Below are 56,862 nucleotides of genomic sequence, written 5' to 3'. Positions count from 1 at the left end.
CAACGGGAGCATAGAGTTTCCTTTCAAAATCCTTGTCCTGCCTGTCTTGCGACAATGAGAAACGGATACCCTGTTGACCAATGCTCTCCAGCCGCTCACCTCCGGGCAATTGATCACCAACGGCAAAGCGCTCAACGGGCGAAGACAAGTCTTTGGCCACCAGTGCGAAGCGCTTCGCGCCAACCGCGATGACGCCGTGGAAGAACCAATCCACCTTGAGCTTTGTCACGCCCGAAGCGCTTTCAGAAGCCTGGGCATTCGACGGAGGGGGATCAGGGTTTGCCCACCACGACAAAGCACCCAGCTCCGAAGCCGCTGTGCCATTGAGGGATCGAGAGAGAACTGAGGGTAGTGCCCACTCCTCGACATCCGCACTAGCGTCAACATCTAATCGAGGGTGGGGCTGGAGCAACAGGCCGGCAGCGATACCGGCACAGCCCAACAGGACGTAAAAACGAATAAGCTTGAGCGGGGCCATCGGACGCCATCGGAAGCAGTTAGCCAAGTCTGACCACGATGATCAGATGGGCTCTGATTTTGTCACCGGACCAACTCAGTATCTGGCCGCTGCTTTGAAGGAAACTTCTGTAGATTGTGGTGCAAAGTCGCACCGCACGACGACTGGGCCAGCGCCGCCCGACTAAGGAAGAGACTGCGTTCCACTGCGAAAATGAAATGCCAGCTGAAGATTGATCGCCGGAGTGACACCGTTGCTCACCTCCGCTGCATCAATGCTGACCCATTGCGACGTACTTTCCAGAGCCTGCAGAAGCCTTCCATAACTACTGGGCTCGAAGCCGCCGCGCAGTTGGACCTCGATGCGCGCATCCTGTCCTTCTGCTGAAAACTCCAGCGGCGGTAGTACGTTGATCCGGGGCTCAGGAATGCCAGCCTGCTTCACCTGCACATCGAGCCATGCCTGGACGTCGGCGCGAGCCAGCGAAGCATTCGGTGCCTGCCACAATTGCGCATTCAACTTCGCCAACAGGTCCTCCGCCTGAACAGCACGATCCAGCCAATAGGATTGGCTGGCCAGCGCTTTCATCTTGCCGAGATTGGTTTCAGCACTCTGGTAGCCCAATCGCTGTGATTGCCGCCAGTCGCTACATAGAGCGACCCCATGAGCACCCAGCAGCGCCATGATCAACCAGCAGGCGAACCTTAGGCGCCGCTGGTCCTGCCATTGCTGCACCAGGCGCAGCCATTGATGGCGCGACGCCAACCTGAGCTCGTTCATTGGCAGTTTCTCATCTTAAGGTCATGCTCAACTGCAACCCATCCCCGCGGGATGAGGGTTCGACCCGCACATTTTGGAAGTGCCCGTCCCGCTGTAGTCGCTGCACGAAGAATCTTGGATCCGAATTCTGTGTATCGATGAGCAGTTCCAACTCGTTACCCCGATAACGCCAGTTCAGCAGTTTGCTGTCGTCTGGAAGCAAGCCATGCAGAGTCCGCAGCATTTCGATCTGAGAGGGGGCTGCTCGCATGCGTTGGCTCAGTAGTTGAGCATCCGAGCGAGCCTGCTCCGCACGATTCCTGGCATCGAGCAATGGTTCAATACGGGAGCTCAGTGCCGCACTTTCGCGCTCCAGGCTATGTTCGGCCCACCACCAGCTCGCCCCCTGGGAAAGCTGAAAGGAGCACCCCAGCATCACTATCGAGAACACCGCGTGAGGTAGCCAGCGCTCCCACTGCGCGCCCCTGCCAGTCGAGCCCGAATATGCCCACGGACGTGTGCTGGATTCGATGGTCTCGACCTCCGGATAGGCGGTCCACTCTGAGCCAGAGATGCTGCGAAGGGCGAAATTGATGTCTTGTTTGGACGGCAACGTGCGATGGAAGCTGCTGAACAACAGACAGCCGGAACTCCATACCTGCAGGTCGAACCCGCACCTGGTCGCTAAAATCCGTCCTACGAAACCTGCCTGGTCAGTTGGGGGCGGCAGCAGAAGTGGTTCCGGAATGCAGCGATAGCGTCTGGGCACGGTTACGCTCGAATGCGCGAGCGCCTGTTGTCGCTCCCCATCCCACATCCACAGCAGGACTGAACCACCGCGCCACACCGCGTAATGTCCTGAGTGGCGATACGGCGACAGGCTCCCCAGTTTCAGAGCCAACGCCCGGGCACGCTGCCCTCTGGGCACATGCTTCAGATCCACGCAGCGATAGAGGCACTGTGATCGCTCAATGATCCATTGCGCTGCGAGGTTTCCCCAGACTCCCCGAGGCGAATCGGACCATTCGAGCACTGGCCCCCCGTCATCCCCAAGGACCTGCCACAAGCGGGGCTGCGAGTACGCCAGGCGTTGTATGAATCTGAGTTGCAGCGTTTGATTCAGGAGCATCTATCGACAAGGTCCTTCGTTGTAAAAATTGCCACGGAGGCAAACGCATATCGGTGGACTCGAAACTCACTTCGTATTCGTAGCGAATCACGCTGGAGCGAAATCGCATGCGGATCATCAGCACCGAACTAGGCAAGCGTGACCAGCCTTCCTGAGGAAGGGATTCCGCCTCCGTACCCAATAGCTCATCCACGTCCACGCGCTGAATTATGGGGTGCTCCTGCCTCGCCATCAGCAAGCGGGAAACTCCACCCGGTGACAAGCGCCATGCGCGCAACAGGACATCCGATCCCGCCGTGTTCAGATTCAGAGCGGCCTCATCAATGGCCACCCTATCATTCCAGCCTGACGTCACCAGTCGGCTCTCCCAGGGACGCCAGGACGCCAAGACAAAGACTTCCATGACAGAACGCAGGTGACGCGCACTCACTGTTTGAGTGCTTCCATCCCGCAGGTATGCAGCCAAGTCCACCAACATTCGAGGAACGTCTTCCACCGGTACTCCGAGACTGACCAACAGAGAGGAGATAGCCGCAGGCTCGCTGGATGTGAGACTTATGCGCGAGGCACGGTCGATCAGTGTTATGCAGGCGCCATTGGCAAGGCAGTACTCACGCCCGTCCACGGGAATCTCGGCCCCCGCAGGAAGGATCGAGGGATCCATCTCACCGACTTGCGCCGCAAGACTCTCCGCAGTGGTCTGGCCCGCCACGGTCATACGGTGCGTGGCGATCAGCCAGGTCAGCCGACTCAACAAGGTACGCTCTTCGAAACAGCGCTGAAGCAGAGTTTGCTGCGCCACCAAACCATCTCTTGAGCGATCGATCCAGAGCATGGCGGCAGTCACCACCAAGGTCATGCAGGCGAGAAACCAGATCACCCCCACGAGGACAAAACCCTGTGAGCCCCGTCTAGCCACTGCCATACGCTCAATGATCATCGACGGACAACCTGCGCCGGGGTGACTGCACAGTGGCCAACAGGAACAATTGTTCTCGCTTCGATGACAAGGCCACCGCCTCAGGCAGAGAATCCACCAGCGCCGAGGATGGCGGCCAGTTCTCATGCCATGCTCCCAACGAATCCAGATACTCGAACTGCGCATCCCCCGGGAGTTGCAGTAGTGGCCAGCGGTTCGCTTCCAGTCGGCGCACATAGACCAGATCGGCATCCTGGGTGGGGGCATCCCTTGTCGCATCGAGTCGGAATGCAAAGGCCACGGGGACGCCCTCGCGACGGTCCACGCTAGCGAGCGTTACAGCTTCGAAGCTCTTTGCATCGCCTCGAAAGCGCCCACTGCCGCCGCCCCGCTCTGGTGCAGATATGGCCGCCACAGAGTCGATGAACCAGCCAAAGACCAACTCACGTGCCTGGCGTTGCTGCCCTTCGAGAAGAAAGGTCTCGTTGACCTTGGCGACATAGGCCATCCCTTGCATGAGCAGAACGGTGATGAACGAAGTCAGCACCAGTACAACCAGCAACTCCAACAGAGTGAACCCCCTCAAGTGCCGCAGCTTCACACCCCGCCCACTCCCTGATCCTGTGCACTGCGTACCTGCTGATACCCCGGCAACTCCAGAAACAACGGAACCTCCTCGTGACCCTCCTCACCAATTCGCGCCTCGACGCGAAACAGCACAGCGTCATAGGGCCCGGGATTACCGCTGTAGCGCCCAACTACCGGCATTGGCGATGTCAGAGGCTGGCTCTTCCACTCCAGCAGGTACGGTCCCAGACGAACGCTTCCAGTCGGCTGAGCGAGCGGGTTGATGCGCTCCAGATGTGCCAACGCAACCCGCGAGGCATCGATCCTGTACTGCACCGCCGCCATTCGCTCGACGCTGTGAAATCCCGTATTGAGCCAGGCCAGTAGCGCTCCCCCCACGATCACCAGCAGTGTCATAGCGACCACCGCCTCCAGCAGAGTGAAGCCCGACTGCACGCTGCGGCTGCTCATCATGGAGTCGCTGGCTGGCATAGCGGAGCCGGCAACGTAATGTGTTCGATCGCCTCATCGTGCCGTAGGATCAGTTCGCCGCCGAGGCAGGCACCATTGGCCAAGTAGATCAGCGGCGACGCCGCGCCAACCTCCCAGCCCGCCGGCATCGATAGAAGATCACTCGGCATGATGCCTGCCGGTCCGAATGCCGCTGGCTGGCCAGCCAGCCGTACCCGGTATCCCAGGCTACGGATCTGCGCCATCACATTCTGGATATCCAAGCGGCGCTGCCACGCCTGCTGCATCTTCAGAAGACTGGGCATCACCACCGCACCGAGCAGCGCCACCAGCGCAAGTACCACGATCATCTCTAGCAACGTGAACCCACCCTGACGCTCATCGTCTGGGCAGGTAGCCGATATCCGCATTGTCCCCATCTCCTCCGGGCTGGCCGTCCGCCCCCAAGCTGTACAGTACGAATGGCTGGTCGAGGCTCGGCTTGTCGCTGTAGTTGTACGGATGGTTCCAGGGATCGAGGGGAACGCCTCCTTCCAGGTAGGGGCCCTTCCAGAAGCTCTTGATCCGCTCATCCGCAGGTGGTGCGTTGAGCAGTGCCAGACCTTCCTGTTCGGTGGGTAATCGACCAATATCCAGGCGCATGGTCATCAGTGCTCCCTTGAGCATCTTCACTTGAGTTTCGGCGGTCTGGACCTTGGCCTTGTCTGCCTGCCTGAACAGCCGAGGCCCAACCAATCCCATCAGTAAACCGATGATCACCAGCACCACGATCATTTCCAGCAAGGTGAAGCCCTGCTGAGCACGCTTGGACATACAATCCTCGTCTTCTATCGATATTTGCGGGCAGGCGTGTCACCGCCTCATAGAACAATGTCGTTGGCGCTGGTTATCGCCAGCACCACTCCCGTAATGATCACGCCGAAAATCCCACCAATCAGCAGGATCGCCAAGGGCTCCACCAGCGCGAGTACCTTGCGCATGCGCGACCGCCCCTGTTCCTCATACAACTCGGCTAGGCTGTCGAGCATGTCGGCCAGCCGCCCGGACTTCTCTCCTACCCGAACCAGATTGCCTCCTGTTGCGGTGATCGCCTGACGGTTCTCCAACGCCAACGACAACGCGGCGCCTCCTCGCACATCCTGGGTCACTCGCTCCAGCAACTCGCGCTGGGTTGGGATGCGCACCCCCTCCGCCGACAACCGCAACGCATCAACCAATGCGACGCGATTTCCCAGCAACGTCCCGAGAACCTTCGACCACTGGGCTATTTCTGCCTGCAGCAACCAGTCCCCCAGCAGCGGCACATGCAACAGGCCACTCAAGACCCTTGAGCGCACGCGTGGACTTTTGGCCAACGAGACGCCGAGGGTGCTGGCAATCACCAGCATCACCAGCAGCAGCACTGCATTCTCCTTGCACCAGACGCCACTACTGAGCACCGCCCAGGCCAGCCACGGCAGGCGGTCGGCATGCTCCAGCAGATTGGCGAACTTGGGGACGACGAAGACGAACATCATCGCCACCGCACCAATACCGCTCAGAACCAGAATCGCGGGATAGATGAGCGCATTGCGGATCTCGTCGCGGGTTCGCCTTTCGTACTCCATCTGCGATACGCAATCGCGCAGAGCAGTCGCCAGGTTTCCGGTCATTTCTCCGGCAGCAACCAATTGGTAGGCATATCGAGGCAAGGGCAAACCAGCGGCCTCCAGGACCTGAGGGAAAGGCTGCCCTTGCCGCAACCCTTCCCCTATCGACCGCAACGCCGCTGCGATTCGCGGGTGCTGCGCAGAACGCTCCTGCGCCTCAACCGCTTCGGCAAGGCTGACGCCTGCCGCAAGCAGCGTCGCCAACTCATAGAGAGCCAGATTGAGCTCCTCCGCCCGCAACCGGCGGTTGCGGCCGACGACAGTTCGGGTGGTCTGCTCCAGTCGAAGTGCGGTCAGCCCCTGTGCTTCCAGTTGACGAAGGCCGTCGGCACGCGAGGTGGCGTTCACCTCTCCCTTGCATTGTTTGCCACTTCGGTCGATCGCGACGTAATGCATCCGCATCGCAGTCATCCACTGGTGACACGGTGGACTTCGTCAACTGACGTCAGCCCCAGCCATGCCTTGATGAACCCGTCCTCGCGCAGCGTTCGGAACCCCTGGCTGCTTGCAAGACGGCGCATGTGTTCAACCGGCGCACGCTGCATGATCAGTTCCTGCATCTGCGGAAGCACGTCGATCATTTCGTAGATGCCAAGTCGCCCTCGATAACCGGTGCCCTGGCAATGCGAACATCCAGAGGCACTCATCCACCTCGCTTCCTGTTGCGGAAAAAGCTTCTTTGCCGCCTCGTCGATCGCATCAAGTTCCTTCGCATCGAGTGCTGGGCGCTGAGGCTGGGAGCAGTGTTGACAAAGATTGCGTACCAACCGTTGCGCCTGTACACCTCGTACAGGGGATGCCACCAGGAAAGGTTCGACCCCCATGTCGATGAGGCGCGTGAATGCGCTGACGGCGTCGTTGGTGTGGAGCGTGGAGAAAACCAGGTGACCTGTAAGAGAGGACTGAACGGCAATCTCCGCTGTTTCCAGGTCTCGAATCTCACCAATCATGATGACGTCAGGGTCTTGCCGCAGGATGGAGCGCAAGGCCGCGGCGAATGTCAGCCCGATCTCCGAGTGCGCTTGCACCTGCGTGATGTTGGGGACCTGGTATTCCACTGGGTCCTCAACAGTGATGATCTTGCGCACTCCATCATTGATCGACTCCAACCCGCCATAGAGAGTCGTCGACTTGCCCGAACCAGTAGGGCCGGTCACCAACACAATGCCATGTGGCTCACTCGTCCATACGCGCATCAGCTCCAGATGATCGGGCAGCATGCCCAGGCTTTCCAGGCGCAACCCTTCGCGTACCTTCGGCAATAGGCGCATCACCACCGATTCCCCATGTACGCCCGGCAAGCTGGAAACCCGGATGTCCATTTCCTGCCCGCCCACTCGCACCGTCATCCGACCATCCTGCGGCAAGCGGCGTTCGGCGATATCAATTGCCGAAATTAGTTTGATGCGCGAAACGACGGCGGCAAAGCGCTCGCGAGGCAGGGTCAACTGAGCCTGCAGTACACCATCGACACGGAAACGCACGTGGAAGCTGAACTCCCGAGGTTCGATGTGAATGTCCGACGCGCGCTTCTCGACGGCTTGCCCGATGATGTTATTGACCAATTCAACGACCGGCGCCTCTTCGGCCATTTCGCGCAAGTGGCGAACATCGTCTTCGGCGAATATCCCGGAACGCCAACCCTCGCGCTGGACATGCTCCACCAGTACCTGCAGCCACGCATCGAGATCCTGGGAGCGACTCAGCACTCCTTGCAGCCGCCGCTCTGGGAAAAACTGCCGCAGCACTTCACGCAATGAGGGCTCCAGAGGGTCTCGTGCCGCGATCAGCACTGTGTCGCCATCCTCCCAGAGCACCACTTGTTCGGCGATTAGCCAATCGATCCGTATCGGCGAGCTCTCGAGCAGGGAAATCAGCGATGTTGGCATAGGCAAGGGCACATCCCTTCCCACCAGAGGCAATTGCAACTGTTCGGATAGAACATCCAACAGCGCGGTTTCGGAAATTGCTCCGGAGCGCATCAGGATTGCGCCAATACGCCCGCCGATACGACTCTGCAGTTCCAGAGCACGTTCGATCTCCTGCTCGCTGACCAACCCCTTGCATATCAGGCGCTGCCCAAGCAGATCCATCTTGCCGGCCTCCATGACTGCATCAGAGCACATCGGCAAAACCGCCTCTTACTCGCAGGAACAACCAGACTCCGCATATCAGGAGCAACACGGATGCCAGGCTGTAGGCGGCAATCTGTGCGGTGGGCGGCATCGGCGTGCCGAAGAGAAGCGCACGTACCATCTCGACCGGAATGGTCAGTGGATTGAGCAGGAGGTAATGGCGCACATCTTCCGGCAGCGAGGTCATTGGATAGAGCACCGGGCTGAGGAACAGCAGCAACACCAGCAGGAACTGCACGATCTGGTTGACGTCGCGGAAATAGGCGCCGAATGCAGCGATCATGAACGTCAGCCCTGTTACGCACAGGAGAAATGGCAGGAGCGACAGCGGCAGGAATACCACCCACAGGCCTGGCGGGTGATTCAGCAGGAGCATGGCTACGACAATGATCAAGTAGCCAATACCGGAATTGACCAGTGAGGCCGCGACCAATGACAGCGGTAATACCTCTGTGGGAAAGACCAGCTTCTTCACATAGTTGCTGTGGTTGTGCATGACCACGGCGGCTCGGGACAGGCTTTCACCGAACATGCCGTTAAGCAGCAGACCGGCGAACAGCGTGAGGGCGAATGAGGTGTTGTCCTGGGCAGCCCCCCAACGGGCCCTGAGGATGTGGCCGAAGACGAAGGTGTAGACCATCAGCATGAGGAACGGCGCGAGAAACACCCAGAGCCTTCCGAGCATCGCACCGTGATAGCGGGATTCGACCTCTCGCCTGGCCAGCGAGAGAGTCAGTTCTGCACGGTCGATCAGCGTTCGACGGCAGGCTGGTGTGAAACAATTGAACAAGCGCCCCCCCCGACCAAACATATCCGCCACGGGCGAACAGCCCTTGAATGAACAGGCGGGTATGGTGGGGGGCTGGAAGGAGCCCCCGATACGGGAAGGTTCCGTAAAAGCTGAGGGCTTTTCCTATCGAGTGGAATCCCCGCCCGGATTACCGGGCGGAAATCAGGCATTACTCGGTGAGGCCGAGGCGAGCTACTTCCGCGTAAAGGCGTTCGAGCACCTCTTCGATGCCGAGATCGGTGGAGTCGAGCAGAATCGCGCCATCCGCCGGCTTCAGCGGTGCCACAGCACGCTGACTGTCACGCTCGTCACGGGTGCGGATTTCTTCGGCCAGTTGTGCCTGGTCGCTGTCGATGCCCTTGTTCTTCAACTGCAGGTAGCGGCGACGGGCGCGCTCTTCGGCAGAAGCGGTGAGGAATATCTTCAGAGGCGCATCGGGAAATACGACGGTGCCCATGTCGCGGCCGTCCGCCACCAGGCCCGGCGCTTCGAGGAAGGCGCGCTGGCGCTGCAGCAGCGCATCGCGTACCGCCGGTAGCGCGGCGACCTGGGAGGCCCCGGCGCCGACCTGCTCGGTACGGATCACGTCGGTGACTTCCTCGCCTTCGAGGATAATGTGCTGGCCCTGCCCGCCTTTGCCGTGGGTGAACTGTACATCGAGGTGGGCAGCCAGGACCTTGAGGGCCTCCTCGTTGGTCAGGTCGATGCCGTGGTTACCGGCTGCGAATGCCAGCAGACGATACAGTGCCCCCGAATCCAGCAGATTCCAGCCCAGGCGCTTGGCCAGCAGGCCGGCAACAGTGCCCTTGCCGGAGCCGCTGGGGCCGTCGATGGCGACGACCGGCCATTCGCCGCTCATCACTTTTTCTCCTCGGCGACGCGAATGCCCGCTCCCGCAGCCAACCCGAGGAAGTTCGGGAAGGAGGTCGCGACGTTGGCGCAGTCGTGGATGCGGATTGGCGCGCTGGCGCGCAGCGAAGCCACGCTGAAGGACATGGCGATACGATGGTCACCGTGACTCCAGACTTCACCGCCACCGTAGGCGCCGCCTTCGATGATGATGCCATCCGGGGTCGGCTCGGCCTTGACACCCAAGGCGATCAAACCATCGGCCATCACCTGGATGCGGTCGGATTCCTTCACCCGCAGCTCTTCCGCGCCGCGCAGCACGGTACGACCGGAGGCAGAAGCGGCAGCGACGAAGAGCACCGGGAACTCGTCGATAGCCAGCGGCACCAGGTCTTCGGGGATGTCGATACCCTTGAGCTGCGCAGAACGAACACGAATGTCCGCCACCGGCTCGCCGCCCACTTCGCGCTGGTTTTCCAGGGTGATATCGGCGCCCATGAGCTTGAGGATGTCGATGACGCCGGTGCGGGTCGGGTTGATGCCGACGTGCTCCAGGGTCAGGTCGGAACCTTCGGCGATGCTGGCGGCAACCAGGAAGAAGGCGGCGGAAGAAATGTCCGCCGGGACTTCGATCGAAGTAGCGGTGAGCTTGTGGCCAGACTCGACTTTCGCCGTGGCGCCCTGCACCTCCACCGGGTAGCCGAAGCCGCGCAGCATGCGCTCGGTGTGGTCGCGGGTCGGGGCCGGCTCGGTGGTGGAGGTTTCGCCGGCGGCGTACAGGCCGGCGAGCAGCAGGCAGGATTTCACCTGGGCGCTGGCCATCGGCATGTCGTAGTGCATGCCGGTGAGCTTGTGGCCGCCACGGATAGTCAGCGGCGGGCGGCCTTCCGGGCCGGTCTCGATAACGGCACCCATTTCACGCAGCGGCTTGGCCACGCGATTCATCGGACGCTTGGACAGCGAGGGGTCACCAGTCAGGGTCGAGTCGAACGGCTGGGCCGCGAGCAGGCCGCTGAGCAGGCGCATGGAGGTGCCGGAGTTGCCCAGGTAAATCGGTCCGGGCGGCGGCTTCAGGCCATGCAGGCCAACACCGTGGACGGTCACGCGGCCGTGATGCGGGCCTTCGATGACCACACCCATGTCGCGGAATGCCTGGATGGTGGCCAGAGCATCTTCGCCTTCCAGGAAGCCCTGCACCTCGGTCGTACCCTCGGCCAGAGAGCCGAGCATGATCGAGCGATGGGAAATGGACTTGTCGCCCGGTACGCGAATGCGTCCGGAAAGGCGGCCACCCGGCTGGGCCAGGAAAATCAGGTCATTGTTGTGCATGGCGTCCACATAGGCCCGTTGGGCCAGGATTTTGCTGAAATGCTCGCGGGCAACACGGGCTCGGGTGAAGACGCCCATCAGTTGCTGCCCGTCCCCCTTGTCGACGGCCTCGCGCAGGGCATCGAGGTCGTCGCGGAATACGTCGAGGATGCGCAGCACCGCCCCGCGGTTGGCGAGGAAGATGTCGTGCCACATCACCGGGTCGCTGCCGGCGATCCGCGTGAAATCGCGGAAGCCACCAGCGGCATAACGGAAGATTTCCAGATTCTCACTGCGTTTGGCCAACGAGTCGACCAGCGTGAATGCCAGCAGGTGCGGTAGGTGGCTGGTGGCCGCCAGCACTTCGTCGTGATGCTCGACCGCCATCTGCTCGACATCCGCGCCCAACTCGCGCCAGAGCGCTTCGATGCACTGGACAGCGTCCACATCGGCATTATCCAGCGGCGTGAGGATGACTTTATGACGGCGGAACAATTTTGCATTGGCCGCCTCTACGCCGCTCTGCTCGGAGCCTGCGATAGGGTGGCCGGGAACGAAGCGCGCGGGCATGCCGCCGAATACCGCCCTGGCCGCGCGCACCACGTTGCCTTTGGCGCTACCCACGTCGGTGAGAATGGCGTTGCCCAGGTCGAAGGTAGACAGTTCGGCAAGCACCTTTTCCATCGCCAGGATCGGGACGGCCAACTGGATCACGTCGGCGTCCCGGCAGCCGGTGCCGAGGCTTTCCTCGCAACGGTCGACCACGCCCAGCTCCACAGCCAGGCGACGGGTTTCCTGGTCGCGATCGACACCGACCACTTCGTCGAACAGCCCCTTCTCGCGGATACCCTTGGCGAAGGAGCCGCCGATCAGACCCAGCCCCACCACCACCAGTCGGCGGAGCTTGCGCTGCTGCATATCAGGCACGGTCGAGCACCCTGGCCAGCGCTTCGAGGAAACGGGCGTTCTCGGCTGGCAGGCCGATGGAGATGCGCAGATGCTGCGGCATACCGTAACCAGCCACCGGGCGAACGATCACGCCTTCGGCCAGGAGGGCCTGATAGATCGGGCCGGCATCGCGCTTGAGGTCCACGGCAATGAAATTGCCCTTGGAAGGGATCCACTGCAGGCCCAGGGCGCGCAGACCGCTTTCCAACTGCGCCATGCCTTCGTCGTTGATACGTTTGCCTTCGGCCAGGTACTCGGCATCCTCCAGCGCGGCGCAGGCCGCCGCCAAAGCCAGGCTGTTGACGTTGAACGGCTGGCGCACGCGGTTGAGCACGTCGGCGACCTGCGCCGAGGAGATCGCGTAGCCGACGCGCAGCGACGCCAGGCCGTAGGCCTTGGAGAAGGTGCGCGAGACCAGCAGGTTCGGATAGCGGGCCAGGTACTTCAGGCCGTCCGGCAGCTCCTCCCCTTCGGCGTACTCGATGTAGGCCTCGTCGAGTACCACCAGGACGTTTTCCGGAACCTGCGACAGGAAGCGCTCCAGCGCATCCGGGCCGAACCAGGTGCCGGTGGGGTTGTTCGGGTTGGCGATGAAGACCACGCGGGTGTTGGCATCGATGGCCGCCAGCATGGCTTCCAGGTCATGGCCCCAGTCTTTCGCCGGCACGACCTTGCCCTGGGCGCCGACGGCCTGGGTGGAGATCGGGTAGACGGCGAAGGCGTACTGGCTGAACACGGCGTTCAGGCCGGGCGCAAGATAGGCACGGGCCACCAGGTCGAGGATGTCGTTGGAGCCATTGCCCAGGGTGACCTGCGCGGTGCCGACGCCACAACGGGCAGCCAGGCGGCTCTTCAGCTCGAAGCCGTTGCCATCGGGGTAGCGGGTCAGCTCGGCCAGTTCGGCGCGGATGGCTTCCAGCGCCTTCGGGCTTGGGCCCAGCGGGTTCTCGTTGCTCGCCAGCTTGACGATACCGGCGGGGTCGAGCTTCAGCTCGCGGGCCAGCTCGTCGACCGGCTTGCCGGGAACATAGGGGGAAAGTTTCTGCACGCCCGGCTGGGCCAGGGCAAGGAAATCACAGCTCATGGAATGGCCTCAGGCTTGGCGCTCCAGGCCGCAGTCGTGGTTCGCCCCTTTCGAAGCGGCGCCTGCGGCCTGCAGCCGAATCAAAGAACCGCTTTCGGGTACGAGCCCAGCACCTTGAGGGCGACGGCTTCGCTGTTGATCTTTTCCAGAACGTCCTTGATCAGCGGGTCCTTGTGGTGGCCAACGAAATCGATGAAGAACACGTAGGTCCACTTGCCGCTGCGCGACGGGCGGGTTTCGATGCGGGTCAGGTCGATGCCGTTGGTGTGGAACGGCACCAGCAGCTCATGCAGCGCACCAGGCTTGTTGCGCATGGAAACGATGACCGAGGTCTTGTCGTCACCGGTAGGCGGCACTTCCTGGTTGCCGATGATGAGGAAGCGCGTGGAGTTGTCCGGGCGGTCCTCTATCTTCTCGTGCAGCTTGTCCAGGCCGTAAAGGCTGGCTGCCATGTCGCCGGCAATCGCCGCGCTGTTCCACTCGCTCTTCACCCGCTTGGCGGCATCGGCGTTGCTGGAGACAGCCACGCGCTCGACGTTCGGGTAATGCGCGTCCAGCCACTTGCGGCACTGGGCCAGGGACTGGGCGTGAGAGTAGATGCGGGTGATGTTGTCGGTCTTGGTGTTCTCGCCCACCAGCAAGTGATGGTGGATGCGCAGCTCAACCTCGCCACAGATCACCAGATCGTGTTCGAGGAAGCTGTCGAGGGTGTGGTTGACCGCGCCCTCGGTGGAGTTTTCAACAGGCACCACGCCGAAATTCACCGCACCGGCGGCAACCTCGCGGAATACTTCGTCGATGGCAGCCATCGGCGTGCTGATCACCGCATGGCCGAAATGCTTGAGCGCAGCGGCCTGGGTGAAGGTGCCCTCAGGGCCGAGGTAGGCCACTTTCAGCGGTTGTTCCAGGGCCAGGCAGGAGGACATGATCTCGCGGAACAGACGAGCGACTTCCTCGTTGTCCAGCGGCCCCTTGTTCAGCTCCATGATGTGCTTGAGCACCCAGGCCTCGCGCTCGGGCCGGTAGAACACCGGCTTCTCGCCTTCGGCCAGTGAGGCCATTTTCACCCGCGCCACGTCGGTGGCACAGCGGGCGCGTTCGCTGATCAGCTCGAGGATCTTCTCGTCGAGGCTGTCGATGCGTACGCGCAAAGCCTTGAGCTGGTCAGCGTCGCTCATCAGCCGCGCTCCTTCTCGAACTCGGCCATGTAGGCGACCAGCGCCTCGATGGCATCCAGGCCCAGGGCGTTATAGATGGAGGCACGCATGCCGCCCACCGAACGGTGGCCCTTCAGGTTGAGCAGGCCGCGCGCGTCGGCACCTTCGAGGAAGGCCTTGTCGAGCTTCTCGTCAGCCAGGCGGAACGGCACGTTCATCCAGGAGCGGGCACTGGGCTGGATCGGGTTGGTGTAGAAGTCGCTGCTGTCGATGAAGCCGTACAGCATGTCCTTCTTGGCACGGTTGCGCTTCTCCATCGCGTCGACGCCACCCTGCTCCTTCAGCCACTGGAAGACCAGGCCGGAGAGGTACCAGGAATAGGTGGCCGGGGTGTTGTACATGGAGCCGTTATCGGCGGCGACCTTGTAGTTGAGCATGGTCGGGCAGATGCTGCGGGCGCGGCCCAGCAGGTCTTCGCGAACGATGACGACCACCAGGCCACTCGGGCCGATGTTCTTCTGCGCACCGGCATAGATCAGGCCGAACTTCGACACGTCGGTCGGGCGAGAGAGAATGTCCGAGGACATGTCCACCACCAGCGGGACGTCGCCGACTTCGGGAATCCAGTCGAACTCCAGGCCGCCGATGGTCTCGTTGGACGCATAGTGCAGGTAGGCGGCGCCCGGAGTCAGGTTCCACTCGTTCTGGCCGGGAATGGCGAAGTAGTCGTACTTGGACGCACTGGCGACCACGTTGACGTTGCCGTAGCGGCGAGCCTCTTCGATGGCCTTCTTCGACCAGATGCCAGTTTCCACGTAGTCCGCCACGCCGTCTTCGGGCAGCAGGTTCAGCGGGATTTCGGCGAACTGCTGACTGGCGCCGCCCTGCAGGAACAGCACCTTGTAGTTCGACGGCACACCCATCAGGTCGCGCAGGTCCTGTTCGGCCTTCTCGGCAATGGCCACGTAGTCGTCGCTGCGGTGGCTCATTTCCATGACCGACAGGCCCTTGCCCTGCCAGTCCAGCAGTTCGGCACGGGCGCGCTCCAGCACCTCGGTAGGAAGCGCAGCAGGACCTGCGCAGAAGTTAAAGGCTCGCTTGCTCACATCCACTCTCGCTATCAGTCTTCGCTGGCCTGCGGGGCTTGTTCAGCCGCGGCTTCGCCTGCTTCTGGGTTCTCTTCCGACACTTCGCCCTCGACGATCTCGCCGTCAATGACGTCGTCTTCCACGACGGTAGGCTCCTGCACACGCTCCAGGCCCACGACGGTTTCGTCGGCGGCCAGCTTGATGAGGATCACGCCCTGGGTATTACGGCCTGCCCCGCGAACTTCGTCGACACGGGTACGCACCAGAGTGCCCTGGTCGGAAATCAGCATGATTTCCTCGCCGTCCAGCACTTGCACGGCACCCACCAGATTACCGTTGCGCTCGTTGATCACCATGGCGATCACGCCCTGGCCGCCACGACCGCGACGCGGGTAGTCGGCCAGCGGGGTGCGCTTGCCGTAGCCGCGCTCGGAGGCGGTGAGAATCTGCGCCTCGCGGCATTCCGGGATCAGCATGGAGATGATGCGCTGGTCTTCGGCCAGGCGCATGCCGCGCACGCCACGGGCGTTACGGCCCATGATGCGCACCTTGCTTTCCTTGAAGCGGATCACCTTGCCGGCGTTGGAGAACATCATCACGTCCTTCGAACCGTCGGTGATGGCGGCGGCGATCAGCGAGTCGCCCTCTTCCAGCTTCAGGGCGATCAGGCCGTTGGAGCGCGGCTTGGTGAACTGGATCAGCGGGGTTTTCTTCACGGTGCCTTTCATGGTGGCCATGAAGATGTACGCGCCGGTCGGCTCGTCCTGGCTGAAGTCGGCGTCGTCGCCCTCTTCGCCCTCTTCGGCTTCCACCACTTCGGCGACCTGCTCGGCGACCACGTCGTCGTCATCGCCTTCTTCACCGGCGAACTGGGCGCGCACGGCCTCCAGGTCGATCTGCAGCATCGCGGTGATGCGCTCGCCCTCGTCCAACGGCAGCAGGTTCACCAGCGGACGGCCACGGGCGGTACGCGAGGCTTCCGGAATCTCGAAGGTGCGCAGCCAGTAGACCTTGCCCTTGCTGGAGAACAGCAGCAGCGTGGCGTGGCTGTTGGCGACCAGCAGGTGCTCGATGTAATCCTCGTCCTTCACGCCACTGGCAGACTTGCCCTTGCCGCCGCGACGCTGGGCCTCGTAGGCGGCCAGCGGCTGGGACTTGGCGTAGCCGCCGTGGGAGATGGTCACCACGCGCTCTTCTTCGGTGATCAGATCGGCGATGGTCAGGTCCATCTGCGACGCGACGATCTCGGTGCGGCGGGCGTCGCCGAACTCGGCCTTGACCTTCTCCAGCTCCTCGCGGATGACTTCCATCAGGCGCTCGGGGCTGGTCAGGATGCGGATCAGTTCGCCGATCAGGGCGAGGATTTCCTGGTATTCGGACAGGAGCTTCTCGTGCTCCAGGCCGGTCAGGCGGTGCAGACGCAGCTCCAGAATAGCCTGGGCCTGTTCCGGCGACAGGTAGTACTTGCCTTCGCGCAGACCGTACTGCGGGTCCAGGTCCTCCGGACGGCAGGAATCGGCGCCGGCGCGCTCGACCATCGCCTCCACGGCGCTGGACTCCCAGGCGGTGGCGATCAGGCGTTCCTTGGCTTCGGCCGGGGTCGGCGAAGTCTTGATCAGTTCGATCACCGGGTCGATGTTCGACAGGGCGACGGCCTGGCCTTCGAGGATATGGCCGCGTTCGCGGGCCTTGCGCAGCTCGTACACGGTCCGGCGGGTCACCACTTCACGGCGGTGACGGATGAAGACCTCGAGCATCTCCTTGAGGTTCATCGTGCGCGGCTGGCCATCGACCAGAGCCACCACGTTGATGCCGAAGACGCTCTGCAACTGGGTCTGGGCGTAGAGGTTATTCAGCACGACCTCGCCCACTTCGCCGCGGCGCAGCTCGATGACCACGCGCATGCCGTCCTTGTCCGACTCGTCGCGCAGCTCGGTGATGCCTTCGATCTTCTTCTCTTTCACCAGCTCGGCGATCTTCTCGATCAGGCGGGCCTTGTTCAGCTGGTAGGGCAGCTCGGTGATGATGATCTGCTGGCGGTTGCCGCCCTTCTCCATGTCCTCGATGTTGGCGCGGGCACGGATATAGATGCGGCCACGACCGGTGCGATAGGCCTCGATGATGCCCGCGCGGCCGTTGATGATGCCCGCGGTCGGGAAGTCCGGGCCGGGGATGTAGTTCATCAGCTCATCGATGGACAGCTCGGGGTTGTCCATCAGTGCCAGGCAGCCGTCGATCACCTCGGTGAGGTTGTGCGGCGGGATGTTGGTCGCCATGCCCACGGCGATGCCGCTGGAGCCGTTGACCAGCAGGTTCGGGATCTTGGTCGGCATGACCGCCGGGATCTGCTCGGTGCCGTCGTAGTTGGGCACCCAGTCGACCGTTTCCTTGTCCAGGTCCGCCAGCAGCTCATGGGCGAGCTTGGCCATGCGCACTTCGGTGTATCGCATGGCCGCGGCGTTATCGCCGTCCACCGAACCGAAGTTGCCCTGGCCATCCACCAGCATGTAGCGCAGCGAGAACGGCTGCGCCATACGGACGATGGTGTCGTACACCGCGATGTCGCCGTGCGGGTGGTACTTACCGATCACGTCGCCGACCACACGGGCGGATTTCTTGTAGGGCTTGTTCCAGTCGTTGCCCAGTTCGCTCATGGCGTACAGGACGCGCCGGTGCACGGGCTTCAAGCCATCGCGTGCATCGGGCAGGGCACGACCGACGATCACGCTCATGGCGTAATCGAGGTAGGACTGTCGGAGTTCGTCTTCGATGTTGACCGGGAGGATTTCTTTGGCCAGTTCGCCCATGAGAAGCCTGGTTCCTTTTTCAAATGGGACTCCGTCACGCTCGTCCTGAGCCCGACGGAGCGCGGTGCGCCATCAAAGCGCCACCGACTCTCTACAAATCAACGACTTGGCCGCTGATCCGCGATGCTGTGGGGGCCGGAAAAATGCCCCATCAAGAACCGTCGGAGCTTACCACAAGCCAGGGTCAAACCCTACCCTCGCCCAAGCCCCACGATGAATTGCCGCAAGCACCGTCAATGCAGGCGTTTGCGGCTCATCAACTGAGCCATGCGCTCCGCGTCGGGACGCTCGACCACGCCGCGCTCGGTCACAATCGCATCGATCAAGTCCGCCGGAGTCACATCGAAGACCGGGTTATAGGCTTCGACCTCCGCCGCCACGCGCTTTCCGCCGATTTCCAGCAGTTCGCGACCATCACGCTCCTCGATCGGGATGTCTTCCCCGCTCTCCAGCCCCATGTCGATGGTCGAACTGGGCGCCACCACCATGAAACGCACCCCGTGGTGCATGGCATTGACCGCCAGTTGATAAGTACCGATCTTGTTGGCCACGTCGCCATTGGCAGTGATGCGGTCGGCGCCGACGATGACCCAGGTGATGCTCTCGGTTTTCATCAGATGCGCCGCCGCCGCGTCGACATTGAGAGTGACAGGCACGTTCTCGTTGGCCAGCTCCCAGGCGGTCAGGCGCGCGCCCTGCAACCAGGGGCGCGTCTCATCGGCATAGACACGCTCGACCAGCCCTTCCAGATGCGCCGCGCGAATCACCCCCAGCGCGGTGCCGAACCCGCCGGTCGCCAGGGCACCGGTATTGCAGTGGGTGAGAATCTTCTGCGGCCCGCCGTGCTGCTTGCGGATCAGCTCCACGCCCAGTTGCGCCATCGTCAGGTTGGCCTCGCGGTCGCTCTCGTGGATGGCGATGGCTTCGGCCTCCAGCACAGCCAGCGGATCCTCGGCCGGTTTGAGGCGATCCAGGCGATCGCGTATGCGATTCAGCGCCCAGAACAGGTTGACCGCGGTAGGCCTCGACTCGGCCAGCACGCTGAAATCGGCCTCCAGCGCAGCCCGCCAGTCGCCTCCAACGGCCAGCCGGGCGCGCAGCCCAAGCACCATGCCATAGGCAGCGGCAATGCCGATCGCCGGCGCGCCACGCACGACCATCAGGCGGATCGCTTCGGCCACGCCTGCGGCCGTCTCGTAGGTCAGCCAGGTTTCCTCCAGCGGCAGCAGGCGCTGGTCCAGCAGGCGGAGGGTGCCCTTGCGCCAATCAATGGCCGTAACCCGTTCGGCCGCCAACAGTCGCTCACGCATGGAACACCTCGTCATTCGAATGAAGTCGCGGACCGCTCCCCGGCCCCCAAGCACAGCCCCGCACGAGCGGGGAAAGCGGCGGAGTATAACGAGCCCGGACCAGCGGCGCTCGGCTATACTGCCGCCCTTTATCCATCGCGCCCAGGATGCGCTCCATGCCCACCGCCAAAGTCCCGCTCGACCTGCTTCTGCTCCCCACCTGGATAGTCCCCGTGGAACCTGCCGGCATCGTCCTGCGCGACCACGCACTGGGCATCCGCGATGGCCGCATCGCCCTGCTCGCACCACGTGCCGAGGCGTTGCGCCATCCGACAGTTGAAACCCGCGAACTGCCCGGCATGCTGCTCTCCCCCGGCCTGATCAACGCCCACGGCCACGCCGCCATGAGCCTGTTCCGCGGACTGGCCGACGACCTGGCGCTGATGACCTGGCTGCAGGAGCACATCTGGCCGGCAGAGGCCAAGTGGGTCGGCGAGGACTTCGTCCGCGATGGCACCGAACTGGCCATCGCCGAACAGCTCAAAGGGGGCATCACCTGCTTCTCCGACATGTACTTCCACCCGCAGGTCGCCTGCGAGGCCGTGCACAAGTCGGGGCTGCGCGCGCAGATCAGCGTGCCGGTGCTGGACTTCCCGGTCCCCGGCGCCCGCGACGCCGACGATGCGATCCGCCAGGGTCTGGCGCTGCGCGACGATCTCAAGCACCACCCGCGAATCAAGGTGGCCTTCGGCCCCCACGCGCCCTATACCGTCAGCGACGACAAGCTGGAAAACATCCTGATGCTGGCCGAGGAGCTGGACGCCGGCATCCACATGCACGTCCACGAGACCGCCTTCGAAGTCCAGCAGGCGCTGGAGAAGAACGGCGAGCGGCCGCTGGCCCGCCTGCACCGCCTCGGCCTTCTCGGCCCGCGCTTCCAGGCCGTGCACATGACCCAGGTGAGCGAAGACGACCTGGCGATGCTGGTGGAAACCAACAGTTCGGTGGTGCACTGCCCGGAATCCAACCTCAAGCTGGCCAGCGGCTTCTGCCCGGTGGAGCGCCTGTGGCAGGCCGGCGTCAACGTCGCCATCGGTACCGACGGCGCCGCCAGCAACAACGACCTCGATCTGCTCGGCGAGACCCGCACGGCCGCGCTGCTGGCCAAGGCAGTGGCCGGCCAGGCCACCGCACTGGACGCCCATCGCGCCCTGCGCATGGCCACTCTGAACGGCGCCCGCGCACTGGGCATGGAGCAGGAAACCGGCTCGCTGGAGCTTGGCAAGGCCGCCGACCTGACCGCATTCGATCTCTCCGGCCTGGCGCAGCAACCGGTCTACGAGCCGGTGTCCCAGCTTATCTATGCCAGCGGTCGCGACTGCGTGCGCCACGTCTGGGTCGGCGGCAAGCAATTGCTGGACGGCGGCAAGCTGACTCGCCTGGACGAGGAACGCCTGATAGCCGTGGCTGGCGAGTGGGGTCGGCGCATCGCCGGCGCCTGACGCTCACCTCACGCAGCGGCGGCTCCGGCGTGGGCCGCCGCTGCGACAATCTGACATGCCGCGCCCCATCCTCTCCCCGAAGCTGGCATCATAGTCAGCCTCTGTTTCCAGCTTTTTGAACAATAGGGACACCATGAGCAACGTCGACCACGCCGAGATTGCCAAATTCGAGGCCCTCGCCCACCGCTGGTGGGACCGCGAAAGCGAGTTCAAGCCCCTGCACGACATCAACCCGTTGCGGGTCAACTGGATCGACGAGCGCGTCGGCCTCGCCGGCAAGAAGGTGCTCGACGTCGGCTGCGGCGGCGGCATCCTCAGCGAGGCGATGGCCCAGCGTGGCGCCACCGTCACCGGCATCGACATGGGCGAAGCACCGTTGGCCGTGGCCCAGTTGCACCAGCTCGAATCCGGTGTTCCGGTGGAATACCGGCGCATCACCGCCGAGGACCTGGCCGAAGAGATGCCTGGCCAGTTCGACGTGGTTACCTGCCTGGAAATGCTCGAACACGTACCGGACCCAGCCTCGGTAATCCGCGCCTGCCACAAGATGGTCAAGCCCGGCGGCCAGGTGTTCTTCTCCACCATCAACCGCAACCCGAAGGCCTACCTGTTCGCCATCGTCGGCGCGGAATACGTGATGCGCCTGCTGCCGCGCGGCACCCACGACTTCAAGAAGTTCATCCGTCCCTCCGAGCTGGGCGCCTGGTCGCGCGACGCGGGCCTGGCAGTCAAGGACATCACCGGCCTGACCTACAACCCGCTGACCAAGCACTACAAGCTGGCCGACGATGTCGACGTCAACTACATGATCCAGACCCTGCGGGAGGAGTGAGTCGCATGCTCAGAGCGGTTCTCTTCGACATGGATGGCACGCTGCTGGATACCGCGCCGGACTTCATCGCCGTCTGCCAGGCGATGCTCGCAGCACACGGCAAACCGCCAGTCGACGACCAGCGTATCCAGGACGTGGTCTCCGGCGGTGCGCGCGCAATGGTCGCCGCCGCCTTCGACATAGATCCGGAAGCCCCTGGTTTCGAGATCCTGCGCCAGGAGTTCCTCGACCGTTACCAGAACCATTGCGCGATAAAGACCCGCCCCTACGATGGCATTCCCGAGCTGCTCGAAAGCATCGAGCGGGCCCGCCTGATCTGGGGCGTGGTGACCAACAAGCCGGTGCGCTTCGCCGAGCCGATCATGCAGCAGTTGGGCCTGGCCAAACGTTCGGCCGTGCTGGTCTGCCCCGATCATGTGAAGAACAGCAAGCCCGACCCGGAAATGCTGCTGCTGGCCTGTGACCAGTTGAGCGTGGAGCCATCGCAGGTGCTGTTCATCGGGGACGACCTGCGCGATATCGAATCCGGCCGCGCAGCCGGCACCAAGACCGCTGCGGTGCGCTACGGCTACATCCACCCGGACGACAACCCCGCCCACTGGGGCGCTGATGTCATCGTCGACCACCCGCGAGACCTGCTGGCGGTCCTCGACCGCGCCCTCTGTTCCTGCTGAGCCCCGGGAGCCTGCGCTGACAGGCTCCGCCAAGGAGATTCCATGTTCCAGTACTCCGCCCGCCCCGACCTCCTGCAGGGCCGCGTGATCCTGATTACCGGCGCCGGCCGCGGCATCGGCGCCGCCGCTGCCCGTACCTTCGCCGCCCACGGCGCCACCGTGCTGCTGCTGGGCAAGACCGAAGACAACCTCAACGAGGTCTACGACCAGATCGTCGCCGCCGGCCATCCGGAACCGGTGGTGATCCCGCTGAACCTCGAAACCACCCTGCCGCACCAGTACGATGAACTGGCAGCGACCATCGAGAACGAATTCGGCAAGCTCGACGGCCTGCTGCACAACGCCTCGATCCTTGGCCTGCGCTCGCCCATCGAACAGATTTCCACCGACAACTTCACCCGCGTCATGCAGGTGAACGTCAACGCCATGTTCAGCCTCACCCAGACCCTGCTGCCGCTGCTCAAGCTCTCCGAAGACGCCTCGGTGATCTTCACCTCCAGCAGCGTTGGCCGTAAGGGCCGCGCCTACTGGGGCGCCTACGCGGTTTCGAAGTTCGCCACCGAGGGCCTGATGCAGGTCCTGGCCGACGAGTGCGAGGACATCAGCAGCGTGCGCTCCAACAGCGTCAACCCCGGCGCCACCCGCACCGGCATGCGCGCCCACGCCTACCCGGGCGAGAACCCGCTGAACAACCCGCTGCCCGAGGAAATCATGCCGGTCTACCTCTACCTGATGGGGCCGGATAGCAAGGGCGTCAACGGCCAGGCCTTCAACGCCCAGGACTGATTACCAGCACTGACGTGCCAGCTCAGGCGCCCATCCCCGCCAGGATGGGCGCTGCTTTGCGCCGGTTTTCTGGCTGCATCTGTTCTGCCCCTCCGGCCAAGTGCCATCATTTCGCCAGACTTCTGACGAAATCTCTCCCGTTTCGGAACCCAAACCACCTTCCGTCGGTCCATACGCCGTCTTTTAGAGACTTTTCGAGGGCTGGCACGGAAATCGCTCTGTCCCTCCTGTCGCCAGTTCAAATGCGTCAGAGGTTGCCTCGCGTCATGGTTCCCCCCAAGCAGTCCAACACCATCGATTTCGATGCCGCCAAGCTCCAGCGCCTGGCCAGCCAGCCCCGCCAGCCATCGAAACGCCCGCTCGACCTGCTGGAATTGCGCCAGCAATTGAACCTTAAGTTGCAGGCAAGCCTGGAGGCTGAGCGCATCCTCGCGGTGTTCTTCCGCGAAATGCAGCACCTGCTGCCGGTGGAGTACCTGGCCTACCATCACGCCGGTGCCGACCTGCACCTGGAGTTCGGCGATTCGGCACAGCACAGCGCCGACTACCGCCTGACCCACGATAGCGAATACCTTGGCGAGCTGTGTTTCCGCCGCCGCCAGCGCTTCAGCGAGGCCGAGCTGGTCCAGTTGGAGTCGCTGATGGCCTGCCTTCTCTACCCGCTGCGCAATGCGCTGCTTTATCGCGCCGCGGTACAGTCGGCGCTGCGTGATGCGCTGACCGGCACCGGCAACCGCATCGCGATGGACCAGGCGCTGACCCGCGAAATAGAAGTAGCCCGGCGTCATCTGCAACCGTTGTCGGTGCTGATGCTCGATCTAGACCACTTCAAGCAGATCAATGATGCCTACGGCCATAGCATCGGCGACGACGCCCTGCGCGCCGTGGCGACGGCCATCAAGGCCAGCCTGCGCAACGTCGACATGGTCTTCCGCTTCGGCGGCGAAGAGTTTCTCGTACTGCTTTCCAACACGCCCGGCGGCAGCGCCGCCCAGGTCGGCGAGCGGCTGCGGCGTGCCGTGGAGGAGCTGAACCTGGCCGTCGACGGCAAGCGCTTGCCGCTGTCGATCAGCCTGGGCTGCGCCACGCTGAATGGCGGGGAGTCGGTGGACGACCTGCTGCGTCGCGCCGACGATGCGCTGTACTCGGCCAAGCGCGATGGGCGCAATCGGCTGGCTTTCGCCAGTTGATATCACTCCCCTTCCGAACTCGAAGCACGACGCCTACGAAATCGCAGGCAAGAAAAAAGGACTCCAAGGAGTCCTTTTTTCCTTTCAGTCAACGATCAGCGCTTGAAGCCTGGACGCATGCCATCGCCCGCTGCTTGCGGACGACGCTTGGCGATCGGCTTGCGCGCAACCGGTTTGCCTGGACGCTCGGCCAGCGGAGCACCTTTCTCGCGATCGGTGCGAACCGGACGATCGCTCGGCGCCTTGCGCGGAGCACGGCCTTCGCCGGCATCGCCACGCGGACCTCGGGCCGGACGATCAGCGCCGTCGCGCGGAGCGCGAGCAGGGCGATCACCACCGGTATCGCGCGGCTTGCGCGGCGCACGGCCTTCGCCAGCGTCACTGCGCGGGCCGCGGGCCGGACGGTCGGCACCGTCGCGCGGAGTGCGGGCCGGACGATCACTGCCAGCCTCGCGCGGCTTGCGCGGGGCGCGGGCTGGACGCTCTTCTCCATCACGGGGAGCGCGAGCCGGACGCTCGCCTGCCGCCGGACGCGGTGCACGCTGCGGACGCTCGCCTTCGGCGTGCTCCTTGCGCGAACGCGAGCCGCGGCCCGGACGCTCGCTGGGCGCCAGCTTCTTGCCGAGCTTGCGTTCCTGGCGCTCGACTTTTTCCTTGGTCTTGGTGGAAACCGCCGGCAGAGCAACCGGCGCCAGACCGACCTCTTCGCTGAGGATGTCCAACTCGCGCTGGTCCATCTCGCGGTAACGGCCCATGGTCAGCTCGGAGGTCAGGAATACCGGTCCGAAGCGCACACGCTTCAGACGGCTGACCACCACGCCCTGGGATTCCCAGAGGCGACGGACTTCGCGGTTACGGCCTTCCATCACTACTACGTGGTACCAGTGGTTGAAGCCTTCGCCCCCCGGAGCTTCCTGGATGTCGCTGAACTTGGCCGGGCCGTCTTCAAGCATCACGCCGGCCTTCAGGCGCTCGATCATCTCTTCGTCGACTTCACCACGCACGCGCACCGCGTACTCGCGGTCCATCTCGTAGGAGGGGTGCATCAGGCGGTTGGCCAACTCGCCGTCGGTGGTGAACATCAGCAGGCCGGTAGTATTGATGTCCAGGCGTCCGACGTTGATCCAGCGGCCGCTACGCAGGCGCGGCAAACGGTCGAACACAGTGGGGCGGCCTTCCGGGTCGTCGCGGGTGCAGACTTCGCCTTCGGGCTTGTTGTAGATCAGCACGCGGCGGACGTGCTCTTCGATCTTCTCGCGCTTGAGCAGGCGATCGTCGACTGCGATGGCATCGCGGTCGCCCACGCGCTGGCCGAGGGTCGCCACGGCGCCGTTGACTTTGACGCGGCCTTCTTCGATCCAGGCCTCGACATCGCGACGCGAGCCAACGCCCATGCGTGCGAGCACTTTCTGCAGTTTCTCGCCGGCCGGGGCTGGGGTAAGTTCAACAAGGTTTTCGTGCGTGTCGGTCATCTGGGCACCTCCCGGTGTGGCATGCAACGAATAAAAAGGTCGCGCATCATACGCGCTTGCGGGCGGCAAAGCACCGTCCGCAGTCGGGAAAGACTAGCCGACTTGCAGGGGGAATGATGCCATGCGGCACGAAGATGACTTCACCGGCGCCAAGCTTGCGCTGTTCCATGCCGGCCAGTTGGTGGTCTACAAGCGCGACGCAAAGCCCGGCATCCCCTATCCCGGTTGCTGGGACTTCCCCGGCGGTGGCCGCGAAGGCGGCGAAAGCCCGGCGCAATGCGCGCTGCGCGAGCTGGAAGAAGAGTTCTCACTGCGCCTGGACGAGCAGCGGATCGAATGGCAGCGGCGCTACCCGGCCACCCACGGCCCCGCACCGTGGGCCTGGTTCCTGGTCGCACGGCTGAACCGGGAGGAGTTCGCGGCCATTCGCTTCGGCGACGAGGGCCAGTACTGGCGGCTGATGCAGGTCAGCGAGTATCTCGCCCACGAACAGGCCGTGGACTACCTGCAGGAACGCCTGCGGCATTTCCTCGCAGGGCGCCTGGACCTCGCCTGAATCCGCGCCGCTGGCCGCTGATCCGTATTTGCGCGCCCCATCTGAATCTGTTTCCTGCCGACACATCTCCTTAGATTGCCCGCTCACCGGAACGCACCGCCGCCCCACCCGGCCGCGCGTCCGGACGTTCTGACACAAGCGGGAATCCAGCATGAACACAAGAAGCACGGAGCAGGCGTACAACTACAAGGTAGTCCGCCAGTTCGCCATCATGACAGTGGTATGGGGCGTCGTAGGCATGGGCATGGGGGTACTGATCGCCTCCCAACTGGTCTGGCCGCAACTGAACCTGGACTTGCCCTGGACCAGCTTCGGGCGCCTGCGTCCGTTGCACACCAGCCTGGTGATCTTCGCCTTCGGTGGCTGCGCACTGTTCGCCACCAGCTACTACACGGTGCAGCGCACCTGCCAGGCGCGGCTGTTCTCCGACAGCCTCGCCGCCTTCACCTTCTGGGGCTGGCAGGCACTGATCGTGGTGATGATGATCAGCCTCCCACTGGGCTACACCACCACCAAGGAATACGCCGAGATCGAATTCACCGGCGCGGTGTGGATGGCCATCGTCTGGGTCGCCTACGCAGTGGTGTTCTTCGGTACCCTGATGAAGCGCAAGACCTCGCACATCTACGTGGGCAACTGGTTCTTCGCCGCCTTCATCGTGGTCACCGCGATGCTGCACATCGTCAACCACCTGTCGATCCCGGTGAGCTGGTTCAAGTCCTATCCGGTGTACTCCGGCGCCACCGACGCGATGGTGCAGTGGTGGTACGGGCACAACGCCGTGGGCTTCTTCCTGACCACCGGCTTCCTCGGCATGATGTACTACTTCGTACCCAAGCAGGCCGGCCGGCCGGTCTACTCCTACCGGCTGTCCATCGTGCACTTCTGGGCGCTGATCACCCTCTACATCTGGGCAGGCCCGCACCACCTGCACTACACCGCCCTGCCGGACTGGGCACAGTCCTTGGGCATGGTGATGTCCCTGATCCTGCTGGCGCCGAGCTGGGGCGGCATGATCAACGGCATGATGACCCTATCGGGTGCCTGGCATAAGTTGCGTACCGACCCGATCCTGCGCTTCCTGGTCGTGTCGCTGGCCTTCTATGGCATGTCCACCTTTGAAGGCCCGATGATGGCGATCAAGACCGTCAACGCCCTCTCTCACTACACTGACTGGACCATCGGACACGTACACGCCGGCGCGCTGGGCTGGGTTGCCATGATTTCCATCGGTTCGCTCTATCACCTGATCCCGAAGGTCTTCGGACGCGAGCAGATGCACAGCATCGGCCTGATCAACGCGCACTTCTGGCTGGCCACCATCGGTACCGTGCTGTACATCGCCTCGATGTGGGTCAACGGCATCACCCAGGGCCTGATGTGGCGTGCGGTGAACGCCGACGGCACCCTCACCTACTCCTTCGTCGAGGCCCTGCAGGCCAGCCACCCGGGCTTCGTGGTGCGCATGACCGGCGGCCTGATGTTCCTCTGCGGCATGCTGCTGATGGCCTGGAACACCTGGAGGACGGTGCGCCACGCACAGCCCCAGGCGATGCTCAGCGCCGAGCGGATGGCCTGAGATGACGCTGTGGCTTGGATTGGCCGGCCTGCTGGTGCTCCATCTGGGCGTCAGTTGGAGCCTGCGGGCGCACCGTGATCGCGGCATCGACGAGGCCAGCATGCTGCCCTTCGCCGATGATGACGAAGTGGCCCGGCGCATGGAAAAAGCCACCGGGCGCAGCCGATCCGGCTGCGCCTGCCCCGGCCAGTGTCGCGGCGAGTGCGAGCACTGGCGCGACTGGACGCCCTGACTGAGCGCCTGCAGAGGTCATCCCGCAATCCGACCTGCGACAGACCGCCGCATCACCTGCATCAATCTTCATTAGCAAGCACATCAATTTCTCGGCGGGCGCCCGGGATGGAAATATCACTCCCGTGCCCCGCCACCTGATGGACGCCTGAAGCATCGCCCCCTGCCCTGTCTGGACCCCAGGACAGACACCAGATGCCAGAGCTCCCCGGTGGGGCTTCAACCCATTCACCGAGTCCGTTCACCGAGGAATATCAGAATGAAGCTTGCCTCTGTCGTGTCGGCTGTGATTTCCAGCCTCGCCCCAATGGCCTTTGCCCAGGACGCAATCAAGACTCCCGGCGCCGATCTGCCCATCACCGAGTACCACTACGGCATGGCGCTGGACGTCGACAAGGTGCTGCACCGCACCGACAACTCCGGCAAGGTCGGCATCGTTCCGGCATACATGGTCTACCAGGACCACCAGGGCGAAACGCACAAGGTGCGCTTCCTCGAATGGGGTGGCAGCACCAGCCAGGGCTGAGCCTTAGCGAACATCGCCCTCCGGCCGTCCTGGCCAACCCCCGCGAGCCAGTGGCGGCGATCGGGGGGCGATCCTAATCGCTACCGTCCTGCCGGTACGGCAACGCCGCCCGCGCTTCCTGCGCGTACGCCAGAACCCCGGCCCGTTCCTGTTCCAGGAATTCCCTCACCGCGTCACGCAAACCCGGATGCCCCAGGCGATGCCAGGAACGCGTGATTACCGGCTCGAAACCGCGGATCAACTTGTGTTCGCCCTGCGCCCCGGCGTCGAAACGACCCAGACCGTGGCCGATGGCGAAATCCAGGCCCTGATAGAAGCAGGTTTCGAAATGCAGGCGATCGAACTCCGCCAGGCATCCCCAGTAACGGCCGTAGAGCGTGTCACCGCCGACCAGGCTGAAAGCCATCGCCACCGGACGCCCGCCTCGATGGGCGAACACCACGCGGACGGCCTCGGGCATGCGCTCGCCCAACAGGCTGAAGAATGCCCGTTGCAGATAGGGCTCCTGCCCGCGCACCTCGTAGGTACTGCTGTAACAGGCATGGACAAAGTCCCAGTGCGCCTCGGATAGCTCGCCGCCTTCCATCCAGACGAAGTCGATCCCCTGCCCGGCAACCTGCTCGCGCTCCTTGCGCAGTTGCTTGCGCTTGCGCGAGCTCAGCGCGTCGAGAAAGTCCTGGAAGTCACGATAGCCGCGATTGCTCCAGTGGTACTGGCAGCCCAGGCGCTCCAGCCAGCCGTCGGCGGCGCCAAGCAAGGCATCCGTGGCGGCATCGGTGAAGTTCACGTGCACGCCGGAGCAGCGCGCCTCGTCCACCTCCGCCGCCAGCGCGCCGACCAGGCTCAGGGCGGCGTCCGGCTTGCCCAGCAACCGGGCGCCGGCCACCGGAGTGAAGGGAATGCCGACCAGCAGCTTGGGGTAGTAGCGGATGCCCGCGCGCTGGCAGGCATCGGCCCAGCTCCAGTCGAATACGTATTCGCCATAGGAATGGCTTTTCAGGTAGGCAGGTGCGGCGGCGAGCAGGCGTCCGTCGTCGCCTGCCAGCACCCGGTGCGCGGGCGTCCAGCCGGTGCGACCGCCGACGCTACCGCTTTCCTCCAGCGCCGACAGGAACGCATGGCGCAGGAAGGGCTGGTCGTCCGGCAGCATTGCATCCCACTGGCGGGCGTCCATATCGGCGAGTCGGGAAAGGGTCTGGATTGGCATGGCCGACAGTCTGGCGCGGAGCGCTGGCGAAGGGAAGAATCCACGGCAAATCTCCGGCGACGACAACCTGCACGTTCGTCGGTCAGCGGCGCAAAGGCCGTCCTGACTGGTCTATGTTGGGGGTTACCAAGGCTTGCCGGTGTACTCGCCGGTTCCGTTCCGATCCGCCGCAAGCCCGGCACGGGCCTGCACGCGACTCGCCAGGAGGACACGCCATGAGCCTGATGCAATGCCAGTACCGCAGCTACACCATCACCGCCGATGTGGTCGAACACCCTGGCCTGCCCACTCCCTGGGCGGGCGGCTGCCACATCACCAGCCCGGACGGCCACACCACCAAGCGCATGCCGCTGCCGCTGGAGTTCGCCTTCCTGTCCGACCTGTCGAAAGCCCAGCACGCCTCCATCGCCCACGGCAAATGGCTGGTAGACCAGAGCCTGGACCACGACCGCCGGCTGTTCTGATCAGCACGCTGGAGCTTCGCTGGCCGGCAGCTCGGCCAGCGGTACCTGTAACCGGAGAAACTCCTGCGCCGACAACCGCCAGGACTGCCCGCGCGCCCAGCGTGCGCAGCCCTGGCGATCCAGCTCCAGCGCCTGCATGCAGGCGTTGCGCAGATCCGCGTCGAATACACCCGTAACCCCCGCCTGCAGCACGTCCAGCGGCCCCGGCACGGGGAACGCCGCCACCGGTGTACCGCAGGCCAGTGCTTCGTACATCACCAGGCCCAGGGTGTCGGTGCGCGACGGGAACACCAGTACGCTGGCGTTGCGATAGGCATCGGCCAGCGCCTCGCCGTGGCGATAACCGAGGAATTCGGCCTGTGGATAACGTGCCTGCAATTCGGCGCGCTGCGGGCCGTCGCCCACTAACCGCTTGCGGCCTGGCAGATCGAGGTCGAGGAAGGCTTCGAGGTTCTTCTCCTGCGCCAGCCGCCCTACATACAGAAACACCGGCTGCGCTGGCGGCGCTTCGGCACTGGGCTTAAAGCACGCGAGATCGACGCCCTTGCGCCACAGCACCAGGCGTTGCAGACCGTGATCGGCGAAGGCTCCGCGCATGCGTTCGCTGCTCACCAGCACTGCCTGGCTTGCCCCGTGGAAACGGCGCAGGAAGGCGTAGCCCAGATTCAGCGGCAGCCACGGCCAGCGGGTTTTCACATACTCGGGAAAACGCGTATGGATGGCGCTGCTGAACCTCAGCCCACGGCGCATCAGCCAGCGTCGTGCGGCCCATCCCAGCGGGCCTTCGGTGGCAAGGTGAACACTGTCGGGCGCGAATTCGAGGATTTTCCCACCCACGTTCCACAGGTTCCAGGCCAGGGGAATTTCCGGATAACTCGGGCATGGCCAGTGACGAAAATCCTGCGGGGTGATCAGACCGACCACATGCCCCAGCGCCTCCAGCTCCGCCACCAGTGCCTTCAGGCTGGTGACCACGCCGTTGACCTGCGGCAACCAGGCATCTGTGACGATCAGCAGCCTCATGCTGCGGTCTCGACCGCAGCCAGCGCGGCGGCATGCTGCGCCTGCTCCTCGGCCAGACGATAGAGCTGGATACTGCCATCCCAGTGCTCGATCAGTGCCGAGCAGGACTCCACCCAGTCGCCGCAATTGAGGTACTCCACCTCGCCGATCCAGCGGATTTCCGCGTGGTGGATGTGGCCGCAGACCACGCCATTGAGGCCACGCTTGTGCACCTCGTGGGCGATGGCTTCCTCGAAGTCACTGATGAAGTTCACCGCCGTCTTCACCTTGTGCTTGAGGTACGCCGACAGCGACCAGTAGCCATAGCCGTAGCGGCTGCGCCAGTAATTCAGCCAGCGGTTGAGGGTCAGGGTGAACTCATAGGCGGAGTCGCCGAGGAATGCCAGCCAGCGGTGGTAGCGGGTGATCACGTCGAACTGGTCGCCGTGGATAACCAGCAGCCGGCGGCCATCGGCGGTAGTGTGCTCGACCTCATCCACCAGGCGGATGTTGCCCAGCAGCAGCGAGGAGTAGCGGCGCAGGAACTCGTCGTGGTTGCCGGTGACGTAGATCACTTCGGTGCCGCGCTTGCTCATGGTCAGCAGGCGGCGGATCACGTTGGTATGCGCCTGCGGCCAGTAGATGCCGCTGCGCAGCTTCCAGCCGTCGAGGATGTCACCGACCAGATAGATGCGGTCGGCGTGGTAGCGCTTGAGGAAGCCGGCCAGATGCTCGGCCTGGCAATCGCGGGTGCCGAGATGGACATCGGATATCCACAGGGTCCGCACCCGTTGTTTCTTCGTCGGCGTCATGCGTTGCGCGCTACTCATCGTCGGCGACCTCCAGAGGGGTTTGTCCGATCTTCTGCGCTCGCGGTGAAGCCACCATGACCGACTGGCGACAGTCCCGTTACAGGCCGCGCCGCGCTAGACTGATGGCCAGCCACCGTAGCCCCAGATGAGCGGCCCCAGATGAGCCAGATCCTGTCCCTGCGTACCTACACCCACGACCATCTCGCCCACAGCCACAGCCATGCTCAACTGGTGCTGGGGCTTTCCGGCAGCCTGGACTTCGAAGTCGGCGGGCGCGGCAGCCTGGTCACCCGGCAGAGCTTCGCGGTGGTCCCGCGCGACACCCATCACGCCTGCGCCAGCCCCGAGGGCAGCCGCTGCCTGGTGATCGACCTGGACGATGAAGACGACCTGCTCGGCGGCCTCGGCCAGCACGCCGACGCCGGCCGCCGGCTGCTGGAAACCCCCGGCCAGCGCCTGCTCAGCGGCGACCAGGGGCAACTGGTGCACTGGCTGGCCAACAGCTCGCTCGACGACCCGGTGCTCGCCCGCCAGGGCGCCATTCTCCTGCTGGCAAGCCTCGCCGCCGGCCAGCAGCGCCGGGAAGAACCGGCACAACTGCCGCTGGCCAGTCTCGACAGCTACATCGACCGGCACGCCGCGCACCCGTTGCAGGTCGCCGACCTGGCGCGGCTCGCCGGGCTCTCCGCCGCACGCTTCCACACCCGATTCCTCGGCGAGACCGGCCAGACGCCAATGGACTACGTGCGCCAACGGCGTCTGCAACAGGCGCGCGATATGCTTCGCGGCACCCGCCTGCCGGTCGGCGAGATCGCCGCGCGAGTCGGCTACGCCTCGCAAAGCGCCTTCACCGCCGCACTGGTGCGCCAGTTCGGCACCACACCGCGCCAGTTGCGCCAGGAGGCACGCGACAATTCCCGCTAGCCCCGCGACAGACAGCCGGACGCGGACCGCCTAGACTGCCGGCCATCGAAGGTCATCAACAAGAGAGCAGCGATGTCGGCAGACACCATCGAGTGGCAGGATTTCGAGCGCGTCGAACTGCGCGTGGGCACCATCGTCCACGCCGAACCCAACACCAAGGCACGCAAGCCCGCCTACATCCTGCAGGTCGACCTCGGCCCGCTGGGGCTGAAAACCTCCAGCGCGCAGATCACCGCCCACTACGCCATCGATGAGCTGCTCGGCCGCCAGGTGCTGTGCGTGTGCAATTTCGCGCCCAAGTCCATCGCTGGCGTGCGCTCGGAAGTGTTGGTCACCGGCGTCTACGACAGCGACGACAAGGTGGTGCTGGCCGGCTTCGACAAGCCGCTGCCCAACGGCGCCCGCCTGGCTTGAGTCCCCTTCGCCATGTGCCGGATACCGCGGCACACAATCTTCCCTTGAATGACGCCCCCGCCCCCAGGGCGGGCTCACTGGCATGATGCGTGTTCCCCAGCTCACTTCCCGCAGCGCCCTGATCGGCCTGCACATCGGCGCCCTGATGTTCGGACTGTCCGGCATCTTCGGCAAACTCATCCTCGCCGGCCCGCTGCTGATCGTCTTCGGCCGCGCGCTGTTCGGTTCGTTGTCGCTGGCAGCGGTATTCGCCAGCCACCTCCGCCAGCAGGCGCGCCCGTCGCTGAAACAGGCGGCCATGCTGATAGGCAGCGGACTGTTGCTGTGCGCGCACTGGCTGACGTTCTTCCTGGCGGTGAAGGTCGGCAACGTCGCCGTGGCGACGCTGGGCTTCGCCAGCTTCCCGGCCTTCACGGTGCTGCTCGAAGGGCTGCTGTTCCGTGAGCGCATCCGCCGCGGCGAATACGTCGTGGTGGCTCTGGTGTGCATCGGCCTGGTGATGGTCACGCCCAGCCTGGACTTCAGCGATGGCGCCACTCTCGGCCTGCTCTGGGGCACACTCTCGGGCCTGCTGTTCGCCCTGCTCTCGCTGGCCAACCGGGTCAGCGTGCGCGGCGTCGACCCGATCCAGGCGGCACTGTGGCAGAACCTCACGATCATCGTCTGCCTGCTGCCGCTGGCTCTCACCGGGCTGCCCCAGGTACGCGCGCTGGACTGGCTATGGCTGGTGCTGCTGGGGGTGCTCTGCACGGGCGTCGCGCACAGTCTGTTCGTCGCCAGCCTGCGGCTGATCAAGGCGCGCACCGCCGCGGTGATCTTCGCCCTGGAGCCGGTCTACGGCATCGCCTTCGCGGCGCTGCTGTTCGGCGAGCAGCCGAGCCTGCGCATGCTGGCCGGTGGCACGCTGATCATCTTCGCGACGTTTCTCAGCGCACGCAGTACGGCGTGACATCCGGCTGTGTTGAGTACAAAAAGAAAGGCCGCCTCGCAGCATGCGGATCTCGAATTTCTGCCCCTGGGGAGGGACTGCCAGAAACTCCTCGCATGACAGCCTGCGAAGCGGCCTGTCGGGTGTCCGGCGCGAGACCGGAAGCATTCGATCGACACGGCACCCTGCCCACTCATTGCCCTTGCGATCGTTGGCGGGCGGTGCCGATGTGCTGGGTGCAATGATCGCGCGTTCTGCATCGCCTGAGTGTCAGCACTGGGTAAAGACTGGGTAAAACCGGCGGCATCAGTCCTGCTGCAAGAGCCACCGGCAATAGCGCTCGACGCCCTCATCCACGCCCATCATCGGCGCGCGGTAACCTGCCTCGCGGAGGAACTCGATGTCGGCGCAGGTGTAGCACTGGTACTTGCCGCGCAGCTCATCGGGGAACTCGGTGTACTCCAGCAGGCCCAGGCGGATCGCCGCATCCAGCGCCAGCGGTTGCAGGTCCTGCTGGGTGCGCAGGGCATTGATCACCGCAAGCGCCACGTCATTGAACGGCTGCGCGCGACCGCTGCCCAGGTTGAAGATACCGCTTCGTTCGGGATGATCGAGGAAATGCATATTGACCTTCGCCACGTCCTCCACCGACACGAAATCGCGCAGATGGCCGCCTGCGGGGTAGTCGCCGTACTGGCCGAACAGCTTGACCTTGCCGCTCTCGCGGAACTGGTTGAAGCAGTGGAAGGCCACCGACGCCATGCGACCCTTGTGCTGTTCACGCGGACCGTAGACGTTGAAGTAGCGGAAGCCGGCGATCTGGCTGCGCGCAGCAGGCAGCACCTTGCGCACGCGCTGGTCGAAGAGGAACTTGGAGTAGCCGTAGACGTTCAGCGGGCGCTCGCAGGCGCGCGTCTCGCGGAACTCCCGGCCGCCACCGTAGACCGCCGCCGACGAGGCATAGAGGAACGGTACGCCCAGCGACAGGCTGGCATCGAGCAACTGGCAACTGTAGCGATAGTTGTTGTCCATCATGTAGCGGCCATCGCGCTCCATCGTGCTGGAGCACGCGCCCTGGTGGAGCAGCGCACGCACCACGCCGAAGTCGCCACGTGCGTAGCGCTCGATGAAATCGCGCTTGTCGAGGTAATCGCTGATGTCGCAGTCGGCGAGATTGACGAACTTGTCGCCATCGGTCAGATCGTCGACCGCAATGATCTCGGTCTCGCCGCGCTGGTTCAGCGCTTTGACGAGGTTGCTGCCGATAAAGCCGGCAGCGCCTGTGACGATGATGCTCATGGTCAGGCATGCCCTGCGGAGAATGGATGCCATCAGACTACGAGTGGAACGGCCGTACCCCGTTGATATGAAGCAAAGAAGTTAGCCTGCTAACGAAAACATCTTTCGCCGATTCACGAACGGTCGTTATGCCCCAGGTCGCGCAGAGGGTCGATACGGTCACGCACCCTCTGCTTTAGCACCTTGGCCTCCGGGAAGCCGCCGTCGGCCTTGCGCTCCCAGATCTGCTCGCCATCGCAGGTGATCCGGAACACCCCGCCAGTGCCGGGCACCAGGCTGACCTTGCCCAGATCGTCGCCGAAGGTGCTGAGCAGCTCCTGCGCCAGCCAGGCGGCGCGCAGCAGCCACTGGCACTGGGTGCAATAGGTAATGACGATTTCGGCTTTGGTGTGGGGCATGAGTCAGTCTCGGCAGCGGGTCTCGCACCTATAATACCGGCCTGAAGCACCCACCGGACTCCCGCCTCTATGCGACGCCTGCTGTTCGCCCTGCTCCTGCTCCTCCCGCTCGCCACCCAGGCGGCCGCCGCGCCGCCGAAGATCGGCCTGGTTCTGTCCGGCGGCGCCGCCCGTGGCCTGGCGCACATCGGCGTGCTCAAGGCGCTGGACGAACAGGGCATCCACGTCGACGCTATCGCCGGCACCAGTATGGGCGCGGTCATCGGCGGTCTCTACGCCGCCGGCTACACCCCGGACGAACTGGAAAAACTCGCCCTGACGCTGGACTGGAAACAGGCGCTTTCCGACTCCCCGCCACGGGTCGACGTACCGTTCCGGCGCAAACAGGACGACCGCGATTTCCTGGTGAAGCAGAAACTCAGCTTCCGCGACGACGGAACCCTCGGCCTGCCGCTCGGTGCGATCCAGGGGCAGAACCTGTCGATGCTGCTGGAAAGCCTGCTGGTGCATACCAGCGACACCCGCGACTTCGACAAACTGGCCATCCCCTTCCGCGCGGTGGCCACTGATATCGCCACCGGCGAGAAAGTGGTGTTCCGCAAGGGCCACCTGCCCCAGGCGATCCGCGCCAGCATGTCGATCCCGGCGGTGTTCGCCCCGGTCGACGTCGACGGCAAGCTGCTGGTGGACGGCGGCATGGTGGACAATATTCCCGTGGATGTCGCGCGGCAGATGGGCGTTGACGTGGTGATCGTGGTCGACATCGGCAACCCGCTGCTCGACCGCAAGCAACTGACCACCGTGGTCGACATGCTCAACCAGTCCGTCACGCTGATGACCCGCAAGAATTCCGAAGCCCAACTGGCCACCCTGAAGACCAGTGACGTGCTGATCCAGCCGCCGCTAAGCGGCTACAGCTCAACCGACTTCGGCCGCGTGCCGCAACTGATCGACGCCGGCTACCGCGCCGCCACCATCCTCGCGCCACGCCTGGCTACCTTGCGCCAGAGCGAGGATGAACATGCCCTGGCCCTGAACGAAGCGCGCACCCCCGGCGAGCGCCAGCCGGTGATCGACCGCATCGAAGTGGAGAACAACTCCAAGGTCAGCGACGACGTCATCCGCCACTACATTCGCCAGCCGCTGGGCGAGCGTCTCGATCTCGAACGCCTGCAGCGGGACATGAGCACTCTCTACGGCCTCGACTACTTCGACCAGGTGCAATACCGGGTGGTGCACAAGAAGGACGGCAACGCGCTGGTGATCCACGCCTACGGCAAGCGCAGCGGCACCGACTACCTGCGCCTGGGCCTGAACCTCTCCGACGACCTGCGTGGCGACAGCACCTTCAACGTCGGCGCCAGCTACCGCATGAACGGCATCAACCGCCTCGGCGCAGAATGGCTGACACGCCTGCAGATCGGCGACCACCAGGAGCTCTACAGCGAATTCTATCAGCCGCTGGACGTGGGCTCGCGCTACTTCGTCGCGCCCTACCTGTTCAACGAAGCGCAGAACGTCGAAGCCACCGACGATGACGACCCCATCGCCGAGTACCGCCTCGAGCGCTACGGCTACGGCCTCAACCTCGGCCGGCAGATCGCCAACAACGGCGAGATCCGCCTGGGCGTGGCGCAGGCTTACGGCAAAGCTGAAGTACGCGTGGGCGAGCAGGACCTGCCGGACTTCCATTTCAACGAAGGCTACGCGCAACTGCAGTACTCCTTCGACACGATGGACAATGTGGACTTCCCCCGCGAAGGCGAGAACATCCAGACATCCTTCCGCGAGCACACGCCATCGCTGGGCGACGACGATCGCTATCGGCAGTGGGACATTCGCCTGGACAAGGCCCTGAGCAGCGGACCGAACACCTTCGTGCTGGGCGGCGGCTATGGCCGCACCATCGACGACGCCGAAGTAGTGGTGTCGAGCTTCCTGCTCGGCGGCGCCCGGCAACTTTCAGGCTATCGCCAGGACGCGCTGGCGGGGCAGAACTACAGCCTGGGCCGGGTGATCTACTACCGCCGGCTCACCGAGCGCTCGTTCCTGCCGCTGGACTTCCCCTTCTACCTGGGTGGCAGCCTGGAGCGCGGACGGGTGTGGAACAACGACAACAGCTACGACACCGGCTACGTCAACGCTGCCAGCGTGCTGATGGGCTTCGAGACGCCACTGGGGCCGCTGTCGTTCAGCTACGGCCTGAACGACGCCAGCGAGCACGCGGTGTACATCAACCTCGGGCGCAACTTCTAAACGCCGGCTTCGGGACTTCGCGGTATGAAAAAGCCCGGCGCATGGCCGGGCTCTCTCATACCGGGACGGAGTCAGGCAATCAGCGCCAGCAGCTCGCGCGCTTCGGCCTTGGCCTTGGAGTCGCCGTTCTCGATCACCTGCTTGAGGATGCGATAGGCCTCATCCAGGTTGCCACGGTCGATGCAGGCGCGGGCTTCGTCGAGGCTGGCCAGCAGTTCGTCGTGCTCGTGGCCGGAGCTCTCCGGCAGGTCGAACACCAGGTCGTCCTCTTTCGCCTTGCCGAACATGCCGGCGTGCTCGCCGTCCAGGTCCAGCTCGGTGATCTCCGGCAGCTCGTGCAGGTTGCTGCGAAAGTCGGCCGGCATCGGCTGTTCGGCCAGTGCAGCGTTCTTGCTGCGTTGCGGCGCTTCGAAGGGGTTATCGAGGGCGTCCCAGTCCAGGTCCAGAGACATCTCGCTGAGGTTCAGCGCGAAGTCGGGCTGTGTCTCGGGCGCAGCCGGCTTCTCGACTGGCGCCGGGGTATCGCCCAGCTCCAGGTCGTCCCAGTCGGTGAGAGTCTCACTGGTCGGGCCGGACGGTGTGTCTTCCGGACGGACCAGCATCGCCGGATAGCGCGACTTGATCTGGTCGATCTGCTTCTGGTCGCCGCCGATCGCCACCAGCTCGCGCTCCTGCTCATGGAAGCCGGCCACATCGCCAAGTTCCGCCAGCACCAGCAACAGCTTGGAGCGCAGCTCGCGGCGGTTGGGCTCCTGGGCCACGGCCTTGCGCAGCATGTCGCGCGCCTGGCTGAAGCGGCCGTAGGCGATATAGATGTCCGCGCCTTCCAGGCTGTCCGGGCTGGCTGCGGGCAGGCGCGCGACACCGGGCTCCGGCGTAGACACCACCACCGGGCGCGGCGCGGCCAGCGGAACCGCCACGGCGGCCGCGAGCGGCTTGGCCGGGGGCATCGGTTTGCTCGCCGCCAGGCGAACACCAGTGTTCTCCAGCGGTTCTTCAGTGCGCTTGCGGCGCATCAGCAGCAAGCCGACCAGCAATGCGCCGGCGGCGCCAACCGCCAGCCAGGGCCAGAGGCTGAACTGGGTATTCATCGCGTCGCTGGATGGCGTTGCGGGCGCCGCGACAACCGCCGCTGGCTGGCTCGGCGCCGGCTGCCCGGCCTTGGACGCAGCTGGCGTGGCCGTCACGGCAGCGGGTGATTCGGGAGTGGCGGTCGACGCACGGCGCGCCAGTTCAGCCTGCAGGCTCTGCACTTGCTGGTCGCGGTTATCCAGGGCTTTCCGCAGGTTTTCCAACTGGCGCTGCATTTCGTCCATGCGCTGGTTCAATTGATCGCGCTGGGCGTTGGCCTGCGCCAGGTCGTTCTCGACCTGCGCTACCTCTGGCGTGCCGGGAGCCGCCGGGGCAGGCCTTTCCAGCACTGGCGCGGGTGCAGGCGCCGCAGTGACGCCGGCGAGTTGCTGCCCCTGCGGCAGAACCAGCGTCTGGCCAACCTTCAGGCGATGCGGGTCGCCGTTGACGAAAGCTTGCGGGTTGAGCGCCAGCAGGCTGTCCATCAGGGCGGTGCGCGATGCGCCGGTTCCGCTCATCCGCGACGCGATGCTCCACAGCGTGTCGTTGCGCACAGTGGTGTAGCGCCCCTCGCCAGCCGGAATCGGCGGCGCCGACGGAGCGCTGCGAACCGCCGCGGTGCGACGGCCGGATGTGCCACGGTCGACCGCTGGAATACTGGCGGCGACGGAGCTGTGCGCACTGCTGTAGCTCGGTGGATCGAGCAGCACGGTGTATTCGCGCAGCAGGCGACCGTTGGGCCGCTCCACTTCCACCAGGAAATTGAGGTACGGCTCATGTACCGGCTGGGTGGAAACCACCTTGATATAGCTGCGGCCACCACGAATGACCGGAGTGAAGTGCAGGTTCTGCAGGAACATGAAGCGCTCGACTCCCGCCTGCTCGAAAGCCGCGGGGCTCGCCAGGTGGGCGATGAGTTCGTCGGAGGTCATGTCGCCCGTCTGCAACAGGGCGATCTCGGCATCCAGCGGCTGGTTCAGCGCCGAATGCAGCGTGATCTCCCCCAGCCCAAGGGCGTTAGCGTGAGCGGAAACAAACACCGAAAGCGCAGCAAGCGTCAGCGGAATTCTGTTTATTCGAGCCATAACCCCATCCCATTGTCCGGGTCTGCTAGCCGTTCCCTGACCACCCGAAAGCGGCAGGCTTTGCCTGTCCACACACTCAAATCGCCATGCCGGACTGCAGACCGCACGCGCCCCACCACTGCACCTGAAAGGTACAGGCCGATTGATATCACGGATTAGGTGGTGCCGAGGGTTTGGTCAAGACAAATCGTCGAAAAACCGGCGAATGGTTTGGGGTGACCGAGTGAACGGCTGGCGGCTCACGATGAAACCGCCAGAAAAATGGCTATGTTACCGGAAAAACGTGATGAGCTACTCAGTTTCGTTCGAGATTGCCGAGAATCCGGCTGAGGACTTTTTGACAGAGGGCGATCTCATCCTCGGAGATACCGGTGAGCACCTCGTTACGGACGGCAGCGGCGATGCTCTCGATGTCTGCGATCAGCACGTCAGCCTTGGGTGTCAGGGCGATGCGCTTGGCGCGGCGGTCCTCGGCGACCGCCTGGCGGCGAACCAGCCCCTGGGCCTCGAGGCCGTCGAGCAGACGGGCCAGCGTCGGGCCTTCGACACCGACGGATTGCGCCAGCTCGCGCTGGGTGGGGGCGTTGGAGTGGCGTGCCAGGTGCAACAGAACCAGCCAGCGGGCCTGGGACAGCCCGAGGTGGCTCAGGCGGCGATCGAGCTCGGCTCGCCATGCACGCGAAGCCTGGGCCAATTGGGTACCGAAGTAGTGCTTATCGTTATCTGCCATTGTTTCGCGTTTCGGTGGGAGGTGATTCAGCTATGTTGATTTGACTAATTATTAGCCAGCTAATCAAGACCGTACAATGACAGATTGTCGCAGGGTATGACGCATCACCACTTGGCGTACTGATCCTCGACGAAGCCCCAGAGATTCTCGATGCGCACCTCCGGCTGCCCTGCAGGACGCAGTACACCGCTGAAGCGGCCGAATATCTGCTTGAAGTTGCTTGCCAGCACGCCGAGGTTCAGGCGCTCCTGATGCAGGCCGTGGGCCTCGAAGCGCAGCTCGACCTGCCCGTCATACGAGCGGATGGTCCACGGCTGCAACGGATGGTCACGGTCGAACTCGAAGCGCACGGTATCCACTTTCACCAGCCGGCCATCGAGCCAGTAGCAGTTCTCGGTGAAGCTGGTTTCGTTGACCCCGCAGGACAGGTTCAGCCCCACCCGCTTGCCGTGCGCCTCGCCGGACAGACAGGCCCAGTTCCAGAAGGTCTCGCGACGCATGTAGCCCGCCGACCAGTCGTGATGCGCATAGGCATCCAGCGCACGCAGGTCGTAGTCGCCCAGCGCGCTGCGCACCTCACCCCGGCAGTGCACGCCGGCCACCTTGCGCGCATAGACCCAGCCGTTGACCGCCGTCGGCGTGCAGATGCTCATCGGCTCGAACGCCGGCTGCTCCTCGCTGAAGCTCGCGTCGATGCGCGTGCCGTCGTCCAGCTCAACCAGCAAGCGTTTCTCCAGCGGTGTCGAACCATTCTCCAGGCGCAGCAGGTTGCGACCCTGGCGCAGCTCGCAGACGCCATCGTCGGGGTTGGGCGAGAAAGTCGATCCCATGCCCAACGGACACTTGAACTGCCGCTCGATCATGCGCCCGCTCTCGGGGTGATAGAGGTAGACGAAGCCGACCGTCAGCAGGCTGACGTCAGCCAGCGCGCAACCGCCGATGAGCGTCGGGCTGATCAGGCCGAAGTACTGGAACTGGTGGAAGCTGCGCCACTTGCTCAGCGCGCCGAGGCGGCGGCCCATCGGTGAGCGGTAGTCGAAGTCGCGATGATTGATCGTTGCCGGCGTGGTGGAAAAGATGCCGTAGTGGGGTTGGCCGTTGGACTGGATCAGTTGCTGCATGGGCACGCGCTCGGAGGCAAGGTCCGGCGAATCCTAGCACCGCCCCCAGGCGTGCGGCAGTCACTCACGGCGCCACTGCGGGGGACGGAATCGGCCACGGGCAGGCGCTGGCGAGCGAGGTCGCAACGCCTAAGCCACGACCTGGTTGCGCCCGAACGCCTTGGCCTCGTACAGCGCACGGTCGGCGTGCTCGTAGATGCTGCGCAACGGATGTCCGGTCTCGGGCCAGAGGCACGACACGCCGATGGATAGCGTCACCTCCCCTGCCGTCAGCGAGCCTTCGTGAACGATACCCAGCGCCTGCACGGAATGCCGCAACACCTCGGCGCGCTCCTGCGCCTCGCGCTCGCTGGAGCCATACAGCAGCACGGCGAACTCCTCGCCCCCCAGGCGCACGGCCATGTCCAGGGGTCGCCGCGCACAGCCGGCAAGCACCTCGCCAATACGTTGCAGAACGGTGTCGCCCGCCTGGTGCCCATAGCGGTCGTTGTAGGCCTTGAAGTGGTCCACGTCGCACAGCAGCAATGCCAGCCCGACGCTCTCGCGCTGCGCCTGGCGCCACAGGCGCTCCAGTTGACGATTGAAACTGCGGCGGTTGTGCAGGCCGGTCAGGCTGTCGTGTTCGGCCATCACCTTCAGCAGACGGCTGATCAGGAAGTGCTGGCGGGACTTGTACTCCAGCAGGTAGCAACCCACCGCACCGACCAGATTGCCGAACAGCAGGAACACCACGTTGCTTACCAGCTTGGCCAGTGGCAGGCCGGCGTAAAGCTCGAAGCCGATGTATGCCAGCAGCACGATGAAGGCGCTGACTACTGCCTCGGAGAAGCGCAGCCCGACCAGGAAATACGCGGCCATGCTCACCAGCAGCAAGCCCTCGTAGGGGTAGCCTTGATCGACCCGATGGGCGATGCCCGCCACCGCTGCGGCACCGATGCCTATGGCGAGGATGCAGGCCAGGCTCAAGGGCACCAGCAGGCGAATGTGCCGGCGCTGCAGGATCAGCCCGCCACAGATGACCAGCAGCACCAGCACGCCAATGCGCACGCCCAGCATCTGCCAGTGAACAGGGCCGGTGATCAGGAGGAAATCGATGGCGGCAAGCGCCAGCCAGATCAGTACGCCGATACTCAGCGCGATGCGTTTGAGATCGAAGCTGTCTTCCAGCAGGTAGTTGCGGTATTGGGTTTCCAGTTCCCGGGAAAAGCGCAGGCGCCGGAATCCCCTGGAAAGCTGCTCGGCATAGGCATTGGAGCGGACGTCGTCCAGCCAGCTTTGTTGTGACACGTTCACCTCTTCTCGTGGAGGTCTAAGTGCCACCATAGCTGTTCGAGATGCGCGTCACAAGTTTGTCGTTTTGCCCTGTCACGAAAATGACAGGCGAGGCGATCACCAGCGATCGTCACGGGAGTTCCGGTGGCGATCATAGTCGCGATAGTAGTAGTCATCGCAGTAGCTGCGAGACGCGCGGCTGTGATGCTTGCGGCATTCGCGGTAGGCCTTGTCGTCATCGTCGTCGCGGTCCTTGGACAACAGCACCAGCCCCGCCACCAGCGCCACCGCAGCGACACCCATCACTGCCGTCTTGCCGCCTTCGGACAATCCGCCACCACTGGCGCACCCGCTGAGCTGTCCTACGACCAGCAGCCCCGCCACTACCCGCATCCAGCTCGCCATTTCGCACCTGCAAGTGACCGATCCTGCCAGATAGGACTGGCTCGAACGGGCGTCGTTGCTGGCATATTGATATTTCATCTGTAACGCCGTATTTCAGCGCGATCAGACTTCCAGCTCAGCCTGCAGGGCAGCGCGCACACAATGCAGGACACCCAGCGGCACACGGCCTTCGAACAGCTCGGCAATGGCGCTCACCGGCGGCAGCTCGCCGTCTTCATCAAGGAAGGCGTCCTGTACCTCACCGAGCAGTTCCTCGGGGAGGTCGAGCGCCTGTTCCAGGCTCAACTGCTGACGGCCAATGGCTTCGGCGAGCAGGTTGTAGACATTCTTCTCGCTGCAATCGAGCTGGCGGGCGATCTGCGCTGGCGTCATGCCGGCGCGGGCCAGGGTCACCAGTTCGTGGCGCAGATCGGTGACAGGAGCGGGAGCTTCCGGGGCCGCATCGGACTCGGTGAGCACATCGAGGAACGCCTGGCCGTAACGCTCCAGCTTGCGCGCGCCAACGCCGCTGACCTGGGCCATGGCGGTGAGCGTGGCGGGCCGGCTGCGCAGCATTTCCAGCAGCGTGGCGTCGGGGAAGATGACGTAGGGCGGCACCGAGTGTTCCTCGGCCAGCTTGCGCCGCAGGGTGCGCAGGGCTTCCCACATCTCGCGCTCTTCCTGGCGCACCAGTTGGCTGGCGGGGCTGCCGCCGCCGGAGGAAGACGACTTGCTGCGCTGCGGCTTGGGATCGCGGCGCAGGGCCAGCGTTTGCTCGCCGCGCAGCAGCGGGCGGCAGGCCTCGGTCAGGCGCAGGCCGTTGAAGCCGTCGACATCCACATCGGCGAAGCCGCGGGCGACCAACTGGCGGAACAGCGTGCGCCATTCGTCCTCGCCCCGGGACTTGCCGATACCGAACACCGCCAGGTGCTGATGGCCGACGCTGCGCACCTTCTCGGTGTCCTTGCCCAGCAGTATGTCCACCAGGTGGCCGACGCCGTAGCGCTGGCCACTGCGGTAGATGGCCGACAATGCCTGGCGCGCAGGTTCGGTGGCGTCCCAGGTTTCCACGCCGTCGACGCAGATGTCGCAATGGCCGCACGGGTTGGGCATTACCTCGTCGAAGTAGGCCAGCAGCGCCTGGCGGCGGCAGCGGGTTTCCTCGCATAGCGCCAGCATGGCTTCGAGCTTGTGCCGCTCGACGCGCTTGTGCCGCTCGTCACCCTCGGAGTTCTGCATCATCTGCCGCAGCAGCAGGACGTCCTGCAGACCGTAGGCCATCCAGGCATCGGCGGGCAGGCCGTCACGGCCGGCGCGCCCGGTCTCCTGGTAATACGCCTCCAGGCTCTTGGGCAAGTCCAGATGTGCGACGAAGCGTACGTTGGGTTTGTCGATGCCCATGCCGAAGGCGATGGTGGCGACCATGATCAGCCCTTCCTCGTTGAGGAAGCGCTTCTGGTGATGGGCGCGCAGGTCGTTGGACAGCCCGGCGTGGTACGGCAGCGCCGGGAAGCCCTGGCTGGAGAGGAACTCGGCGACCTCCTCGACCTTCTTGCGCGACATGCAGTAGACGATGCCGGCATCGCCACGCCGCTCTGCGAGGAAGCCCAGCAATTGCTTGCGCGGCTGCTCCTTGGGCACGATGCGGTAGAAGATGTTCGGACGGTCGAAGCTTGAGAGGAACTGCTCGGCGTTCTGCAGGTGCAGGCGCTGGATCATCTCCTCGCGGGTGCGCATGTCCGCCGTTGCGGTCAGGGCGATGCGCGGCACGTCGGGGAACAGCTCGGCGAGCTGGCCCAATTGCAGGTATTCGGGGCGGAAGTCGTGGCCCCACTGCGATACGCAGTGCGCCTCGTCGATGGCGAAAAGGCCGATCTGCAGGCGCTGCAGGAACGCCAGCATGCGCGGCTGCACCAGGCGCTCCGGGGCGAGGTAGAGCAGTTTGATCTCGCCACGCAGCAGGCGGTCGGCGATCTCGCGCTGGGCATCGGGGCTGAGCGAGGAGTTCAGCGCCGCCACCGGCACGCCCAGCTCGTCGAGCGTGGCAACCTGGTCCTCCATCAGCGCGATCAATGGCGAAACCACCACCGTCAGGCCGTCGCGCAGCAGCGCCGGCACCTGGAAGCACAGCGACTTGCCGCCGCCAGTGGGCATCAGCACCAGGGCATCGCCGCCGCTGGCCACGCGCTCGATGATCCGCGCCTGATTGCCGCGGAAGGCGTCATAACCGAAAACGTCTTTGAGGATGCGCTGGGCCTGATCGAGCATGTGGGACTCCGAATGAAGCCGCGCATTATACGCAAGCCGTCCGGCCGCAGCCGGCACCTTGTCCGGGAAACTGTGGAAAAATCCGTCACATGCGTCCGAATCCCGCGTCGGCACAGGCTGCGCGGGCATTTCGCTTTTGCCGCGGGGCCGCGGAAAGACTACAATTCGGCACCGATCACCTCCGAGGTAGTACCCGAATGTCCTTCGCCGACCAACTGTCCCGCCTGCAAGCCTTTCTCGATGCCGATGACCTGCACGAGGAAGCCTTGGACTACCTGGCGGCACACGGTTATCTGACCGCCCTGGCGATCTGCCCGGAGGAAGTGCCGGATCGCGAGTGGATCGATGCCCTGTTCGCCGAACCGCCGCACTATCGCAGCGAGGAAGAACGCACCGAGATCGAGAACACCCTTGTGCAACTCAAGGCGCACATCACCCGCCTGCTGGCCAGCGACGAGGAACTGGAGCTGCCCTGCGAGCCCTACCTGGGTGACGAGCCGGACGACTCCGACATCCGCGGCTGGTGCATCGGCTTCATGGAGGGCGTGTTCCTGCGTGAAGCGGTATGGTTCGAACAGGCCGAGGAAGAAGTCAGCGAGCTGTTGCTGCCGATCATGGTCGGCTCCGGCCTCTTCGACGAGCAGCCTGAATTCGACGAAATCGCCCGCGACCGCCAGTTGGTGGACGACATGGTCGCGCAGATTCCCGAACTGCTGACCAACCTGTTCCTGCTGTGCCAGGCCCCGGAAGAGAAACCAGCGCTCCTGAAACCGCGCACTCACTAATCGCTCGATGCCGCCGCGGGAAATCCGCCAGAGCCGCCACGCCTGGGTCCGCTACAGCCTGCTCGGCGTCGGCTGGCTCAGCGTGGTACTGGGTGTGATCGGCATCTTCCTGCCGGTCCTGCCCACCACGCCCTTCCTCCTGCTCGCCGCCGGCTGCTTCATGCGCAGCTCCCAGCGATTCTACGACTGGCTGGTGTACCACCCGAAACTCGGCCCGTGGATCCGCGACTACCTGGACGGCGAAGGCATCCCGCTCAAGGGCAAGGTCTACGCCATCGGCCTGATGTGGAGCAGCATCGCCCTCTCCTGCTATCTGGTGCAGCGCCCGTGGGCCTGGGCCTTCATGCTGACCAGCGCGACACTGGTGACCATCTACCTGATCCGCACCAAGACCCGCCGCCTAGACTGAGCCCTGCGTCGCCCGTGGCCGCCGGCCAGCCTCATGCAGCACCTCCTGTCCCACCGAGTCCACGGTGAAACCGAAGGTATTCACCCCACCCTCGCTGCGCACGAACACCGAGCCGCCGTGCATGCTCGCCACCGCCTTGACGATGGACAACCCCAGACCGTGGCTGCTCTGGCTGTTGGCACGAGCGAGATCGGCGCGGTAGAAGCGCTCGAACAGGCGCGCGCGCTGCCCGGCGCTGATCGGCTCGCCGGGGTTGCTGACTTCGACTTGCGCCGCGCCGCGCTCGCCGCTCAGGCGCACCTCTATGCGCCCGCCCGGCGCGGTGTGCTGGGCGGCGTTATACAGCAGATTGGTCACCGCACGCTGGAACAGCGCGCGCTCGACACCGGCCCGCGCGTCTCCACGCAGGACCACCTGCACGCCCTGCTCATCGAAGATCACCTCGAGGAAGTCGAGCGTGTTGGCCACCTCGGCGGCCAGAGACGTTTCCACCCGCTCGGCGGCAAGGCTGCCCTGGTCGACGCGGGCGAGGAACAGCATGTCGTTGACGATGGCACGCAGGCGCTCCAGTTCCTCCAGGTTCGACTGCAGCACCTCTTCGTAATCCTGCGCACTGCGCTCGCGGGACAGCGCCACCTGGCTCTGGCCGATCAGGTTGGCCAGTGGCGTGCGCAGTTCGTGGGCAACATCGGCATTGAACGACTCCAGACGCAGGTAAGCCTGTTCCAGGCGGTCCAGTGCCTCGTTGAAGGACCGCGCCAGGGTCGACAGCTCCGCCGGCAACCCTTCCAGGCGCAAGCGCTGGGACAACTGCTTCGGGCTGATCTGCCGAGCCTCGGCGGAAAGCTCGTGCACCGGGCGCAGGCCGACGCGGGCGATCCAGTGGCCACACAGAGTGGCCAGGGCGGTGCCCAGCGCGGAGAGTACGAACAGCGTGATCAGCGTGGCCTGCCGCGCCTGCTGGAATGCCACGCTGTCGATGGCCGCGAGCAGCACCAGCGCCGGCCTGCCATCGCCGGCTGGCAGGTGGCCGACGCGGGCACTGAGCGGCGAATCATGGCCCGGCAGTTCCAGCTCGGCATAACCGTTGCCGCTGCCGAGCATCCGCCGCACCGCCTCGTTGGGCTCGCCGTAGCGGAAACGCGCATCATCGCCGTCGATCCAGAAGCGGATCAGCTCGTACTCCTGGCTCAGAGTATCGAGCTTGAGCCGCATGTGCGGCCAGCGCTGGGCCAGGTCGGGCTTGTCGAGCATGCGCGCGACCATGTTGAAACGAGTATCCAGCTCGGAACGCTGCAGGCGCTCGATCTGCGCATCGAGCACGCAGTAGATCGTCGAACCGATGAGCAGAAAGATGCCCAGCGCGGCGGCGCCGAACATGCCTGCCAGGCGAGTCGACAGCGATACCCCCTTCACGCCTCTCGCCCCTGGGCGACGCGGCTCTCCAGCACGTAGCCCATGCCGCGGATGGTGTGCAGCAGCTTGGTGTCGAACGGCCCGTCGAGCTTGGCGCGCAGGCGCTTGATGGCGACTTCGACGACATTGGTGTCAGTATCGAAATTGATGTCCCAGACCAGTTCCGCGATGGCCGTCTTGGAGAGAATTTCCCCGCTGCGCTGAGCCAGCACACAGAGCAGCGAGTACTCCTTGGCAGTCAGTTCCAGGCGCGTGCCGCCACGGGAGACACGGCGGCTGACCAGATCGATGGCAAGGTCCGCGATGCGCATCTGCGTGGCGTTTTCCAGGTGTGCGCCGCGCCGGGTCAGAGCTTGCAGGCGCGCCACCAGTTCGAGAAAGGAGAACGGCTTGATCAGGTAGTCGTCGGCGCCTTCGCGCAGGCCGCGCACGCGGTCCTCCACGCGCTCGCGGGCAGTGAGCATGATCACCGGGGTCTGCCGGCGCTCGCGCAGCGCGCGCAGCACGCCGTAGCCATCGATGCCGGGCAGCATCACGTCGAGGACAATGACATCGTATTCGCCGTTGAGCGCCAGGTGCCGGCCATCGATGCCGTTGGCCGCCACGTCCACGGTGAAGCCCTGCTCGCTCAGCCCGCGCTGCAGGTAGTCGGCGGTCTTGCTCTCGTCTTCGACAATCAGTACGCGCATGCCGGAGCTCCGTTTGATGCGTCCGCCGGACATGCTACCCAGCCCCGCCTCACGCCGCACCTCCAATGGCCAGGGGCTGCGGCGGGCGGTGGAACAGACGGTCCAGCGCCAGGTACACCACCGGCGTGCTGAACAGCGTCAGCGCCTGGCTCACGATCAGCCCGCCGACCACTGCCACACCCAGCGGTTGGCGCAGTTCCGAGCCGGTGCCGAAGCCGATCATCAGCGGAATGGCGCCCAGCAGCGCCGCCAGCGTGGTCATCATGATCGGCCGGAAACGCGCCAGGCATGCCTCGCGGATCGCCTCGAAGGGCGACAGCCCACGCTGGCGCTGGGCGGCCAGGGCGAAGTCGACCATCAGGATGCCGTTCTTCTTGACGATGCCGATCAACAGCACCAGGCCGATCAGCGCCATCACCGAGAACTCCAGCCCCCAGCCCCAGAGCAGGAACACCGCGCCGATGCCCGCCGAGGGCAGCGTGGAAAGAATCGTCAGCGGGTGCACGAAGCTCTCGTAGAGCACGCCGAGGATCACGTAGACCGCGAACAGCGCCGCAAGAATCAGCAGCGGCTGGGTCGCCAGCGAACTCTGGAACGCCCGCGCCGCGCCCTGGAACTGGCCACCGATGCTGGCCGGCATACCGATCTCCTCCTGCACGCGCTGCACCAGTTGTACGGCGTCGCCGAGCGCCATGCCCGGCGACAGGTTGAAGGACAGCGTGACCGCCGGGAACATGCCGTTGTGGTTGATCTGCAACGGCCCGGACTTCGCCGGAACGACCTTGGCCACCGCCGCCAGCGGTACCATCTCGCCGGTCAGCGGAGAACGCAGGTGGAACCAGGCCAGGCTCTCGGCGCGGCCGCGCTGGCGGGAATCGAGTTCGAGGATGACCTTGTACTGGTTGATCTCGGTCTGGAATTCGCCGACCTGGCGCTGGCCAAAAGCGTCGTAGAGCGTCTGGCTGATGTCCTCGGCGGACAATCCGAAACGCGCCGCCGCCACACGATCGATCTGCAAAGAGGTAATGCTGGCGCCCATCTGCAAGTCGTTGGATACATCCTGCAGGCCGCCTTCGGCCTTCAGCCGCTCGGTCAGGCGGTCCGCCCACAGCGCCAGCGCGGCGCTGTCGTTGCTGCGCAATGCGTACTGGTACTGGGTGCGCACCGGCCCGGTGGCGAGGTTGATGTCCTGCGCCGAGCGCAGATAGAGGACGATCCCCGGCACCTTGGCCAGCTTGGGCCGCAGGCGGTTGATGAACTCATCCACCGAGACATCGCGGTCACCGCGGTCCTTGAGCACGATCCAGAAGCGCCCGTTGGCCAGGCTCTGGCTGCCGCCAGTGATGCCGATGGCATGGTTGTAGCTCTGCACCGCCGGGTCGGCGGCGACGATCTCGGCGAGCTGGCGATGCTTCCCGGCCATGTCGGCATAGGAGATATCCTCCGCCGCCTGGGTGGTGCCGAACACGAAGGCGGTGTCCTGGGACGGGAAGAAGCCCTTGGGAATCCCGACATACCCGGCCACCGCGATGGCCACGCAGAGCCCGAAACCGGCCAGCACAGTGCGCTGGTGACTCAGCGACCAGTCCAGCCCCCTGGCGTAGCGCGCCAGCAGCCACCCGGAAATCCCGCTCTGGCCGTGCCCATGCTTCGGTGCGCCCATGAAGCGCGAGGCGAGCATTGGCGCCACGGTCAGCGAGGCCAGCACCGAAATCAGGATGGCTACCGTGACGCTGACGGCGAACTCGCGGAACAGCCGCCCGACGATACCGCCCATGAACAGCAGCGGAATGAACGCGGCGATCAGCGAGAAGCTGATGGAGACCACCGTGAAGCTGATCTCCGAGGCGCCCTGCAGCGCCGCCTGCAAGCGGTCCTTGCCCTGTTCCAGATGACGATGGATGTTCTCCACGACCACGATGGCATCGTCGACGATGAACCCCACGGCGATAATCAGCGCCACCAGGGTCAGGTTGTTCAGCGTGAAGCCGAGCAGGTACATCGCCGCGAAACTCGCACTGAGCGAAACCGCAAGTACCGTGGCGACGATCAGGGTTGCCGAAAGCTGGCGCAGGAACAGGCCCATCACCAGCACCACCAGGCCCATCGTCAGCAACAGGGTCAGCTCTACCTCGTGCAGCGAGGCACGAATGGTCCGGGTGCGGTCGTTGAGCACCTCCACCTCGACACCCGCCGGCAGCATCTCGCGCAGGCGCGGCAGCTCGGCCTGGATGGCGTCGGACGTCTCGACGATATTGGCGCCGGGCTGGCGCAGGATGACCAGCGCCACGCCAGGCCGACCATCCGGCCATGCCTGCACGTAGTCGTCTTCGGGCGCCTTCACCACCCGCGCCAGATCGCGCAGGAATACCGGAGCGCCAGCACGGTAGGCCACGACGAGATCGCCGTATTCGTCAGGGCTGAACAACTGGTCATTGGCCGCCAGCGTGGACACCCTGCCATCGCCGAACAACGCGCCCTTGGCCAGGTTGACGCTCGCCGATTGCAACGACTGGCGCAGGTCGCCGAGGGTCAGGCGGTACGCGGCGAGCTTCTCCGGCTGCGCCTGGATGCGAATCGCCGGGCGCTGCTGGCCGACCACGAAGATCTGTCCCACCCCGCCGATCTGGCTGAGCTGCCGCGCCAGCAACACCTCGGCCAGGTCGCTCAGCTCGATCAGCGGCATCAGTTCCGAGTTCACCCGCAGGATCATGATCGGGCTGTCCGCCGGGTTGATCTTGCGCCAGGTCGGCAGGTTCGGCATGTTCGCCGGCAGGCGTCCGGAGGCGGCATTGATCGCGGCGGTGACCTCCTGGGCGGCGACATCGATGTTCTTCTCCAGCTCGAACTGCAGGGTCAGCGTGGTCGAACCCAGCGCGCTGGTGGAGAGCATCTCGGTAATGCCGGGGATGGCGCTGAACTGCACCTCAAGTGGCGTCGCCACCGAGGAAGCCATCGTCTCCGGGCTGCCGCCGGGCAGCAGCGCCTGCACCTGGATAGTGGGGAAGTCCACTTGCGGCAACGGCGCCACGCCCAGCCGCAGGAAAGCCAGCAGGCCGAGCAACAGCGAGGCGAGCGTCAGCAGGCAGGTCGCGATAGGGTGGCGCACACACCAGCCGGACATGCCGGCGCGCACAGTCATGGCTGGCTCCGGCGCGCCAGCGCCTGCGCATCGCCCTGTATCTCGACCCGCGCCCCCGGCGTCAGCCGCGAGTGGCCATCGAGCACCACTTCATCGCCCGCCGCCAGCCCTTCGATCAGGCTGCGGCCCTCCACTTCCTGCACGATGCGCACCGGCACCTTCTGCGCCTTGCCCTCCTCGATGCGAAACACGTAGGCGCCATCCAGGCCGCGGCGCACCGCCCGGCTGTCCAGCACCAGGCCATTGCGCAGCACCCCGGCGCGCAGGTCGACGGTGACGAACTGCCCCGGCCACAGCTTGCCATCGGGATTGTCGAAGACCGCCCTGGCGCGGATGGTGCCGGTGCTGCTGGCCACCTGGTTGTCGATGCTGTTCAGGTGCCCCTCGCCCAGCAGCTCGCCGCCATCCCGGCTATGGGCAACCACCGGCGCGGCGCCGCCCAGCAGCGGCTGCAGCCGAGGCAGGGTTTCCTGCGGCAGGGCGAAGACCACGGAAATCGGCGACATCTGGGTGACCGTGAACAGGCCGCTGCTGTCATTGGTACGCAGCAGGTTGCCGACGTCGACGTTGCGGATGCCGACGCGCCCGGCCACCGGCGAAGTAATGCGGGTATAGGACAGGCGCACGCGCTCGGCCTCGATGGTCGCCTGGTTGCCGCGCAGGGTGCCGCGCAGGCGCGCAGCCTCGGCCTCTGTCTGTTCCAGTATCTGCCGGGAGATCGAGCCGCGCTGGCTAAGGGTGCGATAGCGCTGCAGATCCTGCTCGACGATGCGCAACTGCGCCTGGTTGCTCTGCCGGGTCGCCTCGGCCTGCTCCAGCGCCGCAGCGATGGCGCGGTCGTCGATGGTCGCCAGCAACTGGCCCTTTTCGACCATCTGCCCCTCTTCCACCAACAGCGCAGTGAGCAGGCCTTCCACCTGCGGACGCACCAGCACGCTGTGCAGCGAAGTGACGGTGCCGACGCCATCGATGTTCTGCGTCAGGTCCTCGTGCGCGACCCGCGCCAGGGTTACCGGAATCCCGGCGGGTTGCGCGGCAGCGCGCGGCGCGTCCTGCCTGCCGCCGATCCCCCACAGCCCCGCCGCTACGATGGCCGCTCCCAACACACCCGCCGCAACCCACACCCGCCGTTGGCCCCGCATCCCGCTCTCCCTACGCCTGGTCCGGCCACAAGGGCCACATCCTGCGTTTATAGGCCAGCACCCGGGACCCCACGCTGACCCTTAAATGACAATCCTGACAGTTTCGCCACAGGCCCCGTCAGCAGCGGCCCGGAGGTCGCTGGCGAGTTGCCGGCGCAAGTTTTCACGGACCGCCTAGACTCCACTCATTCCACATGGAGCGCTGGCGATGCAGCCATCCCGAGGAGCCCGAAGGCTGTTCGCCAGCCCGCTGCGTCTGCGGGCCGGCGTGCTTTTGCTGCTGCTCCTGGCGCTGACCGCCACCGCCGCCTGGAATTTCGATGCCATCCTCAGAAACGCCGAGCAACGCTACGGCAACCTTGGTCCTGCGAAGACCCGTATCCAGGACTGGGGCCGCCTGATCGACTCCAGCGAAAACCTCGACGAAGCCGCCAAGCTCAAGGCCGTGAATGCCTTCTTCAACGGCGCCCTGGTATTCACCGACGACCGCACCGTCTGGCACCAGGAGGATTACTGGGCGACACCGATCGAAGCGCTCTACAAGGGCGCAGGGGACTGCGAGGATTACTCCATCGCCAAGTTCGTCACCCTGCGCCGTCTCGGCGTCGCCAGCGACAAGCTGCGCATCACCTACGTCAAGGCGCTGCAACAGAACCAGGCGCACATGGTGCTCACCTACTACGCCTCGCCCACCGCCGAACCGCTGGTACTGGACAACCTGATCCCGCAGATCAAGCCCGCCTCCCAGCGCAAGGACCTCCTGCCCGTCTACGCCTTCAACGCCGAAGGGCTGTGGCTGCCCGGCCCCAACGGCGGCAAGCGCACCGGCGACAGCAAGAAGCTGTCGCGCTGGCAGGACCTGTTGACCAAGATGCGCGCCGAGGGCATTGACCTCGACGAGATGCGATAGGAGAACCCGGCATGTCATTGCTCAAGCAACTGTTCCTGGCAATCTGCCTGTTCCTCGTAGTGGCCTTCGCCGGCAGCTTCGCCGCCAGCCTGGAAAGCTCCCGCGAGCAGATGATCAGCCAGCTTCGCTCCCACGCCCAGGACGCCGCCACCGCGCTTGGCCTGTCGCTGACGCCGCATGTCGACGACCCGGCGATGATCGAACTGATGGTCAGCTCGATCTTCGACTCCGGCTACTTCGCCACCATCCGCGTGGTCAGCATTCCCGAGGGCAAGGTGATCGTCGAACGCGACACCAGCACCCAGTCAGACCAGGTGCCGCACTGGTTCGCCCGCCTGGTGAACCTCAAGGCCCAGGGCGGCGACGCGCTGATCATGCGCGGCTGGGAACAGGCCGCGCGGGTCGAAGTGGTCAGCCATCCACAGTTCGCGCTGGCCAAGCTATGGGACGGCGCGCTGGGCAGCCTGGCCTGGCTGCTGGTTTGCGGGCTGGTCAGCGCCGTGCTCGGCGGTTGGCTGCTGCGCACCCAGCTCAAGCCGCTGGAGCAGATGGTCCAGCAGGCCCAGGCCATCACCCGCCGAGAATTCCTCACCTTGCCCAGGGAACCGCGCACGCCGGAGCTCAAGCGCGTGGTGCAGGCCATGAACCAGATGGTCGACAAGCTCAAGGCGCTGTTTGCCGAAGAGGCCACCCGCAGCGAAAAACTGCGTGAGGAAGCCTACCAGGACGCTCTCTCGGGCCTGGCCAACCGCCGCCTGTTCGACGCCCGGCTGGATGCGCAGCTCTCGCCCACCGAACAGAACGCCGCCGGCTACCTGCTGCTGTTGCGGTTGAACGACCTGGCCGGGCTCAACCAGCGCCTGGGCGGGCAGCGCACCGACGCACTGATCCGAGACGTGGCCGAACTGCTGGAACGCGAGCGCCAGCAGCACGGCACCCCCGACTGGCTGGCCGCGCGCAGCCGAGGCGGCGAGTTCACCCTGCTCGCCCCGGGCCTGGACAGCGCCGGCGCCGAGCAGCTCGCCGAAGAACTGAGCGCGTCTCTGGAAAACCTGCGCGGCACCGGCGCCAGCGACTGCACCCCAGTGGCACATCTGGGGCTGGCGGCATTCCGTCCCGGCGAATCGCCGGCCAGCATCCTCTCCCGCGCCGACCAGGCGCTGGCGCAGGCGCAAAGTTCCAGCACGCGCTTCTGGCAACGCCTGGACAACTCAGGCGTGCAACCGGCACAGGATTCCCGCGCCTGGCGCGACTGGCTCGACGATGCGTTGCAGAAGGGCAAGCTCCAGCTATGGTTCCAGCCAGTCCGCGCCTGCGCCGAGCATGGCGAGTTGCTGCACCAGAAGGTCCTCGCCCGCCTGCTCGACCCGAAGGGCGAAGCCGTGGCCGCCGGGCAGTTCCTGCCGTGGATAGAACGTTTCGGCTGGTCTGCCCGCTTCGACCTGGCGATGCTCGAACACGCCCTCGCCCACCTCGCGCGGCACCCCTCGCCACTGGCGTTGTCGCTCTCCGCCGAAACCGTGCGCAGCGCCGAACCGCTGCGCCAACTGTTCGAGGTACTGCGCGCGCATCCTGAGCAAGCGCAGTTGATGATCCTGGAGGTGGACGAGCGCTACCTGCCGCCCCCCGCGGAACTGGAACGCCTGAGCCAGGCAGTGCAGGACACTGGCTGCAAACTCGGCCTGCAGCATTTCGGCGGCCGCTTCAGCCTGATCGGCAACCTCACCCGCCTGGGGCTGGCCTACCTGAAGATCGACGGCAGCTACATCCGCGCCATCGACCAGGACAACGACAAGCGCCTGTTCATCGAAGCGGTATTCCGCGCGGCGAACAGCATCGACCTGCCGTTGATCGCGGAGATGGTGGAAACCGACGGGGAACTGCGGGTGCTGCGGGAAATGGGGATCGCCGGGGCGATGGGACGGCTGGTAGGGGCGCCGAAGCCATCGCAGAAAGCCGGAACCTAGCCCTGCGTCGGAC

At 64.7% G+C, this 56,862-nt stretch carries 53 protein-coding genes (2 of these 53 cut by a window edge); 18 read left to right on the top strand and 35 right to left on the bottom strand.

Annotation, left to right across the window (positions count from 1 at the left end):
- Positions 1–12: the beginning of a type II secretion system protein GspD gene (locus OU419_RS09420; RefSeq protein ID WP_302328952.1), read on the bottom strand. The gene continues 2,310 nt to the left of window position 1, outside the view; 12 of the gene's 2,322 nt are visible here — the first part of the coding sequence; the start codon lies at positions 10–12; its stop codon lies off the left edge, out of view.
- Positions 1–478: the 5' portion of a hypothetical protein gene (locus OU419_RS09415; protein WP_254471906.1), read on the bottom strand. It extends 5 nt beyond the left edge of the window; 478 of the gene's 483 nt are visible here — the first part of the coding sequence; it begins with the start codon at positions 476–478; the stop codon falls past the left edge of the window. Before OU419_RS09415 ends, OU419_RS09420 begins: the two co-directional genes overlap by 17 nt.
- Positions 479–640: 162 nt before the next feature.
- Positions 641–1,237: a hypothetical protein gene (locus tag OU419_RS09410; protein WP_254471905.1), complete on the bottom strand. Its 597-nt coding sequence runs from the start codon at positions 1,235–1,237 to the stop codon at positions 641–643.
- 10 nt (positions 1,238–1,247) lie between these two features.
- Positions 1,248–2,117: a hypothetical protein gene (locus tag OU419_RS09405; protein ID WP_254471904.1), complete on the bottom strand. Its 870-nt coding sequence runs from the start codon at positions 2,115–2,117 to the stop codon at positions 1,248–1,250.
- 142 nt (positions 2,118–2,259) lie between these two features.
- Positions 2,260–3,285 (bottom strand): hypothetical protein, encoded by a 1,026-nt coding sequence (locus OU419_RS09400; protein WP_254471903.1) that lies wholly within the window; start codon positions 3,283–3,285, stop codon positions 2,260–2,262.
- Positions 3,275–3,865: a prepilin-type N-terminal cleavage/methylation domain-containing protein gene (locus OU419_RS09395; protein ID WP_254471902.1), complete on the bottom strand. Its 591-nt coding sequence runs from the start codon at positions 3,863–3,865 to the stop codon at positions 3,275–3,277. Before OU419_RS09395 ends, OU419_RS09400 begins: the two co-directional genes overlap by 11 nt.
- A complete protein-coding gene (locus tag OU419_RS09390; RefSeq protein WP_254471901.1) occupies positions 3,862–4,302 on the bottom strand; it encodes a PulJ/GspJ family protein in 441 nt (146 codons plus the stop codon). The genes OU419_RS09395 and OU419_RS09390 overlap by 4 nt, the downstream gene beginning before the upstream one ends.
- The gene (locus tag OU419_RS09385) at positions 4,302–4,652 is read right to left on the bottom strand and encodes a pilus assembly FimT family protein (protein WP_254471900.1); all 351 of its coding nucleotides are present in this window, start codon (positions 4,650–4,652) and stop codon (positions 4,302–4,304) included. Before OU419_RS09385 ends, OU419_RS09390 begins: the two co-directional genes overlap by 1 nt.
- Before the next feature lie 28 nt (positions 4,653–4,680).
- Complete coding sequence (gspG, locus tag OU419_RS09380; RefSeq protein ID WP_254471899.1) at positions 4,681–5,115, bottom strand: type II secretion system major pseudopilin GspG; 435 nt, start codon at positions 5,113–5,115, stop codon at positions 4,681–4,683.
- A 47-nt stretch (positions 5,116–5,162) separates the two neighbouring features.
- Positions 5,163–6,353: a type II secretion system F family protein gene (locus tag OU419_RS09375; protein ID WP_254471898.1), complete on the bottom strand. Its 1,191-nt coding sequence runs from the start codon at positions 6,351–6,353 to the stop codon at positions 5,163–5,165.
- Positions 6,354–6,358: 5 nt separating this feature from the next.
- Positions 6,359–8,077: a GspE/PulE family protein gene (locus OU419_RS09370; protein ID WP_408004934.1), complete on the bottom strand. Its 1,719-nt coding sequence runs from the start codon at positions 8,075–8,077 to the stop codon at positions 6,359–6,361.
- Complete coding sequence (locus OU419_RS09365; RefSeq protein ID WP_302328961.1) at positions 8,067–8,897, bottom strand: ABC transporter permease; 831 nt, start codon at positions 8,895–8,897, stop codon at positions 8,067–8,069. The genes OU419_RS09370 and OU419_RS09365 overlap by 11 nt, the downstream gene beginning before the upstream one ends.
- A gap of 148 nt (positions 8,898–9,045) precedes the next feature.
- Entirely contained in the window at positions 9,046–9,735 is a 690-nt protein-coding gene (cmk, locus tag OU419_RS09360; RefSeq protein WP_254471896.1) for a (d)CMP kinase, read from the bottom strand.
- Positions 9,735–11,951 carry a bifunctional prephenate dehydrogenase/3-phosphoshikimate 1-carboxyvinyltransferase gene (locus tag OU419_RS09355; RefSeq protein ID WP_254472201.1) on the bottom strand — a complete coding sequence of 739 codons (2,217 nt, stop codon included), beginning with the start codon at positions 11,949–11,951 and terminating at the stop codon, positions 9,735–9,737. Before OU419_RS09355 ends, cmk begins: the two co-directional genes overlap by 1 nt.
- A gap of 1 nt (position 11,952) precedes the next feature.
- Positions 11,953–13,065 (bottom strand): histidinol-phosphate transaminase, encoded by a 1,113-nt coding sequence (gene hisC / locus OU419_RS09350; protein WP_254471895.1) that lies wholly within the window; start codon positions 13,063–13,065, stop codon positions 11,953–11,955.
- 80 nt (positions 13,066–13,145) lie between these two features.
- Positions 13,146–14,243, bottom strand: a complete 1,098-nt coding sequence (pheA, locus tag OU419_RS09345; RefSeq protein ID WP_254471894.1) for a prephenate dehydratase — start codon at positions 14,241–14,243, stop codon at positions 13,146–13,148.
- Positions 14,243–15,328, bottom strand: a complete 1,086-nt coding sequence (serC, locus tag OU419_RS09340) for a 3-phosphoserine/phosphohydroxythreonine transaminase (RefSeq protein ID WP_254471893.1) — start codon at positions 15,326–15,328, stop codon at positions 14,243–14,245. Before serC ends, pheA begins: the two co-directional genes overlap by 1 nt.
- A gap of 14 nt (positions 15,329–15,342) precedes the next feature.
- Entirely contained in the window at positions 15,343–18,117 is a 2,775-nt protein-coding gene (gene gyrA / locus OU419_RS09335; RefSeq protein ID WP_254471892.1) for a DNA gyrase subunit A, read from the bottom strand.
- Positions 18,118–18,350: 233 nt separating this feature from the next.
- Positions 18,351–19,427: an S-methyl-5-thioribose-1-phosphate isomerase gene (gene mtnA / locus OU419_RS09330; RefSeq protein ID WP_254471890.1), complete on the bottom strand. Its 1,077-nt coding sequence runs from the start codon at positions 19,425–19,427 to the stop codon at positions 18,351–18,353.
- A 155-nt stretch (positions 19,428–19,582) separates the two neighbouring features.
- Between mtnA and OU419_RS09325 the strand changes: the two genes are divergently transcribed.
- From OU419_RS09325 to OU419_RS09305, 5 genes are all read left to right on the top strand, one after another.
- Positions 19,583–20,908: a TRZ/ATZ family hydrolase gene (locus tag OU419_RS09325; RefSeq protein WP_254471888.1), complete on the top strand. Its 1,326-nt coding sequence runs from the start codon at positions 19,583–19,585 to the stop codon at positions 20,906–20,908.
- 133 nt (positions 20,909–21,041) lie between these two features.
- Positions 21,042–21,740, top strand: coding sequence for a bifunctional 2-polyprenyl-6-hydroxyphenol methylase/3-demethylubiquinol 3-O-methyltransferase UbiG (ubiG, locus tag OU419_RS09320; protein WP_254471886.1), 699 nt, complete (start codon positions 21,042–21,044; stop codon positions 21,738–21,740).
- On the top strand, positions 21,737–22,414 hold the full coding sequence (mupP, locus tag OU419_RS09315) for an N-acetylmuramic acid 6-phosphate phosphatase MupP (RefSeq protein ID WP_254471885.1): 678 nt from the start codon (positions 21,737–21,739) through the stop codon (positions 22,412–22,414). The genes ubiG and mupP overlap by 4 nt, the downstream gene beginning before the upstream one ends.
- A 42-nt stretch (positions 22,415–22,456) precedes the next feature.
- Entirely contained in the window at positions 22,457–23,200 is a 744-nt protein-coding gene (locus OU419_RS09310) for a YciK family oxidoreductase (protein WP_254471883.1), read from the top strand.
- A 266-nt stretch (positions 23,201–23,466) separates the two neighbouring features.
- Complete coding sequence (locus OU419_RS09305) at positions 23,467–24,390, top strand: GGDEF domain-containing protein (RefSeq protein WP_254471882.1); 924 nt, start codon at positions 23,467–23,469, stop codon at positions 24,388–24,390.
- A gap of 95 nt (positions 24,391–24,485) precedes the next feature.
- On the opposite strand, the gene rluB is transcribed toward OU419_RS09305, so the two are convergent.
- Positions 24,486–25,862 (bottom strand): 23S rRNA pseudouridine(2605) synthase RluB, encoded by a 1,377-nt coding sequence (gene rluB / locus OU419_RS09300; RefSeq protein ID WP_408004933.1) that lies wholly within the window; start codon positions 25,860–25,862, stop codon positions 24,486–24,488.
- A gap of 121 nt (positions 25,863–25,983) precedes the next feature.
- Between rluB and OU419_RS09295 the strand changes: the two genes are divergently transcribed.
- The 4 genes from OU419_RS09295 to OU419_RS09280 all read left to right on the top strand — a co-directional run bounded on the left by OU419_RS09295 (position 25,984) and on the right by OU419_RS09280 (position 28,754).
- The gene (locus OU419_RS09295) at positions 25,984–26,418 is read left to right on the top strand and encodes an NUDIX hydrolase (protein ID WP_254471881.1); all 435 of its coding nucleotides are present in this window, start codon (positions 25,984–25,986) and stop codon (positions 26,416–26,418) included.
- 151 nt (positions 26,419–26,569) lie between these two features.
- Positions 26,570–27,997: a cytochrome-c oxidase, cbb3-type subunit I gene (ccoN, locus tag OU419_RS09290; RefSeq protein ID WP_254471880.1), complete on the top strand. Its 1,428-nt coding sequence runs from the start codon at positions 26,570–26,572 to the stop codon at positions 27,995–27,997.
- A gap of 1 nt (position 27,998) precedes the next feature.
- Positions 27,999–28,229: a cbb3-type cytochrome c oxidase subunit 3 gene (locus OU419_RS09285; protein ID WP_254471879.1), complete on the top strand. Its 231-nt coding sequence runs from the start codon at positions 27,999–28,001 to the stop codon at positions 28,227–28,229.
- A 258-nt stretch (positions 28,230–28,487) separates the two neighbouring features.
- Complete coding sequence (locus tag OU419_RS09280; protein ID WP_254471878.1) at positions 28,488–28,754, top strand: DUF2790 domain-containing protein; 267 nt, start codon at positions 28,488–28,490, stop codon at positions 28,752–28,754.
- Between the two features lie 73 nt (positions 28,755–28,827).
- Here the strand turns inward: OU419_RS09280 and OU419_RS09275 are convergent, their stop codons facing one another.
- Positions 28,828–29,961 carry a GNAT family N-acetyltransferase gene (locus OU419_RS09275; RefSeq protein ID WP_254471877.1) on the bottom strand — a complete coding sequence of 378 codons (1,134 nt, stop codon included), beginning with the start codon at positions 29,959–29,961 and terminating at the stop codon, positions 28,828–28,830.
- 215 nt (positions 29,962–30,176) lie between these two features.
- Here OU419_RS09275 and OU419_RS09270 point away from each other — a divergent pair, with 215 nt between their 5' ends.
- Positions 30,177–30,425, top strand: a complete 249-nt coding sequence (locus OU419_RS09270) for a hypothetical protein (RefSeq protein WP_254471875.1) — start codon at positions 30,177–30,179, stop codon at positions 30,423–30,425.
- On the opposite strand, the gene OU419_RS09265 is transcribed toward OU419_RS09270, so the two are convergent.
- Together OU419_RS09265 and OU419_RS09260 are read right to left on the bottom strand one after the other, a co-directional pair.
- Positions 30,426–31,448 (bottom strand): glycosyltransferase family 4 protein, encoded by a 1,023-nt coding sequence (locus OU419_RS09265; RefSeq protein WP_254471874.1) that lies wholly within the window; start codon positions 31,446–31,448, stop codon positions 30,426–30,428.
- Positions 31,445–32,257 (bottom strand): UDP-2,3-diacylglucosamine diphosphatase, encoded by an 813-nt coding sequence (locus tag OU419_RS09260; protein ID WP_254471873.1) that lies wholly within the window; start codon positions 32,255–32,257, stop codon positions 31,445–31,447. The genes OU419_RS09265 and OU419_RS09260 overlap by 4 nt, the downstream gene beginning before the upstream one ends.
- A gap of 141 nt (positions 32,258–32,398) precedes the next feature.
- On the opposite strand from OU419_RS09260, the gene OU419_RS09255 reads away from it, so the two are divergent.
- From OU419_RS09255 to OU419_RS09245, 3 genes are all read left to right on the top strand, one after another.
- A complete protein-coding gene (locus tag OU419_RS09255; protein ID WP_254471871.1) occupies positions 32,399–33,163 on the top strand; it encodes a helix-turn-helix domain-containing protein in 765 nt (254 codons plus the stop codon).
- A gap of 72 nt (positions 33,164–33,235) precedes the next feature.
- Complete coding sequence (locus tag OU419_RS09250; RefSeq protein WP_254471869.1) at positions 33,236–33,577, top strand: tRNA-binding protein; 342 nt, start codon at positions 33,236–33,238, stop codon at positions 33,575–33,577.
- Between the two features lie 82 nt (positions 33,578–33,659).
- A complete protein-coding gene (locus OU419_RS09245) occupies positions 33,660–34,526 on the top strand; it encodes a DMT family transporter (RefSeq protein ID WP_254471867.1) in 867 nt (288 codons plus the stop codon).
- A gap of 285 nt (positions 34,527–34,811) precedes the next feature.
- Here OU419_RS09245 and rfaD read toward each other — a convergent pair whose 3' ends face one another.
- Complete coding sequence (gene rfaD / locus OU419_RS09240) at positions 34,812–35,804, bottom strand: ADP-glyceromanno-heptose 6-epimerase (protein WP_254471866.1); 993 nt, start codon at positions 35,802–35,804, stop codon at positions 34,812–34,814.
- A gap of 113 nt (positions 35,805–35,917) precedes the next feature.
- Positions 35,918–36,202, bottom strand: coding sequence for a SelT/SelW/SelH family protein (locus OU419_RS09235; RefSeq protein WP_254471865.1), 285 nt, complete (start codon positions 36,200–36,202; stop codon positions 35,918–35,920).
- Positions 36,203–36,271: 69 nt separating this feature from the next.
- Between OU419_RS09235 and OU419_RS09230 the strand changes: the two genes are divergently transcribed.
- Positions 36,272–38,458: a patatin-like phospholipase family protein gene (locus tag OU419_RS09230; RefSeq protein WP_254471863.1), complete on the top strand. Its 2,187-nt coding sequence runs from the start codon at positions 36,272–36,274 to the stop codon at positions 38,456–38,458.
- Positions 38,459–38,529: 71 nt separating this feature from the next.
- On the opposite strand, the gene OU419_RS09225 is transcribed toward OU419_RS09230, so the two are convergent.
- From OU419_RS09225 to recQ, 6 genes are all read right to left on the bottom strand, one after another.
- Positions 38,530–40,614: a FimV/HubP family polar landmark protein gene (locus OU419_RS09225; RefSeq protein WP_254471862.1), complete on the bottom strand. Its 2,085-nt coding sequence runs from the start codon at positions 40,612–40,614 to the stop codon at positions 38,530–38,532.
- A 295-nt stretch (positions 40,615–40,909) separates the two neighbouring features.
- Positions 40,910–41,344 carry a transcriptional regulator SlyA gene (gene slyA, locus OU419_RS09220; protein ID WP_254471860.1) on the bottom strand — a complete coding sequence of 145 codons (435 nt, stop codon included), beginning with the start codon at positions 41,342–41,344 and terminating at the stop codon, positions 40,910–40,912.
- 104 nt (positions 41,345–41,448) lie between these two features.
- On the bottom strand, positions 41,449–42,465 hold the full coding sequence (locus OU419_RS09215) for a DUF2804 domain-containing protein (RefSeq protein ID WP_254471858.1): 1,017 nt from the start codon (positions 42,463–42,465) through the stop codon (positions 41,449–41,451).
- A gap of 129 nt (positions 42,466–42,594) precedes the next feature.
- A complete protein-coding gene (locus OU419_RS09210; protein ID WP_254471857.1) occupies positions 42,595–43,758 on the bottom strand; it encodes a GGDEF domain-containing protein in 1,164 nt (387 codons plus the stop codon).
- 96 nt (positions 43,759–43,854) lie between these two features.
- A complete protein-coding gene (locus OU419_RS09205) occupies positions 43,855–44,220 on the bottom strand; it encodes a hypothetical protein (RefSeq protein WP_254471855.1) in 366 nt (121 codons plus the stop codon).
- Between the two features lie 24 nt (positions 44,221–44,244).
- Positions 44,245–46,389: a DNA helicase RecQ gene (gene recQ / locus OU419_RS09200; protein ID WP_254471853.1), complete on the bottom strand. Its 2,145-nt coding sequence runs from the start codon at positions 46,387–46,389 to the stop codon at positions 44,245–44,247.
- A gap of 197 nt (positions 46,390–46,586) precedes the next feature.
- On the opposite strand from recQ, the gene OU419_RS09195 reads away from it, so the two are divergent.
- Entirely contained in the window at positions 46,587–47,174 is a 588-nt protein-coding gene (locus tag OU419_RS09195; RefSeq protein WP_254471852.1) for a UPF0149 family protein, read from the top strand.
- A gap of 7 nt (positions 47,175–47,181) precedes the next feature.
- Positions 47,182–47,583 carry a YbaN family protein gene (locus tag OU419_RS09190; protein WP_254471851.1) on the top strand — a complete coding sequence of 134 codons (402 nt, stop codon included), beginning with the start codon at positions 47,182–47,184 and terminating at the stop codon, positions 47,581–47,583.
- On the opposite strand, the gene OU419_RS09185 is transcribed toward OU419_RS09190, so the two are convergent.
- The 4 genes from OU419_RS09185 to OU419_RS09170 are packed head-to-tail and all read right to left on the bottom strand — an operon-like array spanning position 47,575 to position 53,972.
- Complete coding sequence (locus OU419_RS09185) at positions 47,575–48,963, bottom strand: heavy metal sensor histidine kinase (protein ID WP_254472200.1); 1,389 nt, start codon at positions 48,961–48,963, stop codon at positions 47,575–47,577. The genes OU419_RS09190 and OU419_RS09185 overlap by 9 nt on opposite strands.
- Positions 48,964–48,995: 32 nt before the next feature.
- Positions 48,996–49,688, bottom strand: a complete 693-nt coding sequence (locus OU419_RS09180) for a heavy metal response regulator transcription factor (protein WP_254471849.1) — start codon at positions 49,686–49,688, stop codon at positions 48,996–48,998.
- 49 nt (positions 49,689–49,737) lie between these two features.
- The gene (locus OU419_RS09175) at positions 49,738–52,830 is read right to left on the bottom strand and encodes a multidrug efflux RND transporter permease subunit (RefSeq protein ID WP_254471848.1); all 3,093 of its coding nucleotides are present in this window, start codon (positions 52,828–52,830) and stop codon (positions 49,738–49,740) included.
- Positions 52,827–53,972: an efflux RND transporter periplasmic adaptor subunit gene (locus OU419_RS09170; RefSeq protein ID WP_254471847.1), complete on the bottom strand. Its 1,146-nt coding sequence runs from the start codon at positions 53,970–53,972 to the stop codon at positions 52,827–52,829. Before OU419_RS09170 ends, OU419_RS09175 begins: the two co-directional genes overlap by 4 nt.
- A 208-nt stretch (positions 53,973–54,180) precedes the next feature.
- Here OU419_RS09170 and lapG point away from each other — a divergent pair, with 208 nt between their 5' ends.
- Both lapG and lapD read left to right on the top strand, forming a co-directional pair.
- A complete protein-coding gene (gene lapG / locus OU419_RS09165) occupies positions 54,181–54,882 on the top strand; it encodes a cysteine protease LapG (RefSeq protein ID WP_254471846.1) in 702 nt (233 codons plus the stop codon).
- A gap of 11 nt (positions 54,883–54,893) precedes the next feature.
- Entirely contained in the window at positions 54,894–56,849 is a 1,956-nt protein-coding gene (lapD, locus tag OU419_RS09160; RefSeq protein ID WP_254471845.1) for a cyclic di-GMP receptor LapD, read from the top strand.
- Positions 56,850–56,862 lie beyond the last annotated feature (13 nt).

This window comes from Pseudomonas triclosanedens, assembly GCF_026686735.1.
Taxonomy (GTDB): Bacteria; Pseudomonadota; Gammaproteobacteria; order Pseudomonadales; family Pseudomonadaceae; genus Pseudomonas; species Pseudomonas triclosanedens.
Note: the sequence above shows the minus strand (reverse complement) of the source record. Positions and strands in the feature narration are given on the sequence as shown.

Coding starts and splice junctions, on each gene's coding strand:
- OU419_RS09375 (WP_254471898.1), bottom strand. CDS start 6,353: ATGCGGATGCATTACGTCGCGATCGACCGAAGTGGCAAACAATGCAAG.
- OU419_RS09270 (WP_254471875.1), top strand. CDS start 30,177: ATGAGCCTGATGCAATGCCAGTACCGCAGCTACACCATCACCGCCGAT.
- mtnA (WP_254471890.1), bottom strand. CDS start 19,427: ATGCGTGAGCGACTGTTGGCGGCCGAACGGGTTACGGCCATTGATTGG.
- ubiG (WP_254471886.1), top strand. CDS start 21,042: ATGAGCAACGTCGACCACGCCGAGATTGCCAAATTCGAGGCCCTCGCC.
- OU419_RS09205 (WP_254471855.1), bottom strand. CDS start 44,220: ATGAAATATCAATATGCCAGCAACGACGCCCGTTCGAGCCAGTCCTAT.
- OU419_RS09355 (WP_254472201.1), bottom strand. CDS start 11,951: ATGCAGCAGCGCAAGCTCCGCCGACTGGTGGTGGTGGGGCTGGGTCTG.
- OU419_RS09255 (WP_254471871.1), top strand. CDS start 32,399: ATGAGCCAGATCCTGTCCCTGCGTACCTACACCCACGACCATCTCGCC.
- OU419_RS09310 (WP_254471883.1), top strand. CDS start 22,457: ATGTTCCAGTACTCCGCCCGCCCCGACCTCCTGCAGGGCCGCGTGATC.
- OU419_RS09410 (WP_254471905.1), bottom strand. CDS start 1,237: ATGAACGAGCTCAGGTTGGCGTCGCGCCATCAATGGCTGCGCCTGGTG.
- OU419_RS09190 (WP_254471851.1), top strand. CDS start 47,182: ATGCCGCCGCGGGAAATCCGCCAGAGCCGCCACGCCTGGGTCCGCTAC.
- OU419_RS09195 (WP_254471852.1), top strand. CDS start 46,587: ATGTCCTTCGCCGACCAACTGTCCCGCCTGCAAGCCTTTCTCGATGCC.
- OU419_RS09215 (WP_254471858.1), bottom strand. CDS start 42,465: ATGCAGCAACTGATCCAGTCCAACGGCCAACCCCACTACGGCATCTTT.
- slyA (WP_254471860.1), bottom strand. CDS start 41,344: ATGGCAGATAACGATAAGCACTACTTCGGTACCCAATTGGCCCAGGCT.
- OU419_RS09185 (WP_254472200.1), bottom strand. CDS start 48,963: ATGTTCGGCGCCGCCGCGCTGGGCATCTTTCTGCTCATCGGTTCGACG.
- gyrA (WP_254471892.1), bottom strand. CDS start 18,117: ATGGGCGAACTGGCCAAAGAAATCCTCCCGGTCAACATCGAAGACGAA.
- OU419_RS09235 (WP_254471865.1), bottom strand. CDS start 36,202: ATGCCCCACACCAAAGCCGAAATCGTCATTACCTATTGCACCCAGTGC.
- OU419_RS09295 (WP_254471881.1), top strand. CDS start 25,984: ATGCGGCACGAAGATGACTTCACCGGCGCCAAGCTTGCGCTGTTCCAT.
- ccoN (WP_254471880.1), top strand. CDS start 26,570: ATGAACACAAGAAGCACGGAGCAGGCGTACAACTACAAGGTAGTCCGC.
- OU419_RS09365 (WP_302328961.1), bottom strand. CDS start 8,897: ATGTTTGGTCGGGGGGGGCGCTTGTTCAATTGTTTCACACCAGCCTGC.
- OU419_RS09275 (WP_254471877.1), bottom strand. CDS start 29,961: ATGCCAATCCAGACCCTTTCCCGACTCGCCGATATGGACGCCCGCCAG.
- hisC (WP_254471895.1), bottom strand. CDS start 13,065: ATGAGCTGTGATTTCCTTGCCCTGGCCCAGCCGGGCGTGCAGAAACTT.
- OU419_RS09225 (WP_254471862.1), bottom strand. CDS start 40,614: ATGGCTCGAATAAACAGAATTCCGCTGACGCTTGCTGCGCTTTCGGTG.
- OU419_RS09370 (WP_408004934.1), bottom strand. CDS start 8,077: ATGTGCTCTGATGCAGTCATGGAGGCCGGCAAGATGGATCTGCTTGGG.
- OU419_RS09285 (WP_254471879.1), top strand. CDS start 27,999: ATGACGCTGTGGCTTGGATTGGCCGGCCTGCTGGTGCTCCATCTGGGC.
- OU419_RS09175 (WP_254471848.1), bottom strand. CDS start 52,830: ATGACTGTGCGCGCCGGCATGTCCGGCTGGTGTGTGCGCCACCCTATC.
- gspG (WP_254471899.1), bottom strand. CDS start 5,115: ATGTCCAAGCGTGCTCAGCAGGGCTTCACCTTGCTGGAAATGATCGTG.
- OU419_RS09230 (WP_254471863.1), top strand. CDS start 36,272: ATGCGACGCCTGCTGTTCGCCCTGCTCCTGCTCCTCCCGCTCGCCACC.
- rluB (WP_408004933.1), bottom strand. CDS start 25,862: ATGACCGACACGCACGAAAACCTTGTTGAACTTACCCCAGCCCCGGCC.
- OU419_RS09180 (WP_254471849.1), bottom strand. CDS start 49,688: ATGCGCGTACTGATTGTCGAAGACGAGAGCAAGACCGCCGACTACCTG.
- OU419_RS09400 (WP_254471903.1), bottom strand. CDS start 3,285: ATGATCATTGAGCGTATGGCAGTGGCTAGACGGGGCTCACAGGGTTTT.
- OU419_RS09390 (WP_254471901.1), bottom strand. CDS start 4,302: ATGAGCAGCCGCAGCGTGCAGTCGGGCTTCACTCTGCTGGAGGCGGTG.
- cmk (WP_254471896.1), bottom strand. CDS start 9,735: ATGAGCGGCGAATGGCCGGTCGTCGCCATCGACGGCCCCAGCGGCTCC.
- OU419_RS09250 (WP_254471869.1), top strand. CDS start 33,236: ATGTCGGCAGACACCATCGAGTGGCAGGATTTCGAGCGCGTCGAACTG.
- OU419_RS09260 (WP_254471873.1), bottom strand. CDS start 32,257: ATGAGTAGCGCGCAACGCATGACGCCGACGAAGAAACAACGGGTGCGG.
- OU419_RS09245 (WP_254471867.1), top strand. CDS start 33,660: ATGATGCGTGTTCCCCAGCTCACTTCCCGCAGCGCCCTGATCGGCCTG.
- OU419_RS09385 (WP_254471900.1), bottom strand. CDS start 4,652: ATGATCGTGGTACTTGCGCTGGTGGCGCTGCTCGGTGCGGTGGTGATG.
- OU419_RS09170 (WP_254471847.1), bottom strand. CDS start 53,972: ATGCGGGGCCAACGGCGGGTGTGGGTTGCGGCGGGTGTGTTGGGAGCG.
- lapG (WP_254471846.1), top strand. CDS start 54,181: ATGCAGCCATCCCGAGGAGCCCGAAGGCTGTTCGCCAGCCCGCTGCGT.
- recQ (WP_254471853.1), bottom strand. CDS start 46,389: ATGCTCGATCAGGCCCAGCGCATCCTCAAAGACGTTTTCGGTTATGAC.
- lapD (WP_254471845.1), top strand. CDS start 54,894: ATGTCATTGCTCAAGCAACTGTTCCTGGCAATCTGCCTGTTCCTCGTA.
- pheA (WP_254471894.1), bottom strand. CDS start 14,243: ATGAGCGACGCTGACCAGCTCAAGGCTTTGCGCGTACGCATCGACAGC.
- OU419_RS09265 (WP_254471874.1), bottom strand. CDS start 31,448: ATGAGGCTGCTGATCGTCACAGATGCCTGGTTGCCGCAGGTCAACGGC.
- OU419_RS09305 (WP_254471882.1), top strand. CDS start 23,467: ATGGTTCCCCCCAAGCAGTCCAACACCATCGATTTCGATGCCGCCAAG.
- OU419_RS09280 (WP_254471878.1), top strand. CDS start 28,488: ATGAAGCTTGCCTCTGTCGTGTCGGCTGTGATTTCCAGCCTCGCCCCA.
- OU419_RS09325 (WP_254471888.1), top strand. CDS start 19,583: ATGCCCACCGCCAAAGTCCCGCTCGACCTGCTTCTGCTCCCCACCTGG.
- rfaD (WP_254471866.1), bottom strand. CDS start 35,804: ATGAGCATCATCGTCACAGGCGCTGCCGGCTTTATCGGCAGCAACCTC.